The sequence below is a fragment of the Sphingomonas sp. BT-65 genome, from assembly GCF_026107375.2.
In the GTDB taxonomy this organism is placed as follows: domain Bacteria; phylum Pseudomonadota; class Alphaproteobacteria; order Sphingomonadales; family Sphingomonadaceae; genus Sphingomonas.
Window position 1 is genome coordinate 111668 of record NZ_JAPCIA010000002.1, and the last position, 55858, is coordinate 167525.

General features: G+C 68.5%; 55 protein-coding genes (2 of these 55 cut by a window edge). 18 read left to right on the plus strand and 37 right to left on the minus strand.

The annotated features are described in order from the left end of the window. The 9 genes from OK349_RS15050 to lptG all read left to right on the plus strand — a co-directional run. Nucleotides 1–774 carry the 3' portion of a suppressor of fused domain protein gene (locus OK349_RS15050; RefSeq protein WP_265118727.1) on the plus strand. The gene continues 36 nt to the left of window position 1, outside the view, so 774 of the gene's 810 nt are visible here — the last part of the coding sequence; the start codon falls outside the window, past its left edge; the stop codon is at nt 772–774. Between the two features lie 52 nt (nt 775–826). Beyond that, a complete protein-coding gene (gene proB, locus OK349_RS15055; RefSeq protein ID WP_265118728.1) occupies nt 827–1930 on the plus strand; it encodes a glutamate 5-kinase in 1104 nt (367 codons plus the stop codon). Next, nucleotides 1927–2832, plus strand: a complete 906-nt coding sequence (locus tag OK349_RS15060; protein WP_265118729.1) for an NAD-dependent epimerase/dehydratase family protein — start codon at nt 1927–1929, stop codon at nt 2830–2832. Before proB ends, OK349_RS15060 begins: the two co-directional genes overlap by 4 nt. Before the next feature lie 311 nt (nt 2833–3143). After that, entirely contained in the window at nt 3144–3644 is a 501-nt protein-coding gene (locus OK349_RS15065; protein WP_265118730.1) for a GNAT family N-acetyltransferase, read from the plus strand. Between the two features lie 205 nt (nt 3645–3849). Then, nucleotides 3850–4095, plus strand: coding sequence for an acyl carrier protein (locus OK349_RS15070; RefSeq protein WP_265118731.1), 246 nt, complete (start codon nt 3850–3852; stop codon nt 4093–4095). A 76-nt stretch (nt 4096–4171) separates the two neighbouring features. Further along, the gene (locus OK349_RS15075) at nt 4172–5362 is read left to right on the plus strand and encodes a serine palmitoyltransferase (RefSeq protein ID WP_265118732.1); all 1191 of its coding nucleotides are present in this window, start codon (nt 4172–4174) and stop codon (nt 5360–5362) included. Between the two features lie 40 nt (nt 5363–5402). Beyond that, on the plus strand, nt 5403–7376 hold the full coding sequence (locus OK349_RS15080; RefSeq protein WP_265118733.1) for an ATP-binding protein: 1974 nt from the start codon (nt 5403–5405) through the stop codon (nt 7374–7376). A gap of 82 nt (nt 7377–7458) precedes the next feature. Beyond that, nucleotides 7459–8658 (plus strand): LPS export ABC transporter permease LptF, encoded by a 1200-nt coding sequence (gene lptF / locus OK349_RS15085; RefSeq protein ID WP_265118734.1) that lies wholly within the window; start codon nt 7459–7461, stop codon nt 8656–8658. Continuing rightward, nucleotides 8655–9758: an LPS export ABC transporter permease LptG gene (lptG, locus tag OK349_RS15090; protein WP_265118735.1), complete on the plus strand. Its 1104-nt coding sequence runs from the start codon at nt 8655–8657 to the stop codon at nt 9756–9758. Before lptF ends, lptG begins: the two co-directional genes overlap by 4 nt. A 244-nt stretch (nt 9759–10002) precedes the next feature. On the opposite strand, the gene OK349_RS15095 is transcribed toward lptG, so the two are convergent. Beyond that, entirely contained in the window at nt 10003–11100 is a 1098-nt protein-coding gene (locus OK349_RS15095) for a fatty acid desaturase family protein (RefSeq protein WP_265118736.1), read from the minus strand. A gap of 136 nt (nt 11101–11236) precedes the next feature. Here OK349_RS15095 and OK349_RS15100 point away from each other — a divergent pair, with 136 nt between their 5' ends. Further along, entirely contained in the window at nt 11237–12394 is a 1158-nt protein-coding gene (locus OK349_RS15100; RefSeq protein ID WP_265118737.1) for an N-acetyltransferase, read from the plus strand. A 231-nt stretch (nt 12395–12625) separates the two neighbouring features. On the opposite strand, the gene OK349_RS15105 is transcribed toward OK349_RS15100, so the two are convergent. The 7 genes from OK349_RS15105 to OK349_RS15135 form a co-directional block, all read right to left on the minus strand. Further along, nucleotides 12626–12871 carry a hypothetical protein gene (locus OK349_RS15105; RefSeq protein ID WP_265118738.1) on the minus strand — a complete coding sequence of 82 codons (246 nt, stop codon included), beginning with the start codon at nt 12869–12871 and terminating at the stop codon, nt 12626–12628. Between the two features lie 182 nt (nt 12872–13053). Next, a complete protein-coding gene (gene xth / locus OK349_RS15110; RefSeq protein ID WP_265118739.1) occupies nt 13054–13827 on the minus strand; it encodes an exodeoxyribonuclease III in 774 nt (257 codons plus the stop codon). 5 nt (nt 13828–13832) lie between these two features. Further along, nucleotides 13833–14174, minus strand: a complete 342-nt coding sequence (locus OK349_RS15115; RefSeq protein WP_265118740.1) for a HesB/IscA family protein — start codon at nt 14172–14174, stop codon at nt 13833–13835. 304 nt (nt 14175–14478) lie between these two features. After that, a complete protein-coding gene (locus OK349_RS15120; protein WP_265118741.1) occupies nt 14479–15681 on the minus strand; it encodes a M23 family metallopeptidase in 1203 nt (400 codons plus the stop codon). A 112-nt stretch (nt 15682–15793) separates the two neighbouring features. Next, nucleotides 15794–16588, minus strand: a complete 795-nt coding sequence (locus tag OK349_RS15125) for a ferritin-like domain-containing protein (protein ID WP_265118742.1) — start codon at nt 16586–16588, stop codon at nt 15794–15796. Then, the gene (locus OK349_RS15130; RefSeq protein ID WP_265118743.1) at nt 16588–17061 is read right to left on the minus strand and encodes a peroxiredoxin; all 474 of its coding nucleotides are present in this window, start codon (nt 17059–17061) and stop codon (nt 16588–16590) included. Before OK349_RS15130 ends, OK349_RS15125 begins: the two co-directional genes overlap by 1 nt. Continuing rightward, the gene (locus OK349_RS15135; RefSeq protein WP_265118744.1) at nt 17058–19748 is read right to left on the minus strand and encodes a bifunctional [glutamine synthetase] adenylyltransferase/[glutamine synthetase]-adenylyl-L-tyrosine phosphorylase; all 2691 of its coding nucleotides are present in this window, start codon (nt 19746–19748) and stop codon (nt 17058–17060) included. The genes OK349_RS15130 and OK349_RS15135 overlap by 4 nt, the downstream gene beginning before the upstream one ends. A 109-nt stretch (nt 19749–19857) precedes the next feature. On the opposite strand from OK349_RS15135, the gene OK349_RS15140 reads away from it, so the two are divergent. Continuing rightward, nucleotides 19858–20025 (plus strand): hypothetical protein, encoded by a 168-nt coding sequence (locus OK349_RS15140; protein ID WP_265118745.1) that lies wholly within the window; start codon nt 19858–19860, stop codon nt 20023–20025. Nucleotides 20026–20065: 40 nt separating this feature from the next. Here the strand turns inward: OK349_RS15140 and OK349_RS15145 are convergent, their stop codons facing one another. Both OK349_RS15145 and OK349_RS15150 read right to left on the minus strand, forming a co-directional pair. Next, nucleotides 20066–20698, minus strand: coding sequence for a sigma-70 family RNA polymerase sigma factor (locus OK349_RS15145; RefSeq protein ID WP_265118746.1), 633 nt, complete (start codon nt 20696–20698; stop codon nt 20066–20068). A gap of 283 nt (nt 20699–20981) precedes the next feature. Continuing rightward, complete coding sequence (locus OK349_RS15150; protein WP_265118747.1) at nt 20982–21782, minus strand: response regulator; 801 nt, start codon at nt 21780–21782, stop codon at nt 20982–20984. Between the two features lie 235 nt (nt 21783–22017). On the opposite strand from OK349_RS15150, the gene OK349_RS15155 reads away from it, so the two are divergent. The 3 genes from OK349_RS15155 (at nt 22018) to OK349_RS15165 (ending at nt 24288) form a co-directional block, all read left to right on the plus strand. Beyond that, the gene (locus OK349_RS15155; RefSeq protein ID WP_265118748.1) at nt 22018–22185 is read left to right on the plus strand and encodes a NepR family anti-sigma factor; all 168 of its coding nucleotides are present in this window, start codon (nt 22018–22020) and stop codon (nt 22183–22185) included. Between the two features lie 69 nt (nt 22186–22254). Beyond that, nucleotides 22255–23766, plus strand: coding sequence for a sensor histidine kinase (locus OK349_RS15160; RefSeq protein WP_265118749.1), 1512 nt, complete (start codon nt 22255–22257; stop codon nt 23764–23766). Between the two features lie 387 nt (nt 23767–24153). Next, the gene (locus tag OK349_RS15165; protein ID WP_265118750.1) at nt 24154–24288 is read left to right on the plus strand and encodes an entericidin A/B family lipoprotein; all 135 of its coding nucleotides are present in this window, start codon (nt 24154–24156) and stop codon (nt 24286–24288) included. A 12-nt stretch (nt 24289–24300) separates the two neighbouring features. Here the strand turns inward: OK349_RS15165 and tatC are convergent, their stop codons facing one another. The 6 genes from tatC to nagZ all read right to left on the minus strand — a co-directional run bounded on the left by tatC (nt 24301) and on the right by nagZ (nt 28326). Beyond that, entirely contained in the window at nt 24301–25083 is a 783-nt protein-coding gene (gene tatC, locus OK349_RS15170; protein ID WP_265118751.1) for a twin-arginine translocase subunit TatC, read from the minus strand. Then, complete coding sequence (gene tatB, locus OK349_RS15175; RefSeq protein WP_265118752.1) at nt 25080–25514, minus strand: Sec-independent protein translocase protein TatB; 435 nt, start codon at nt 25512–25514, stop codon at nt 25080–25082. Before tatB ends, tatC begins: the two co-directional genes overlap by 4 nt. A 46-nt stretch (nt 25515–25560) precedes the next feature. Further along, nucleotides 25561–25800: a twin-arginine translocase TatA/TatE family subunit gene (locus OK349_RS15180; RefSeq protein WP_265118753.1), complete on the minus strand. Its 240-nt coding sequence runs from the start codon at nt 25798–25800 to the stop codon at nt 25561–25563. 28 nt (nt 25801–25828) lie between these two features. Then, nucleotides 25829–26401, minus strand: a complete 573-nt coding sequence (gene scpB / locus OK349_RS15185) for an SMC-Scp complex subunit ScpB (RefSeq protein WP_265119294.1) — start codon at nt 26399–26401, stop codon at nt 25829–25831. 17 nt (nt 26402–26418) lie between these two features. Beyond that, on the minus strand, nt 26419–27153 hold the full coding sequence (locus OK349_RS15190) for a segregation and condensation protein A (protein ID WP_265118754.1): 735 nt from the start codon (nt 27151–27153) through the stop codon (nt 26419–26421). A 171-nt stretch (nt 27154–27324) separates the two neighbouring features. Further along, complete coding sequence (nagZ, locus tag OK349_RS15195; protein WP_265118755.1) at nt 27325–28326, minus strand: beta-N-acetylhexosaminidase; 1002 nt, start codon at nt 28324–28326, stop codon at nt 27325–27327. A gap of 260 nt (nt 28327–28586) precedes the next feature. Here nagZ and OK349_RS15200 point away from each other — a divergent pair, with 260 nt between their 5' ends. Beyond that, a complete protein-coding gene (locus OK349_RS15200; RefSeq protein WP_265118756.1) occupies nt 28587–28865 on the plus strand; it encodes a helix-turn-helix transcriptional regulator in 279 nt (92 codons plus the stop codon). Then, the gene (locus OK349_RS15205) at nt 28862–29368 is read left to right on the plus strand and encodes a hypothetical protein (RefSeq protein WP_265118757.1); all 507 of its coding nucleotides are present in this window, start codon (nt 28862–28864) and stop codon (nt 29366–29368) included. The genes OK349_RS15200 and OK349_RS15205 overlap by 4 nt, the downstream gene beginning before the upstream one ends. 80 nt (nt 29369–29448) lie before the next feature. Here OK349_RS15205 and OK349_RS15210 read toward each other — a convergent pair whose 3' ends face one another. Then, on the minus strand, nt 29449–30210 hold the full coding sequence (locus OK349_RS15210; RefSeq protein ID WP_265118758.1) for an SPOR domain-containing protein: 762 nt from the start codon (nt 30208–30210) through the stop codon (nt 29449–29451). Continuing rightward, a complete protein-coding gene (gene argS, locus OK349_RS15215) occupies nt 30210–31937 on the minus strand; it encodes an arginine--tRNA ligase (protein WP_265118759.1) in 1728 nt (575 codons plus the stop codon). The genes OK349_RS15210 and argS overlap by 1 nt, the downstream gene beginning before the upstream one ends. Nucleotides 31938–32082: 145 nt before the next feature. Here argS and OK349_RS15220 point away from each other — a divergent pair, with 145 nt between their 5' ends. Further along, nucleotides 32083–32445, plus strand: coding sequence for a PAS domain-containing protein (locus tag OK349_RS15220; protein ID WP_265118760.1), 363 nt, complete (start codon nt 32083–32085; stop codon nt 32443–32445). Here OK349_RS15220 and rarD read toward each other — a convergent pair. The 3 genes from rarD to OK349_RS15235 all read right to left on the minus strand — a co-directional run bounded on the left by rarD (nt 32442) and on the right by OK349_RS15235 (nt 36048). Continuing rightward, a complete protein-coding gene (gene rarD, locus OK349_RS15225) occupies nt 32442–33380 on the minus strand; it encodes an EamA family transporter RarD (protein WP_265118761.1) in 939 nt (312 codons plus the stop codon). The genes OK349_RS15220 and rarD overlap by 4 nt on opposite strands. A gap of 87 nt (nt 33381–33467) precedes the next feature. Then, on the minus strand, nt 33468–34622 hold the full coding sequence (locus tag OK349_RS15230) for a DUF1501 domain-containing protein (RefSeq protein ID WP_265118762.1): 1155 nt from the start codon (nt 34620–34622) through the stop codon (nt 33468–33470). 4 nt (nt 34623–34626) lie between these two features. Beyond that, a complete protein-coding gene (locus OK349_RS15235) occupies nt 34627–36048 on the minus strand; it encodes a DUF1800 domain-containing protein (protein WP_265118763.1) in 1422 nt (473 codons plus the stop codon). Between the two features lie 216 nt (nt 36049–36264). Between OK349_RS15235 and OK349_RS15240 the strand changes: the two genes are divergently transcribed. Then, nucleotides 36265–36540, plus strand: a complete 276-nt coding sequence (locus tag OK349_RS15240; protein ID WP_265118764.1) for a hypothetical protein — start codon at nt 36265–36267, stop codon at nt 36538–36540. Between the two features lie 72 nt (nt 36541–36612). Here the strand turns inward: OK349_RS15240 and OK349_RS15245 are convergent, their stop codons facing one another. The 16 genes from OK349_RS15245 to OK349_RS15320 form a co-directional block, all read right to left on the minus strand. Beyond that, complete coding sequence (locus OK349_RS15245) at nt 36613–37779, minus strand: deoxyguanosinetriphosphate triphosphohydrolase (protein WP_265118765.1); 1167 nt, start codon at nt 37777–37779, stop codon at nt 36613–36615. A gap of 49 nt (nt 37780–37828) precedes the next feature. Continuing rightward, a complete protein-coding gene (locus OK349_RS15250) occupies nt 37829–39814 on the minus strand; it encodes a tetratricopeptide repeat protein (RefSeq protein ID WP_265118766.1) in 1986 nt (661 codons plus the stop codon). A gap of 129 nt (nt 39815–39943) precedes the next feature. Beyond that, entirely contained in the window at nt 39944–41416 is a 1473-nt protein-coding gene (gene ftsZ / locus OK349_RS15255; RefSeq protein WP_265118767.1) for a cell division protein FtsZ, read from the minus strand. Between the two features lie 114 nt (nt 41417–41530). Further along, nucleotides 41531–42793 (minus strand): cell division protein FtsA, encoded by a 1263-nt coding sequence (gene ftsA, locus OK349_RS15260; protein WP_265118768.1) that lies wholly within the window; start codon nt 42791–42793, stop codon nt 41531–41533. A gap of 11 nt (nt 42794–42804) precedes the next feature. Further along, complete coding sequence (locus OK349_RS15265; protein WP_265118769.1) at nt 42805–43698, minus strand: cell division protein FtsQ/DivIB; 894 nt, start codon at nt 43696–43698, stop codon at nt 42805–42807. Continuing rightward, a complete protein-coding gene (locus OK349_RS15270; RefSeq protein ID WP_265118770.1) occupies nt 43695–44657 on the minus strand; it encodes a D-alanine--D-alanine ligase in 963 nt (320 codons plus the stop codon). The genes OK349_RS15265 and OK349_RS15270 overlap by 4 nt, the downstream gene beginning before the upstream one ends. Further along, a complete protein-coding gene (gene murB / locus OK349_RS15275; protein WP_265118771.1) occupies nt 44654–45586 on the minus strand; it encodes a UDP-N-acetylmuramate dehydrogenase in 933 nt (310 codons plus the stop codon). The genes OK349_RS15270 and murB overlap by 4 nt, the downstream gene beginning before the upstream one ends. Next, a complete protein-coding gene (locus OK349_RS15280) occupies nt 45583–45777 on the minus strand; it encodes a hypothetical protein (RefSeq protein WP_265118772.1) in 195 nt (64 codons plus the stop codon). Before OK349_RS15280 ends, murB begins: the two co-directional genes overlap by 4 nt. Then, complete coding sequence (gene murC, locus OK349_RS15285) at nt 45774–47204, minus strand: UDP-N-acetylmuramate--L-alanine ligase (protein ID WP_265118773.1); 1431 nt, start codon at nt 47202–47204, stop codon at nt 45774–45776. The genes OK349_RS15280 and murC overlap by 4 nt, the downstream gene beginning before the upstream one ends. Beyond that, nucleotides 47201–48379, minus strand: a complete 1179-nt coding sequence (murG, locus tag OK349_RS15290; protein ID WP_265118774.1) for an undecaprenyldiphospho-muramoylpentapeptide beta-N-acetylglucosaminyltransferase — start codon at nt 48377–48379, stop codon at nt 47201–47203. Before murG ends, murC begins: the two co-directional genes overlap by 4 nt. Next, nucleotides 48379–49611 (minus strand): FtsW/RodA/SpoVE family cell cycle protein, encoded by a 1233-nt coding sequence (locus OK349_RS15295; protein WP_265118775.1) that lies wholly within the window; start codon nt 49609–49611, stop codon nt 48379–48381. The genes murG and OK349_RS15295 overlap by 1 nt, the downstream gene beginning before the upstream one ends. Next, entirely contained in the window at nt 49608–51023 is a 1416-nt protein-coding gene (gene murD / locus OK349_RS15300) for a UDP-N-acetylmuramoyl-L-alanine--D-glutamate ligase (protein WP_265118776.1), read from the minus strand. The genes OK349_RS15295 and murD overlap by 4 nt, the downstream gene beginning before the upstream one ends. Beyond that, nucleotides 51020–52090 carry a phospho-N-acetylmuramoyl-pentapeptide-transferase gene (gene mraY / locus OK349_RS15305; RefSeq protein WP_265118777.1) on the minus strand — a complete coding sequence of 357 codons (1071 nt, stop codon included), beginning with the start codon at nt 52088–52090 and terminating at the stop codon, nt 51020–51022. Before mraY ends, murD begins: the two co-directional genes overlap by 4 nt. After that, on the minus strand, nt 52090–53463 hold the full coding sequence (gene murF / locus OK349_RS15310; RefSeq protein WP_265119295.1) for a UDP-N-acetylmuramoyl-tripeptide--D-alanyl-D-alanine ligase: 1374 nt from the start codon (nt 53461–53463) through the stop codon (nt 52090–52092). Before murF ends, mraY begins: the two co-directional genes overlap by 1 nt. Nucleotides 53464–53513: 50 nt before the next feature. After that, complete coding sequence (locus tag OK349_RS15315) at nt 53514–54929, minus strand: UDP-N-acetylmuramoyl-L-alanyl-D-glutamate--2,6-diaminopimelate ligase (RefSeq protein ID WP_265118778.1); 1416 nt, start codon at nt 54927–54929, stop codon at nt 53514–53516. Beyond that, on the minus strand, nt 54926–55858 hold the 3' portion of the coding sequence (locus tag OK349_RS15320) for a peptidoglycan D,D-transpeptidase FtsI family protein (RefSeq protein WP_265118779.1). It continues 825 nt past the right edge of the window; the window shows 933 of its 1758 coding nt (coding positions 826–1758); its start codon lies beyond the right edge, outside the window — the gene reads right to left on this strand; it ends in the stop codon at nt 54926–54928. The genes OK349_RS15315 and OK349_RS15320 overlap by 4 nt, the downstream gene beginning before the upstream one ends.

A 55858-nucleotide genomic window follows, 5' to 3' on the forward strand; every position in this document is an offset into this window, starting at 1 on the left:
GGCGCACCCGTCGCACCGGACTCGCCTGCCCATACCCCCGAACCCACGCCCAACCCGGCGCTTGAGACATCGCAGGCGCGCCGCGACGCGTTCTGGAGCGAGGTCGGCATGGTCGAGCGCGACGTGCTCGGCCATCTCATCAGTCCCGGCCTGCTCGGCGGCCCGGCCTGGCCGACCACGCGCCAGGCCTATCGCGTCGTCCGCCGCAGCGGCGGCGCGATCCTGATCGCCACCGACGGCATGTCCGACCCGTTCGACGGCGCCGAGGAGGTCCCTCCAGTCAACGGCTTCGAGTGCGAGCTGTTCATCGAGGTCACCGATCTGCCGATTGAGCATGCCGGGACACCGGGCGAGATCGAACCGGTCAAGCACAGCTGGGCGTTCGAGCTGCTCACGCACGTCGCGGGGATGATCGCCAAGGCCGGCGGCGCGAAGCAGCAATTCGATCATTATGGCGTGCTCTCGATGGAGCTTCCCGGCGTGTCGCGCTCGGATGCGATCGCCGCGGTGCTGCCGCCGCGCTTCGTCACCGCCGACGATGCGCTGGGCATCCTGATCGGCGGCCCCGCTCCCGATTTCCCCGATCGCATCGCCGACATGCCGCTCTCGCCCGTGCGGCTGCTGCCGATCGTCATCCTCACAGCCGCCGAGCTTGCCGAGATCCGCGCTGGCGACGAAGACACGCGCGAGGCGCTCGCCGGGCAGCTCGGCCGCACGATGAGCGGGCATCGCTGCGATTTCGTGCGCGCCTCGATCGTTGAGGAAGCGGACTGATCCCTACGGGCGGCGGCTGACATCGCCCCGCGTCCACGCTAAGCGCGGCGGGATGCACCTCTTCCCGCCCGCCTCCTGCCCGCGTCTCGTCGTCAAGATCGGCTCGGCGCTGCTCGTCGATCCGGAAGGCGCGATCCGTCGCGCGTGGCTGGAGGGCATCGCCGCCGACATCGCGGCGCGGGTGGCCGCGGGCCAGCAGATCGCGGTGGTCTCCTCCGGCGCGATCGCGCTCGGCGCACGGCGGCTCAAGCTCGCCAAGGGCGGCCGCGCCAGCCTCGAGGATGCGCAGGCCGCTGCCGCCACCGGCCAGATCGCGCTGTCGCAGGTGTGGGCCGAAGTGCTCGCGACCAACGGCCTCACCGCCGCGCAGATGCTGGTTACGCTCGACGATCTCGAGGACCGCCGCCGCTACCTCAATGCCGCCGCGACGCTCGGCCGCCTGCTCGGGCTCGGCGTCGTGCCGGTCATCAACGAGAACGACTCCGTCGCCACCGCCGAGATCCGCTTCGGCGACAATGACCGGCTCGCCGCGCGGGTCGCGCAGGCGGCGGACGCGGCGGGCGTCGTGCTGCTCTCCGACATCGACGGCCTCTACGATCGCAATCCCGCCCTCCCCGGCGCGATCCATATCCCCACGGTCGAGCGGATCGACGGGCGGATCGAGGGCATGGCCGATCGCGGCTCGGCCTCGGGCATGGGCTCGGGGGGGATGGTCTCGAAGATCGAGGCCGCGCGCATCGCCGCCGCGGCGGGCGTGTCGCTCGCCATCGCCAGCGGCCGTATCGACCGTCCGCTCTCGGCCGATGCGCGCCACACGATCTTCCTCCCCGAGAAGCGCACGCGAGCGCGCAAAGCCTGGCTCGCCGGCCGCCTGACCGCCAAGGGCAGCATCCTCGTCGACGCCGGCGCGGCGAAAGCGCTGACCGAGGGCCGCAGCCTGCTCGCGATCGGCGCCACCGCGATCCGCGGGATGTTCTTTCGCGGCGATCTCGTCACGATCGAGGGTCCCAACGGCCCGATCGCCCGCGGCCTCTCCGAATATGACGCGCCCGACGCCCAGGCGATCCTCGGCACGCGCAGCGAGGACCAGGGCGATATCCTCGGCTACGCCCCGCGTTCGACCCTCGTCCACCGCAACCATATGGCTTTGCTATGACCACCCTCGCCCTCACCGGCGCTACCGGTTTCGTCGGCAAGGCGACGGTCGACCACGCGCTCGCCCGCGGCATGCACGTTCGCGCGCTTACCCGCCGCGAGCAGCCGGCGCGCGAAGGCGTGACCTGGATCGCTGGCGACCTCGACCATGAGGAGGCGCTCGCCCGCCTCGCTAGCGGCGCCGATGCGGTGATCCACATCGCCGGGGTGGTCAACGCGCCCACGCTCGAAGGCTTCGTCCGCGGCAATGTCGACGGCACGCGCCATATGGCCGCCGCGGCCGCCTCGATGGGCGTCAGGCGCTTCGTCCATGTCTCGTCGATGGCCGCGCGCGAGCCACGGCTCTCGCAATATGGCCACTCCAAGGAACGCGCCGAGGAGGCGGTCCGCAACTCCGACCTCGACTGGACGATGATCCGCCCACCCGGCGTCTACGGCCCCGGCGATCTCGAGATGCGCGACATCTTCCGCATGGCGAAGCTCGGCCTCGTGCTGCTCCCGCCCAACGGCCGCATCTCGCTGATCCATGTCGCCGATCTGGCGCGCCTGCTCGTCACGCTCGCGCTGACCGATCCCGGCCGTGAAGTCTACGAATGCGACGACGGCGTCGACGGCGGCTACACGCACCATGAATTCGCCCGGATGGTGGGGCGGGCCGTAGGCAAGCGCCCCTTCCCCCTGTCCTTCCCCCGTCCGCTGATCCACCTCGTGGGCCGGGCCGACCGTTTCTTCCGCGAAGCCAATGCCAAGCTCACCCCCGACCGCGCCGCCTATCTGAGCCACCCCGACTGGACCGCCGACCCCAGCCGCCGCCCGCCGGCCGCGCTCTGGGCGCCGCAGATCGCGACCCCCGACGGGCTGGCGCAGACCGCCGCTTGGTACCGGGCGGAGGGGCTGCTGTAGCGATATGGAGACGCCCGCCGTTGCGTTTGCGCTCTATCTCCTCCCGGCCATCGCGCTGGCCGTTGCGTTTGACTGGTCCTTCTACGCCCCCCTGCTGGATAAATTCGTATACCTCGGAGACGTTCGGGATAGCGCCGCTGGTCGAAAACGCTGTTTCCGCGCATCCTCTTCAGCCTCGCGGCCGCCGTTATGGTCGTGGCCGCGATGACCTTTGGGCCCCCATGGCTGATCTGGGTGGCGGTCGTCGTATTCCTGGCGGGACAGATCTATTCGCTCGCTCGCGTTTTCATTGACTAGGATTTTCTGCAGCGATGCCCGATCCACGTATCCGCCCCTTCGAGGATCGCGACTGGCCCGCGGTGCGCGCGATCATCGATGCCGTCGTCGAAAGCGGCACCAGCTACACTTATGATTCCGGCCTCTCGGACCAAGCTTATCGCGCATTGTGGATCGAGGCACCGCCCGGTCAGACAGTGGTAGCCGAGGATGCCGACGGCACGATCCTCGGCACCGCCAAGGTCGGGCGCAACCAGCGCGGCCCCGGCAGCCATGTCGCGAACGCCAGCTTCATGGTCGCTCGGGAAGGCCGCGGCCGCGGCATCGGCCGGCGGCTCGGCGAGCATGTCGTCGCCTGGGCGCGCGAGGCCGGCTTCCGCGCGATGCAGTTCAATGCGGTGGTCTCGGACAATCATGCCGCGGTCGCGCTGTGGCAATCGCTCGGCTTCGACATCATCGGCACCGTGCCCGAGGGCTTCCGCCACCGCGACGACCGCTTCGCCGACCTGCTGATCATGTACCGCCGGCTCCAGTGATCCCTTGCAATGTTGGATTTGGCTTGCTTCGATCGGCTTGCCTCAGGGCCGCTCCTTGACATCGTCAACCGCTTGACACCCGCGCGTGAAGACCCCCTATTTTTGTCAACTTGCCCTCCAAGGGGTGTCAACCGCCGGCCCCATCACGACCCCGTTTCCGCCGCATTCGCTTGGCACTCGCACCAGACCCAATTAAGGACCGCGCATGAGCGACCGTAACCAAATCTTCGCCACCGTCTCCGGCCTGATCGAGCCCTTCAACAAGAAGGGCATCGAGCTCGCCGACGCCACCACCTTCGCCGGTGACCTGGAGTGGGACAGCCTCACCGTCATGGATTTCGTGGCGGCGATCGAGGACGAGTTCGACATCATCATCACGATGAACATGCAGGCCGAGATCGAGACCGTCGGCCAGCTCGTCGACGCCGTCGAGAAGCTGAAGGCCGCCTGACATGACCCCCGAAAGAACTGGCGCCATTCAGACCGCTGATGCGCCGGACATCCCAGTCGGTGCGAAGCCCGACCTGATGAGCAAGTTCGACGGCCTCATCGCCGAGCGCCAGGCGCTGCTCGACAGCGGCGTCACCGATCCCTTTGCGATCGTCATGGAGCAGGTGAAGTCGCCGACCGAGGCAGTGATCAAGGGCAAGGACACGATCCTGCTCGGCACCTACAATTACATGGGCATGACCTTCGATCCGGACGTGATCCAGGCCGGCAAGGACGCGCTCGACCAGTTCGGCAGCGGCACCAACGGCAGCCGCATGCTCAACGGCACTTTCCGCGACCATATGGAGGTCGAGCAGGCGCTGCGCGACTTCTACGGCACCACCGGCGCGATCGTCTTCTCGACCGGCTACATGGCCAATCTCGGCATGATCTCGACCCTTGCCGGCAAGGGCGACTACATCATCCTCGACGCCGACAGCCACGCCTCGATCTATGATGGCTGCAAGCAGGGCTATGCCGAGATCGTCCGCTTCCGCCACAACAGCGTCGAGGACCTCGACAAGCGCCTCGGCCGCCTGCCCCCCGAGGCGGGCAAGCTGGTGGTGCTCGAGGGCGTCTATTCGATGCTCGGCGACGTCGCCCCGCTCAAGGAGATGGTCGCCGTCGCCAAGAAGCACGGCGCGATGGTCCTCTCCGACGAAGCGCACTCGATGGGTTTCTACGGCCCCAATGGCCGCGGCGTGTACGAGGATCAGGGGTGCGAGGGCGATGTCGATTTCATCGTCGGCACCTTCTCCAAATCGGTCGGCACCGTCGGCGGCTTCTGCGTGTCGAACCACCCGAAGTTCGAGGCGATCCGCCTCGCCTGCCGCCCATATATCTTCACCGCCAGCCTGCCGCCGAGCGTCGTCGCCACCGCCGCAACCTCGATCCGCAAGCTGATGCACGCGCACAACAAGCGGCAGCATCTGTGGGAGAACGCGCGAGCCGTGCACTCCGGTCTCACGGAGATGGGCTTCAAGCTCGGCACCGAGACCGCCGAGAGCGCGATCATCGCCGTGATCCTCGACGATCAGGAACAGGCGGTGATGATGTGGCAGGCGCTGCTCGACAACGGTCTCTACGTCAACATGGCACGCCCGCCCGCGACGCCGGCCGGCACCTTCCTGCTGCGCTGCTCGCTCTGCGCCGAGCATACGCCCGAGCAGGTGCAGCGCATCCTCGGCATGTTCAAGGCGGCGGGGCAAGCGATCGGGGTGATCGCCTGAGGGCTGGCCACCGGCCTCCGGCAGGCCTAGAATCGACGCCATGAGCGAGGGTATCGGACTGGCGCAGCGTATCGCGCGGCTCGACTGGCGCGCGGTGATGATGGTCCTGATCGCCATACTCGGCATCGGGGTCCTCGCCGCGCTGATCACCAACCAGCGCTCGGCCGATGCCGAACGCGGCGCAGCGCTCGCCCGCCAGTCGCAAAGCTACGAGGTGATGATCCTCGCCCAGAGCCTCGCCGGAACCATGGCGAACGCCGAGGCGACGCTCGCCCGCTACGTCGTCAGCGGCGAGGACAGTGTGGGCCGCGACTATGTCTCCGAATGGCAGCGCGCCCAGGGCCAGCTCACCCTGCTCGCCCGCCGCACCCGCGACCACGGTCCCGAGCAGCAGCTGATCGCCGAGCTGCGCACCACCTTCGCCGAGCGCGGCGAGGAATTGTCGCGGATCGCGCTCCATACCCGCTTCAACCGCAACGCCGCCGCCTACGCCTATTTCGACGAAGCGCGCCGCTCGCCGGTGCTCCCGCGTATCCAGCGCCTGCTCGGCCGCATCGTCGCCACTGAGCGGACCCTGCTCAACGAGCGCTCGCGCCGCGCGCGGGTGACCTCGGCCGAAGCCGAGGAGGAAACCCGCAACCTGATCCTGTTCGGCATGCTGATCGTGATCGGCGCGATGATCCTCGGCTGGCTCAACATCCGCGCGATCCGCGAACGCGCCGCCGCCGCGGTCGAGGCCGAGGCGCAACGCGAGCGCGCCGTCGAGCTCGAGGCCGCGGTCGCCGCCGCCACTGCCGGGCTCCAGGAGGAAGCGCGCGAGCGCGCCGCCGCCGAAGCCCAGCTGCGCCAGGCGCAGAAGATGGAGGCGGTGGGCCAGCTCACCGGCGGCATCGCGCATGACTTCAACAACATGCTCGCGATCGTGCTCGGCGGGCTGGAGCTGGCCAAGCGCCATTTGCCCGATGGCGCCAACCAGTCCAGGAAGCATATCGACAATGCGGCCGAGGGCGCCAATCGCGCCGCGACGCTCACCCGCCGCCTGCTCGCCTTCGCCCGTTCCGAACCGCTCACGCCGCAGGCGATCGACCCGGCGGAGCTGATCACCGGCATGTCCAACCTGCTCGAGCGCACGCTCGGCGAGGGAATCGCGGTGCAGACGCGCACCACCGCATCGGGCTGGCACGTCTGGGCCGACCGCCACCAGCTCGAGAACGCGCTGCTCAACCTCGCGGTCAATGCGCGCGACGCGATGGAGGGCCGCGGCACGCTGACCATCGCCACGGGCCATGCGACACTCGACGGCGAGGCGGCGCGCGATTGCAGCCCGGGCAACTATGTCACGATCGCGGTCTCGGATACCGGCGGGGGCATGACGCCCGAGGTGATGGAGCGCGTATTCGAACCCTTCTTCACCACCAAGCCGGTGGGCAAGGGCACCGGCCTCGGCCTCAGCCAGATCTTCGGCTTCGTCCGCCAGTCCGGCGGCGAGATCCGGATCGCCTCGGCGCCGGGGGAGGGCACGACGGTCACGCTCTATCTGCCGTGCCATAATGTCCCGCAATCGGTGGAGACGCGGCCGGTCGAGCGGGTCGGTCCGAGGCCGGAACCGCATCGCGCGCTCGACATCCTGCTGGTCGAGGACGACCCCCGCGTCCTCTCGGCGACGGTCGCCGCGCTCGAGGAGATCGGACATCGCCCGGTGCCGTGCGAGGATCCGCTCACCGCGCCGCGCATCGTCGCCGGCCTGCACACGCTCGATCTGGTGATCAGCGACGTGATCATGCCCGGCCAGACCGGGCCGGAGATGATCGCCGCGCTCGAACCCCAGCTCGACAATGTCGCGGTGCTCTACGTCACCGGCTATGCCGGCGACGCCGCCGATCACGATCGCTTCGGCGGGCGTCCGGTACTGCGCAAGCCCTTCACGCTCGCCGCGCTCGAAGCGGCGATCGCCGAAGCGGTGGCGCAGTCCCGCGGCGGCGAGCCGGTCCATTCCGAAACCGCGACGGGCTAGCTTTGCGCGCGCCGTTCGATATAGCGTTGCGACACAGCCGGTTCACCGGCGCTTTTGAGAACGCCAGGGCGCATCCTCCTGCATGACCGCACTCGATCGCTACATTGCGCGACTGATCGCGGTTCCGTTGATCTCCACCCTGATCATCTCGGCGATGCTGCTTGTGCTCGATCGCATGCTGCGGCTGTTCGATTTCGTCGCGAGCGAGGGCGGGCCGGTCAGCGTGGTGTGGCGCATGCTCGCCAATTTGCTGCCTGAATATCTCGGCCTCGGCATTCCGATCGGACTGATGCTCGGCATCCTGCTCGCCTTCCGCCGCCTCGCCACGACGTCGGAGCTGGATGTGCTGCGCGCGGTGGGGATGAGCTACGGCCGGATGCTGCGCGTGCCCTATATGTATGCGGTCGTGCTGGCGGCGCTCAATCTCGCCATCGTCGGCTATATCCAGCCCTATGCCCGCTACAATTACGAGGGACTGCGCTTCGAGCTGCGCACCGGCGCGCTCGGCGCCTCGATCAAAGTCGGCGAGTTCACCAATCTCGGCGACCGCATGACACTGCGGATCGAGGAGAGCCGCAACGAGGGCACCGATCTCTCGGGCATCTTCGTCAGCGCCCGCGCCCCTGGCGGCGACATCGTGTCGGCGACCGCGGAGAAGGGCCAGTTCCTGCGCACCGACGATCCCGACGTGATCATCTTCCGCTTGACCAAGGGCACGCTGATCCATCAGTCACCCAAGTTCAACGTGCCGCGCGTGCTCACCTTCGACGCGCACGACCTGCCAATCGACTTGCCCAAGTTTGAGCAGTTCCGCCAGCGCGGCGAACGCAATCTCGAGCTCACCTTGCCCGAGCTTGCGCGCATCGGCGGCGATCCCAAAGCGAGCGCGACCGAGCGCGACACCAGCCGCTCCGCCTTCCACTTCCGCGTGGTCGAGGTGGCGACGATGTTCCTGCTGCCGCTGCTGGCGTTGGCACTGGGCATACCGCCCAAACGATCGACCTCGGCGCTCGGCGTGTTCCTGTCGATCGTGATGATCGTCACCTATCACAAGATCAACGAATACGCGCAGTCGATCGGCAGCCTCGGGCGGATCGACCCGCTGATCGCGCTGTGGGCGCCGTTCCTGGTGTTCGCCGGGCTGGTGCTGTGGATGTACTATACGATCGCCTATGTGCCCGGCGGCCAGCCGATCGGCGCGCTCGAGCGCTTCTTCGCCAAGGCGTGGAAGGCGATCGCCAAGCGGCTGCCCGGGCGGCGGCGGAGAGCGGCGAACGCATGATCCACGCGATCACCGACTTCTTCCCGTCGCGCACCGTGTCGCTGTACATGGCGCGCTCGTTCCTCATCAACACCTTCGCCTTCCTGTTCGGGCTGGTGCTGATCCTGCAGACGCTCGACCTCTTGAGCGAATCCGGGCGCATCCTTGCATTTCCCGGCAATGGCGACGCGCAGGTGTGGAAATATGTCAGCCTGCGCGTGCCGCAGATCATCGCCACCTTCCTGCCCTTCTCGGTGCTGCTCGGCACGATCATCACGCTCTCGACGCTCAACCAGAATAGCGAGGTGATCGCGATGAAGGCCTCAGGCCTCTCCGCGCACCAGGTGCTGGCGCCACTGATGCTGGCGGGGCTCGGTGTCGCGCTGATCTCCTTCACCTTCAACGACCGCGTCGTGACGCGCGCCAGCGCGACACTCGCGCAATGGAAGAAGGTCGATTACGGCCCGCTCCCGATCGACCGCGGGGACCGCAGCAACGTCTGGGTGCGCGACGGCACGCACCTGATCCACGCGCAGCAGATCAAGGGCCGCGGCGATGCCGCGCTGCTTGCGGGCGTCACCGTCTATGAGCGCGAGGGCGCGGTGCTGACGTCGCTGGTCCGTGCCAAGACCGGCCGGCGCGAGGGCAATGGCTGGCGGGTCGACGGCGCCGAGCGCTTCGACGTGGCGAGCGGCCAGCTGACGCCGCTCGGCAGCACGATCATCGGCGAGGGCGTGCGGCCGGACCAGTTCACGCTCTCCAACGTCGACGCCGAATCGATGTCATTCGACTCGCTCCGAGAGGCGGTGAGCGACCTCAAGGCCGCGGGCCGGCCGACCAAGGCGCTCGAGGGCTCGCTGTGGCACAAGCTCTCGGGTCCGCTCTCGGCGGTGCTGATGCCGCTGCTCGGTGCGGTCGCGGCGTTCGGCATCGCCCGATCGGGCAAGCTGTTCGTCCGCGCGGTGATCGGGATGGGGCTCGGTTTCCTCTATTTCGTCGCGGACAATTTCGCGCTGGCGATGGGCAATCTCGGCGCCTATCCGCCCTTCCTCGCCGCCTGGGCACCGTTCCTGCTGTTCGCGATGATCGGCGAAGCGGTGCTGCTCAAGACCGAGGAATAATCGGCGGAAAACCCGTAATTTAACCAAATGGGTTCCACGTGAAACCCGGCGATCCCGGGCGGCCGGGAATGGTCAACGTGGAACAAGTCGTGGACGAAGTTTGCTTTTAGGCATCGCGCGCGTCCGTTCCGCGGGCAGACTGGCGAACATTTCGAACAGCCCGCGACGATGCGCGACAAGGCCGGTGCTATCGTCGCGTCGTGCTTTGGAAAAAAATGCCGGAAATCGCGTCCCGACGCGCGAGTCAGCCCGCGCGCTGCTTCATCGTGCTCGCCGCCAGCCGGCTCATCAGCCCGCGCAGCGTCGGATAATTGGCGCCTTCATAGGTCGACCCCTGCCCCAGCGCCGCCGACAGCCGCCGGTGCGCCTCGGGCAGCGAATGATAGGGCAGGCTCGGCAGCAAGTGATGCAGCGCGTGGAAGCGCAGCCCGACCGGCGCCCACAGCCACGGCAGGAAGCCGGTCGGCACGTTGACGCTGTCGAGGAACTGGGCGGTGACCGTGAGCGGCTCGCCCTCATTCTCCCACAGATGGGCGACCAGGGTGCGCACCTGGTTGATCACCGCCACCGCGGCGACCACGCCCATGAAGATCAGGAACGCCTCGAGCGGGATCACGCCGGTCGCGGTCAGCGCCATCAGCGTGATCGCCCACAGGCTCGCGCCGATTTCCTGCCAGCGCCACTGCCTCGCGAACTCGCCCTCGGGCGCGCGGCGCTCATAGGCGGGATTGATCTGAAGGCCCGAATAGCGGCCGACGACGATCCGGCGCAGCTTGGGCGACAGCAGCGAGAGCGGGCCGAGCACGCCGAAGCGCAGCAGCAGCCCGATCGGCATCAGCGCCGACACGAGCAGGAACACCGGCAGCGTCCACGGCTTCATCAGCGCCAGCGGAAGATATTCGGGATCCTCGACCGTGCCGTACTTGGTGCGGCTGTGGTGGATGGTGTGGATGCCCTCGTACATGAACGAGGGCAGCATCATCGGGATGCCGAGCAGCAGGTTCCAGCCGACGCGGAAGCCCGGCAGCAGCGAATGCTTGAGATGCGTGATCTCGTGGATGAACAGGCTCGCGCGGTAGAGCGCCAGCACCGCCAGTGCCGCGCTGGCGATCGCCCAGCCAGTCGAGGGCAGCAGGATCGCGCCGGCCAGCGCGGCATAGCCGACCGCCGCCGAACCCAGAAAATCGCCCCAATAGGTGAGCGGCTTGGGCGTCTGCAGGTCGCGCGTCAGCTCCGCCGCGGCGCGCAGCATCGCACGGTCGTCGGCGACGCCGGCGAGGCGAATCTTCGCGCCCTGCACCGCCGCCGGGGCGTCGGACGCATCGAGGGTAAGCGTATTCATGGGCTTGGCCATTCGCATCAGATAGTGGCCATTGCGTGGCATTTCACGGGTCCGCATGCGGCGGCCACCGCCTCCGGTTGACAGCGGCGCGGCAACGCGGGACTGGATCGGCCGCAATCTTGAGGAAGGTCTCCCTTTGGCCAACGCCCCGCTCGCCATCCGTCCGGTCACCACCAAGACGGACACCCGTGACTTCATCGAGCTCGCCTATCGCCTCAACCGCGGCGACCCCAATTGGGTGCCGCCGCTGCGCAGCGAGGTCGCCGCAACGATCAGCCCGAAGAAGAATGGCTGGTTCAGCCACGCCGTGGCGCGCCTGTTCCTCGCCGAACGCGAAGGGCGAGTCGTCGGCCGCATCTCGGCGCATATCGACAAACTCGCACTGGAGATGCCCGCCGAGCAGGGCTTCGGCCCCGGCACCGGCTTCTGGGGCCTGTTCGAGGCGGAGGACGCCACCACCGCCCGCGCGCTGATCAACGCTGCCGAGGACTGGCTGCGCGGCAAGGGGATGACTCGCGCGATCGGGCCGATCTCGCTGTCGATCTGGGAGGAGCCTGGCCTGCTGATCGAGGGCCATGATCACGCGCCGACGGTGATGATGGGGCACCACAAGCCCGAATATCGGGGCTGGATCGAGGCTGCGGGCTACGTGCCGGCGAAGCGGCTCGTGACCTATGAGCTCGACATCACCCAGGAATTCCCGCCGATCGTCCAGCGCGTCGTCGCAATGGGCGAGAAGAGCGATCGAATCCACATCCGCAAGGTCGACAAGTCGCGCTTCGAACAGGAGGCGGCGACGATCCTCGGCATCCTCAACGATGCCTGGTCGGACAATTGGGGCTTCGTGCCGCTGACCCAGCCCGAGATCGACGATGTCGGCAAGAAATTGAAGCCGATCGTGTTCGAGGACCTGATCCGCATCGCCGAGCTCGACGGCGAGCCGGTCGCGTTCATGATCACCCTGCCCGACCTCAACGAGGCGATCGCCCCGCTCAACGGCAACCTGATGCCGTTCGGCTGGGCGCGGCTGTTGTGGTGGCTGCGCAAGCCCCAAGTGCGCACCATGCGCGTGCCGCTGATGGGGGTGGTCAAGCGGCTGCAGAGCTCGCGCATGGCGAGCCAGCTCGCTTTCATGATGATCGAGTATATCCGCCGCGCCGCGATCAGCGAATATGGCGCGTCGCGGGGCGAGATCGGCTGGATCCTCGATGACAACCAGGGAATGGTGGCGATCGCCGACGCGATCGAGAGCCGGATCAACCGGGTCTACCAGATCTACGCCAAGCAGCTCTAGGACGACATTCAGCGTCGGGGCGCTTCCCATTCCTCCCCCGGAGGGGGAGGGGACCGCCGAAGGCGGTGGAGGGGTAGGTCGCCACAAGCTGACCGGCCCGCGAATGGAGATTACCCCTCCACCAGCTTCGCTGGTCCCCCTCCCCCTCCGGGGGAGGAATGATGAATGTTGATAACCTCTAGGACGAGGTTTGCGGCCCGGGGCATAGGGGATCCCCGGGCCGCGCCCTCGTCACTTGGGATCGAGGGGATCGAATCCGAGTTCCAGCCACTCGGCACGAGTCCGGCATTCTTTGCGAGGCACGCGTGAGCCGGTCATCTCGTTCTGCACGCAGTAGCGCTTGTCCTTCACCGGCTTGGCCTGCTCGGTCGATGTGGACGCCGGCGCGGGCGTGCCCGGCTTGGTCTCGGCATTGGCGGCGGTGGCGAGTCCGACGGCGATCACGGCAGTGGCAAAACCCTTGAACATCGTACGCATGATACAGCTCCTCTTCTGCACCTGTGCGGACCGGGGTCTGTGCGTCCTGCCCGCCCCTGTGTTAGTGCATTATACATGCCAAACACTAGAGATAAGCAAAATCAATGCGTTAGCGTGTTACGGTTGTTACGATCTGGAAACTACGCGCCGAAACTTGGCGTATCCCGCCAACTCCCGGGAAATCAGCCGCGAAGGCTAACCCAGGTCGGCGCATGGTCGCTGGCCTTCTCACGGCCGCGATAATCCTTGTCGACGCCCGCTCCGGTCAGCCGGTCCGCCGCCAGCGGGCTGAGCAGCAGGTGATCGATGCGGAACCCGGCATCGCGCTGCCACGCCCCGGCCTGATAGTCCCAGAAGGTCCACACGCCGCCCGCCGGAAAGCGCGTGCGCAGCGCATCGGTCCAGCCCTGCGCGACCAGCGCGCGATAGCCCTGGCGCGATTCGGGCTGCATCAGCGCGTCGTCGGCCATCGCGCGCACCGAGAAGACGTCGTCGTCATTGGGGATGACGTTGTAGTCGCCCGCCAGCACGACCGGGACTTCCTCCGCCAACAGAGCCTGGGCATGCACAGAAAGCCGCTGGATCCAGCGCAGCTTGTAGTCGAACTTGGGCCCCGGAACCGGATTGCCGTTGGGCAGGTAGATCGAGGCGACGACCACGCCGTTCACCTCGGCCTCGACATAGCGGCTGTGCTCGTCCTCGGGCTCGCCTTCGAGGCCACGCTTGCGCTCGACCGGGTCGGTGCCCCGGGCGAGGATCGCGACACCGTTGAACCCCTTCTGACCGTGCCACACCGCGCCATAGCCCGCGTCGCGGATGTCCTTCTCGGGGAAGCCTTCGTCCGCGGACTTGAGCTCCTGCAGGCAGACCACATCGGGCTTCTGCTCGGCGAGATATTCCAGCAGGCGCGGCAGGCGCGCCTTGATGCCGTTCACATTGTAGGTGACGATCTTCAAGCGCTTCAGACCGCGAAGCTGGTGCCGCAGCCGCAACCGGACGCGGCGTTGGGATTGGTCACGCGGAACGCTGCACCGCCGAGCGATTCGACGAAGTCGACGCTGGCGCCACGCACCAGATCGAGGCTGACGGGATCAACCACCAAGCGCACGCCATCGGTTTCCGCGACCGCGTCGTCGGGCTCGGTGCCACCAGCCAGCTCGAACTTGTACTGGAAACCCGAGCATCCTCCGCCCTCGACCGACAGGCGCAGGACCGCGGGCTTGCCCTGCTTCGCCGCGATCGCTGCGATGCGGGCCGCGGCTGAGGGCGTCAGGCCGATCTCTTGGGAAAGGGTGGTGACCATGGCACGGAGATAGGGAAGCGCGGCGTGACCCGCAACCGAAAGGGTCCAAGAAGGCGGCCTGCTAGGAGCGATCGACATTCAATCATTCTTCCCCCGGAGGGGGAGGGGGACCGCCGAAGGCGATGGAGGGGTAGTTCGCCAAACCATGAACCGGCTCGCTTGTGGAGATTACCCCTCCACCAGCTTCGCTGGTCCCCCCTCCCCTCCGGGGGAGGAATGAGAAACATCCGTCACCCGTCACCCAAAGGAAAAGGCCGCCCGAGCGCGCCGGGCGGCCTTTCTCCCTCTCCTATTATCCCGGAAGTCAGTTGCCGGCGGCGGCGGTCAACTGGACGCGCGTGGCGCGCTGCTGAATCTGGTCGAGGACGTTGGCGTTCTGCATGAACGGCATCGGGTTCACCGCGGCGCCGTCGATCCGCACCTCGTAATGGAGGTGGCTGCCGGTCGAGCGGCCGGTCGAGCCCATCAGGCCGATCAGCTGGCCGCGGCGCACACGGGTGTTCGAGGCGACGAGGATCTTCGAGAGGTGGCCGTAGCGCGTCTCGATGCCCTTGCCGTGGTTGACGGTGATGAGGTTGCCATAGCCGCCGAAACGGCCCGCGCGGCCGACGACGCCGTCGGCGGTGGCATAGATCGGCGTACCGAGCGGGCCCGGGATGTCGACCCCGGCGTGCATCGCGGCGGAGCCGTGGAACGGATCGGAGCGAACGCCGAAGCTGCTGGTCAGCTTGACGTTCTCGACCGGCTGCATCGACGGGATCGCGATCACCGTCTGCTCGAGCACGTCGAGCTTCTGCCAGGTCTGGAAGAGCGAACGGAACTGCGCGTCGGCACTAGTCTCCGCCGTCGCGCCAGCGGCGCTGCTGGCGGCAGCCGCGGCGGCTTCCGACGAGACCGGCTCGAACGGGCCGCCCATGCCGCCGGCGACGTAGCGCTCGGGCTTGATGCCGAGGCTGCGCAGATGGCTGGTGGTGAGGTGGATGCGCAGCTGCGCGGTCTTGCGCGCCTGCTCGGCGAGCTTGGCCTGGCGCGCCTCGACCTTGCGCAGCGGGGCGAGCACTTCCTGGGCGATCCTGCTGTCGCTGGTGAGATCGGTGGCCGGGACCGGCTCGCCGACATCCGCGGGGGATCCCTTGCCGGTCAGCACGCCGGTGATGATCTTCTGGCGCTGCTCGACGCGGGCGGCGTGGATCTGCGCGGCCTGCTTCACCGCTTCGACATCGGCTTCCATCTGCGCCATCTCGTTGCGCATCTTGGCGAGCTTCGCCTCGGGCGTGACAGCTTCGCCGGCGATGCCGCTCGCCATGATCGCGCCGAACGCAGCCTGCGAGACGCCATAGGCGGAGAAGGTGACGGTGATCGCGGCGACGCCGGCAAGGAGCGCCTGGGTGCGGCCGGCGACGCTGAACCGCTTGAGGTCGCGGCCGTCATGGAAAATGAAATCGCGCGTCGTGAAAAAATTGCGGAACCGCGTGGCAAGGTTCGCGTTGAGAGCGGTGCTGACCATGAATCCCCGGCGACCATAGACACGCGCCGACAACGGCACACGCCTTCGTTAAACCAACAAATGCAGGAAGCAGCCCCTCCGCGCCCTGACGTTTGCCCTTAGAACCGGTGGTTCACGCCTCGGCAAGCGCTGCGTAATATTCGCGCGTCAGACCGGCTGTCGCACGCGCCGAGTCGTTGAATGGCGGCTTAATGGCTCCCCCAAAATAGCAGTTGAGCAACGCGCGCCACTCGGTTTCGGGAGTGATTCGACGTTGGGCGCAGCATGATTCGAACCAGCGCGTGCCGGCCGCGACATGGTTGATCTCGTCGTTCAAAATCCGCCGCAAAATCCGCGCGGTAGCTTCGTCGCCGGCCGCTTCGAAGCGCTCGATCGTCACCGGTGTCACGTCGAGCCCGCGCGCCTCCAGCACCATCGGCACCACGGCAAGGCGCGCGGTGACATCATGGGCTGTCCCTTCGGCCGCCTCCCACAGCCCGGCATGCGCCGGCATCGCGCCGTAATGGCTGCCCAATTGCCGCAGCCGCCGGTCGAGCAACGCGAAGTGCATCGCCTCCTCCGCGCCGACCTTCATCCAGTCGTCGGTGAAGGCGCGCGGGAACTGGCCGCCGAACCGTCCCGCCATGTCGAACGCCAGGTCGATCGCGACGAACTCGATATGCGCGAGGGCATGGATCAGCGCGATCCGGCCCCGCTCCGATCCACCCCGCCCGCGCTTGGGCAGGCGGTTGGGCGGGAGCAGCTCGGGCTGCTCGGGCCAGGCGGGACGATCGGGCATCGCGGCATCGAAGCGATGCTCGAGCCGGCCCAGCCGCCAGTCCCGCGCCGCGCGCCGCGCCGCCATCACCTTGGCCGCCGGCTCGGCAGTGAGCAGCACCGAACGCACCGCCTGGGCGACGGTGCGCATCACCCTGCCCCCAGCGCCTTGACCGCGGCGAGCACCTCCTCGACATGGCCGGGGACGCGCACCTTGCGCCATTCGCGCACCAGTCTGCCGTCGGCGCCGAACAGGAAGGTCGAGCGGTCGATCCCCATATATTTGCGGCCGTACAGCGTCTTCTCGACCCAGGTCCCGAACGCCTCCAGCGCGGCACCTTCGGGATCGGTGGCGAGCGGCACGGTGAGCCCGTATTTCTCGGTGAACTTGCGGTGTTTGGCCGCGCTGTCCTTGGAGATACCGAGCAATTGCACCCCCGCGGCGTCGAATTCGGGCTTGGCCGCGCTGAACTCCTGCGCCTCGCGCGTGCAGCCGGCGGTATCGTCCTTGGGGTAGAAATAGAGCACCAGCGGCGCCCCGGCATAGCGCGCGAGCGAAAAGCTCTCGCCCTGCGGATCGAGCAGCTCGGCAGCGGGAATTGGGTCACCTGGCGCGATCGTCATGTCCGGTCCTCCTGCTTGCCCGCGGCCGCGGCCCAGGCGTCGGCCACCTCCTGCCGATGACGGTCGAGCGAGGCAAGCACGCCTTCCCAATCGGGCGCGCCGACGGCATGCGCGACCACCGGCCGCGTGGCCGGGCCGGGCGGCTGCGCATCGGGCGCGACGAGGCGCAGCGTGACGAGCAGCCGGGTCAGGAAATCATGGGCGTCGGCCAGTGCTGGTGACGCCAATCCTTGTTCCGCGAGCGCACCGATCGCACGCCGCAGGTCGGGATCGAAGCCAGTGCGGTGGAGCAGTTGCTGACTATGCACCGCGAACTCCAGATCGACGAGCCCGCCGGGCAGCAGCTTGGCGTCGAGCGGACCCGCGGGCGGCTTGTGCGCCGCCATGTCCGCCCGCATCTTGCGCGCGTCGGCGGCGATGTCGCGCGCGGGGCGGTCGCCCGCGAGCACCGCGTCGATCACCGCCTGGACCTCGGCGCGCGCACCCGGCGAGCCGAACACCGGCCGCGCGCGGGTCAGCGCCATATGCTCCCAGGTCCAGGCGTCCTCGCGCTGGTATTTGGCGAAGCCGTCGAGCGACACCACCAGCGGCCCCTGCGCGCCCGACGGCCGCAACCGTGTATCGACCTCGTAGAGCGCGCCCGCCGCGGTCGCGACCGACATCGCCGCGATCACGCGCTGCGCGAGCCGGTTGTAATAGGTCACCGCCCCCAGCGGCTTCTCCCCGTCCGAATCCGCCATGTAATCGCCGGTGAACAGGAAGATGAGGTCGAGGTCCGAGGCATGGGTGAGCGCCCCGCCGCCGAACCGCCCCAGCGCCAGGATCACCAGCTCGCTGTCCGGCACGCGGCCATGGCGAACCGAGAACTCGTCGATCGCCGCCTGCGCAAGCACGTCGAGCGCGGCCTCGGCGACGCGCGAATAGCCCGCCGAGACCTGGAGCGGGTCGCTCGCCCCGGCGACGATCTGCGAACCGAGCGCGAAGCGTTTCTCGCCCACCACCCGGCGGACATGGTCGAGCAGGCGCTGATAGTCGTCCCCGGCCTCGCGCCTGCCCAGCTCGGCGGCGAGCGTGGGGACGTCGCCGACCGGCGCCAGCGCGCTCGCGTCGATCAGGCCGTCGATCAGCTCCACCCGCCGCGCCAGCGCCTCAGCCAGCGTCGGTGCGTGGCACAGGATGGTGCTGAGCAGCTCGGTCAGCTTCGGGCTGGCCTCGAGCAGGTTGAACAGGTTGAGCGCGCTCGGCAGCCGCGCGAGGATCGTATCGAGCCGCGCCAGCGCCCGGTCCGGGTCGGGCGCCGCGCCGATCCCCGCGATCAGGCGGGGCAGCACGGCCTCCAGCGCGGCACGGGCGGGCGCGCTGCGCAGTGCCGGATAGCGCGCGTCGCGCCAGCTCTCCACCAGCCGCGCGGCGGCTCCGGCATCGGCGAACCCCGCTTGCGCCAGATCCCGCTCGGCACCGGTCTGGCTGAGCGCGACCCGCGTCTCGCCTTCGCCCTCCAGAGAATCATAGACACGTCCGACCCGCTCGACATGCGGGCGCAACAGGTCAAGCAGCTCCGCCCCGTTCGCGAGGCCGTGCAGGGACGCCACGCGGTCGAGCGCCTCGCCCTCGGGCAGCTGATGCGTCTGGCGGTCGTCGATCATCTGCACGCGATGCTCGATCGTGCGCAGCAGGACATAGGCCTCGGCCAGCGCCGCGGCGTCCGCGGGATCGATGCGCTCCGCCGCCGAAAGCGCCGCCAGCGCGTCGAGCGTCGCCGGCGCGCGCAGCCCGGGATCGCGGCCGCCATGAATGAGCTGGTGGATCTGCGCGAAGAACTCGACCTCGCGGATGCCGCCGCGCCCGCGCTTGAGGTCATAGCCCGGCCCGAACGCCTGCCCTTGCGCGTGATGATCGCGGATGCGCCGCGAAATGCCCCGGATCTCGCGGATCGTCCCGTAATCGAGCGCACGCCGCCACACGAACGGGCGGATGGTCTCGAGGAATTGCCGCCCGAGCACATGATCCCCCGCGGCTGCCCGCGCGCGGATGAACGCGGCGCGTTCCCACGGCAGTGCTTGCGATTCATAATAGGAGATGGCGGCCTCAGCCGGCAGCACGATCGGCGTCACCTCGGGCGAGGGACGCAGCCGCAGGTCGATGCGCAGCACATAGCCGTCGCCGTCGCGCGCCTGGAGCAGCTCGACCACGCGCCGGCCGATGCGCACCGCGGCCTCCTCGGGCGCGTCGCGCTCGCGGTGCGGCAGCGTCGCGGGATCGAAGATCAGGATCGGATCGATATCCGACGAATAGTTGAGCTCGCGGCTGCCCTGCTTGCCCAGCGCGATCGCGGCGAAGCCGTCCGGCGCGGCGCCCGGCATCCGCTCGGCGACCGCCTCCGCGATCGCGGCGTCGAGCGCATAGTCCGCGAAGTCCGAGAGCGCACGCGTCGCCACACGGAAGTCGAGCCGCCCGGCCAAGTCGCCGATCGCGACCGTCAGCGCGAGCCGCCGCCGCTCGATCCGCAAGCGCCGCGCCACCGGCATGTCGGCATCGTCGACCCGCGCGGCGAGCAGCGGATCGGCGAGGCCCTGCCCCAGCCGGGCGACGGTATCGGGCTCGCGTTCGACCAGATTCGCGAGGAAGGGCGACCAGCGCCGCGCCCGCTCAAGCGCCGCGTCCAGCGCGCCCGGATCACCGTCCATCGAATGCATCGATCGCGGTCAGAACGTCATCAACCATGATGTCAAGCAACAAATCCGCGAGTCGGTCGTTTGGATGTTCATGGTTCGTCACGTTACCCAATCCAACGACATGCGGCACGCAAATGGCCATGAGAATGGCTATCGTGTCGAGCTGCCGCGCATCCACGACGCGATCGGCGTTGTGCTGCGGGACGCGTATGAGCGCGAGCCCGAGCTTCCGCAGGACATGATTCACCTGCTCAAGCAGATGAGCGACACGAGGTATGTGAGCCGCTAGGCTGGCCGGGCTCGTGGGCCAGCCGCGAGATTCGCCTGCTTCAGCGCTCGCGGCTCAACTGGTCGACTTCGTCCATGATCGTGTCGAGCGCAGTCCGCCCGTCACTCTCGGTGTCGCGGCGCGAGGGGAGTTGGCCGTCGGTCATCAGCCCCTCGAGCGCGACGCGGCCGCGCGCGACGCGGCTCTTGATCGTGCCGACGGCGACGCCGCAGATCTCGGCCGCTTCCTCATAGGCGAAGCCCCCCGCCCCGACCAGGATCAGCGCCTCGCGCTGCGGCTGGGGCAGGTGCATCAGCGCGCGCTGCATGTCGGCGAGGTCAACGTGCCGGTCCTGGCTCGCGGGAGCCGCGAGCAGCCGGTCGGCGACGAGATCGTCCCACTCGCCCTTGAACCGCGCGCGGCGCATCTGGCTCAAATAGAGGTTGCGCAGGATGATGAAGGTCCAGGCGCGCATGTTGGTGCCGGCCTGGAAGCGCTTGCGCGCCGCCCAGGCCTTGAGCAGCGTTTCCTGCACCAGATCGTCCGCGACGTCGCGGCTGCCCGACAGCGAGCGGCCGAACGCGCGCAGGTGAGGGATCACCGTCGCAAGCTGCGTCTTGAACTCGGGATCGGAGAGCGAGACATGCTCGACCGGCGAATTATCCTTGTCGCCTTCCTGATCGGTGTCGGTCATTCGGGTCCGTTCATATGGCTCCGCGCAGCGCGGCAATGCTTGAGATAGGGGCGCCGGCCGCATTCGCCAGCCGCAACCTGCTCAAAGCAACAGATAAATGGCATAGATGATGATGATCGCCACCAGCGACACCGCGAGGATGTAGCGAGTCATGTGCGGCGTCGCACCAGCGCGGACGCGCTCCGTGTCGATGTGCATGGGTTCGTTCGGGTCGGCCATGCAGCATCAACACGCCAGAACCGTTTTGGCTCCGTAAGAAATGGAACTTTTGGGTGAGTACACCCTAGCCCGCCGGCACCGTCGATTGATCGAAGAACAGCGCCTGGCTGATCGCCGCCTTCACCGTCGAGCGCTGGAACGGCTTGGTGATCAGGAAGGTCGGCTCGGGCCGCTCGCCGGTCAGCAACCGCTCCGGGAAGGCGGTGATGAAGATCACCGGCACACTGAACTGGGCGAGGATGTCCTTGACCGCATCGATGCCCGAGCTGTCGTCGGCGAGCTGGATGTCGGCGAGCACCAGCCCCGGCCGGTCCTCCATCGCCAGCGCAACCGCCTCGTCGCGGGTCACGGCGACGCCGGTCACCTCATGCCCCTGGTCGCGCACGATCGTCTCGAGGTCCATCGCGATCAGCGGCTCGTCCTCGATGATCAGCACACGCGCGCGGGTCTGGCTGTCGATCTCGGCCAGCGCCTCGGCGACGAGGCCGTCCACCGAATCCGGCGTCTCCTCGAGCAGATAGGCGGTATCCTCGCTGGTGAAGCCTTCCATCGCGGTCAGCAGCAGCGCCTGCCGCGACCGCGGGGCGAGCCGCGCGAGCCGGGCGCGGGCGATCGCCTCATTGTCGTTGGCGGTGTCGGCCTCCTCGGGATATTCCTCCAGATGGGTCGAGCCCCAGATCGCCTGGAAGGTGCGGTAGAGGCCGAGCCGCGGATCGACGTCGCGCGGGAACTCCTCCGGCGCGGCGACGATGGCTTCCAGCGTGGCGCGGACATAGCGGTCGCCTTCCGCCTGGCTTCCGGTGAGCGCCCGCCCGTAGCGGCGCAGGAAGGGAAGATGCGGGGCGAGTTGCTGTCCAAGCGACATGGTCTTGTCTGTCTCCTTCGGCGTTGCCGCCCTTGTGCTGAGCGCGCATCCGCATTGCAAGTAAAGCTGCTGGTCCGAAGGAATGCCCCTCCCCGGATTTCGCATCGCCTGTGGAACCAACGAGCCGCAAATTGGTTTCACGCGTCGAACACGGTTGTATCCAGTGTTCCCGGCATCTTGCGGCCGGCGGCTTTTTTGTGCATCCGCCCATCCCGAGGGCTTTGAGGGGGACCAAGTGCGTTCGGCCGAGGAGAAGAAAAAAGAGCCGCTTGGGCGGACTGGCGGCGGGATGGCCACACGCAAGGATCGCAACATCGGCGAAGCTCTGCGCCGCGTCTATCAGGACGCCGCGGATGAAAGGGTCCCCGACGATCTGCTCGATCTCCTGAGCAAGCTCGATTAACCATGCCCGATGGACGGGGATGAACTGACACGCCGGGCTGGCGTCCGGCCCCTTGCCGCCATTGCGCGGATGCCGACCGGGGCCAAAGTCTTCCTGATCCTGAGCGCCGGGCTGCTGCCGCTGGCGCTGATTGCCTTCTTCGCCTCCCTCCAGACCACGCGCGTCGCCGACCAGGAGGTGCGCGGGCAGCTTCGTGTCGCGATCGCCGAATCCGCGCGCGCACTGCGCAGCGAACTTGCCTGGGAACTGCGCGAGCTGCGCAGCGCGCTTCCCGCCACGCGCGGCGCCGCGGCCAATTGCGGCCGGCTCGCCGGCGTGTTCGAGCCGCAGGCGATGAACGGGGTCCGCTACGCCCTGCTCGACAATAACCGCCGCCTGCTGTGCGGCGCGCCCCTTCCGTCGGCGAGCGGCGGAGCCCTGGCGAACGGCGAATCCGTCGTCCGCCTGCTGCCCGACTCCGGCGCGCAGATCGAGGTGGTAAGCCCGGATGGCTATATCGCGCGGGGTTTCTTCCCGACCGCCTTCCTGGCCACCTCCGCCGAACCGAGCGGGATGACGCGCGACTATGGCATCACGCTCGACGGGAACGAACAGTCGCTGGCGCTGCGGCGTCTGGCGTCGAGCGGGCCGCTCGACCGGCGCGAGACGCAACAGGTCGATCTCGGCGTGCAAGGGCTGACGCTGCGCATGGCCGTCGCCAGCGCGCCGATCACCTCCTCGATGGTCATTGCGGCACTGTCTCCGTTCCTGATGTGGCTGCTGGCCGCGGGGATCGCGTGGTTCGTGGTCGACCGCCTGCTGATCCGCCCGCTGCGCCGGCTGCGCACCACCGTCGGCGCCTACCAGCCGGGCGAACTGATCGAACCGGTTACCGGCAGCGACATCCCGGCGCAGGAGATCCGCGAGCTCGGCGACACCTTCCATGGCCTCAGCCGAACCGTCCAGGATCACGAGCGTGATCTCGCCGAGGGCCTGTCGCGGCAGACCAAGCTGACCCGCGAGGTCCACCACCGGGTCAAGAACAACCTCCAGGTGATCGCCAGCCTGATCAATTTTCACGCGCGCGGCGCAAGGGCGCCCGAGGCATTGTCCGCCTATGCCTCGATCCAGCGCCGGGTCGATGCGCTCGCGGTGGTGCATCGCCACCATTATGCCGGGTTCGAGGAGACGCGCGGGATCGAGATCCGGCCGGTGATCGGCGAGCTCGCCGCGAACCTCCGCGCCACCGCGCCCGACGACGCGGCCGTCGGGATCGTGCTCGACATCGATCCCTGGCTGGTTTCGCAGGACAATGCCGTCGCAATCGCCTTCCTGATCACCGAGATCGTCGAGCTGGCGATGAATTCGAGCGCGGCGGCGCAGCTCCATATCTCGCTGAAGGAAGGGGCGGAGGAGCCGGGCCAGGCGATGCTCCGCATTCGTTCGGCGGCGCTGACGGAGGGCCCGGAATTCTCGGACCTGCTCGAAAATCGCTATGGACGGGTGATCGGCGGCCTCGTCCGCCAGCTCCGCTCGCGGCTCGATCACGATGCGGTGGCGGGCAGTTTCGAGCTGCCCATCGTGGTCACCGGGCGGCTCTAAAGGCGGATTCAGCTTCGCTGAATCGCGGCACCAGCCCGCTCCCCCACCCGGCCACCCACGAGTGTATCCTGATGGGTGGCCGGGTGGGGGAGCGGGCTGGTGCGGCCACGTTTCAGCTTTGCTGAAACAGACTCAAAAAAAATCAAAAAATTTTGCATCGGCGCGGAACCAGGGGTCATGAGCGACGTTCTGCACCTCGGATAGTGACCTTTTGCCCCCCCGCTCTCGCTATCCACGAAACAGGCCCGGACGCGTCAACCCTCCCCCCCCCCGGTGACGCGTCCGGGCCTAATTCTTTCTCATTCCATCAGATAACGGCACCGCAACGGTTGCGGAACGAATCTCGCCGGTCGAGCATTGACCGTTCGCAACGAGTGGAGAAATACGATGCGTAAGGTTCTTGCGATGGCGCTGATCGTCAGCGGCCTCGCTCTGTCGGCCTGCAATACGGTCGAAGGCGTCGGCAAGGACGTCAAATCGGCCGGCGACACCGTCGCCAAGACCGCCGACGGCGCCAAGTAACTCAGTTCTAGACTATTCCCCGGCGGCGGCTTCGGCCGCCGCTTCCTTTTCACGCCGCCGTCGCGTGAACCAGATCGCGACCAGCGACAGGAAATAGAGGCCGCACAGGGGCCCCGCGAGCAGCAGCTGCGAGCCGATATCGGGCGGGGTCAGCACCGCGGCGACCGCGAACGCCGCCACCACCGCATAGCGCCACGCGCCCTTCAGCTGCTCGAAGGTGACGATCCCCGCACGCTCGAGCAGCATCAACAGCACCGGCAGCAGGAACGAGATGCCGAACGCGAACAGGAACTGCATCACGAAATCGAGATAATTGCCGACCGCGGGCAACGCCTCCTGCTTCACCCCGCCGCCCAGGTCGCCCTCGAGGCCGAGCAGGAAATGGAGCGCCACGGGGATAGCGAAGAAATAGGCCAGCGCCGCACCCATCACGAACAGGATCGGCGTCGCCAGGATGAACGGCAGCAGCGCCTTCTTCTCCTTGCGGTAAAGGCCGGGCGCGACGAACTGCCAGAGCTGGTTGGCGATCACCGGGAACGACAGCATCAGCGCGCCGAAGAAGCCGACCTTGATCTGGACCATGAAGGCTTCGAAGATCTGGGTGAACACCAGCCGGTCCTGTCCCGCCTCGGCCAGCGGCTGCACCAGGAAGCCGAAGATCGGCCGCGCGAAATAGAAGCAGACCGCGAAGGTCGCCACCAGCGCGATGACGCAATAGAGCAGCCGCCGCCGCAGCTCGATCAGGTGATCGAGCAGCGGTGCCTCGGTGCCGGCGAGCTCGTCCTGATCGCTCACGATGCGGCCTTCTTGCGCGGCCCGCGCGGCTTGCGGGCGGGCTTGGCGGCGGGCTCGTCGAGCGCCGCATCGGCGGCTTCGGGCTTCAGCGCGGGCGGCTCGACCGTCGCCGGCGGCATATCCTCGGGCTCGACCGCCGCGGGGGCCGCGCCTTCGGGATTGGGGTCATAGACCGGCGCGGGCAGCGCCTTTTCGGGCGGATAATCGCGCATGATGCGCGCATTCTCTTCGGCCCATTTCTTTTCCATCTCGGCCAGTTCTGCTTCGCGGACCATGTTGTCGAAGCCGCTGCGGAACTGGCGCGCGACTCCGCGCGCCTTGCCGACCCAATGGCCGACGAAACGCATCGCTTTCGGCAAGTCCTTGGGCCCGATCACCAGCAGGGCGACGATCGCCACCACCAGGAATTCGGGCGCGTTGAAATCGAGCATCTGGTCGCGCTACTCCGGCATCGCCCGGACCCGCCGGGCGAGGGCCTCAGCGATCTTCGTGCGCCGGGCGCGTTTCGGTCTGCGCTTGCGGCTGCGGGTCGGCGACGCGCTTCGCCTCGATCTTCTCGGCGGGCTTTGCCGTCTCGTCTTCCTCGGCCATGCCCTTCTTGAACTGCTTGATGCCCTTGGCCACGTCACCCATCATGTTCGAGAAGCGGCTGCCCCCGAACAGAAGGATCACGAGAACACCGACGATCAGCCAGTGCATCAGACTCATACCACCCATCGGAACTCTCCGTTGATTCCCGGGCTATCTAGTCCTCTTCGTCAGTGGTTTCCATGTTTTCCGCATCGGAATGCGCAGCCTCGAACGCCAGGTCGACCGGATCGAGCAGTCCCGCCGCCCGCAGATCGTCGATTCCGGGCAGATCGCGGCGGCTGGCGAGGCCGAAATGGGTGAGGAATTCCGCGGTCGTGGCGAACATCAGCGGCCGTCCGGGCACCTCGCGGCGGCCCGCCGGACGGATCCACCCCGCCTCCATCAGCACGTCGAGCGTGCCCTTCGAAATCTGCACGCCGCGGATCGCCTCGATCTCGGCGCGAGTCACCGGCTCGTGATAGGCGATGATCGCGAGCGTCTCGATGCCGGCGCGGGAGAGCTTGCGGCTGTCCTCGCGGTCGCGGCGCAGGAAATTGGCGAGGTCGGCGGCGGTCTGGAAATGCCAGCGCCCGCCGCGCTCGACCAGCTCGATCCCGCGACCGGCATAATGTTCCGCCAGCGCCCCCAGCGCCGCCGCGACGTCCGGTTCCTCGCCGACATAGGCGCGGATATCCGCCACCGTCATCGGTTCCTCGGACGCGAACAGCACCGCCTCGATCGCCCGCATCGTCTCATCGGGCGGAGTCACGCCTGCGCCGCCTTGAGGTAAAGCGGCGCGAAGGCCGATTTCTGCCTGAGCTCGACCCGCCCCTGCCGCGCCAGCTCGAGCGCCGCGACGAAGGACGAGGCGAGCGCCGACCTGCGGTACAAGCCCTCGGCGTCGGCGGGCAGGAAGCTCTCGATCGTCGACCAGTCGATCCGCTCGCCGACCAGTTCGGAGACGCGCACGATCGCATCTTCCAGCGTCATCACCGGCCGCACCGCCACCACGTGCATCACCGGCCGGGTGCGTGCGCTGATCTGGCCATAGGCAGCGATCAGGTCGTAGATCTCGGCCTGCCAGCGCGATTTGCGCACGACCTTGAGGCCCTCGGGCGCGCCGCGCGGGAACACGTCGCGCCCCATCCGGTCGCGCGCCACCAGCCGCGCCCCGGCCTCGCGCATCGCGTTCAACCGCTCGAGCCGCAGCTGCAGGCGCAGCGCCAGCTCCTCGGGGCTCGGCTCGATCTCGGGATCGCGCGGCAGCAGCAGCGCGGACTTGAGGTACGCCAGCCACGCCGCCATCACCAGATAGTCGGCGGCGACCTCGAGCTTGAGCTCGCGCGCCTCGTTCACATAAGTGAGATACTGGTCGACCAGCTGCAGGATCGAGAGCTGGCGCAGGTCGACCTTCTGGTTGCGGGCGAGCGCGAGCAGGAGGTCGAGCGGGCCCTCCCAGCCGTCGATGTCGATGGTGAGTGTTTCGGGGGAATCGGTCATCCATTCCTCCCCTTCGGGGGAGGTGGCATCGCGAAGCGATGACGGAGGGGCCGCCGCGCAGACGGCGGAAACGGTGCCGCCGAGTACCGCCCTCTGCGGGGCGGCCCCTCCACCACTCGCTGCGCGAGTGGTCCCCCTCCCCTGAGCGAGCTCAGGGGAGGAATTTGGGGCTCAAGCCAGCGCAAGAAGCTCATCCCGCTTGGCCAGCAGCGCATCCATCGGCGCTTCCTCGGGCCGCACGCTCGCCATCGCGCGTTCGAGCCGCGCCAGCGTCGCCGCAGGCGCGTCGCCCAGCCGCCCGGCGATCTCGACCATCTCGTCCATCCGCGCCCAGCAATCGAGCGCGACGTCGCAGCCCGCGGCGATCGCCGCCGCCGCCTTCTCGCCGGCAGTGCCCGACAGCGCCTTCATGTCGATATCGTCGGTCATCAGGAGCCCGTCGAAACCGATACGCCCGCGGATCACCTCGGCGATCACCGTCGGCGAGAGCGTCGCGGGCCGATCGGCGTCCCACGCCTCGAACACGACATGACAGGTCATCCCCATCGGCGCGCGGTTGAGCGTGCGGAACGGCTCGATATCGCGCTCAAGCTCGGCGTCGGAGGCGCGCACCACCGGCAGTTCGTAATGGCTGTCGACCACGCCGCGGCCGTGGCCGGGCATGTGCTTGACCACGCCGACCACCCCGCCCTTCGCCAGCCCATCGAGCATCGCGCGCCCGAGCGCCGCGACCTGCATCGGATCGCTGCCGAAGGTGCGCTCGCCCACCGCCGGGGTCGTCTCGGGCTGGCGCACGTCGAGCAAGGGCGCGCAGTTCACATTGACCCCGACCTCGGCCAGCATCAGCGCGAGCGCCTGGCCGTTCGCCCGCGCCGCCTCGATCGCCGAGGAGGGCGCGAGGTCGTAGAGCTTGTCGAAGGCCGGACCGGCGGGAAAGGCGGGCCATTCGGGCGGCTGCATCCGCGCGACGCGTCCGCCCTCCTGGTCGATCAGGATCGGCACGTCGTCGCGGCCGGACAGCGTGCGCAGGCTGTCGGTGAGCGCCCGCATCTGCGCGCGCGTCTCGCAGTTGCGCTTGAACAGGATGTAGCCGAGCGGATCGGCCTCACGGAAAAAGGCGCGTTCGTGGTCAGTGAGTTCAGGGCCGGACAGGCCGAAGATGACGGGCTTCATGCCACGTCTCCGGCCAAGCGAGTTGACAAAGTTGACAGATACGCAGGCATTTGCGCGACCGAACCAAACCGACTGATCATCCGCCAACTAGATCAGGCGCAATCCAACTTTTCCAGCGGAATCAGCTTAATTCCTCCCCCACCGGGGAGGTGGCATCGCGAAGCGATGACGGAGGGGCCGCCGTGCGTGAGCACGGCGGGCTGCGCCCAAATCCTCATTGACGCCGGCTCTAGTTGTTGTGTAAACACAACACATCTTCCTTGATTCGCGATGATTTTGTGAAAACTCTATATAACCGCATTGCTGTTTTTCGGGCGGAGCGCGGCGTGTCCCGCCGCGAACTCTCCGAAGCGGTCGGCGTAAACAACCAGACGATCGGCTATCTAGAGCGCGGCGACTACAAGCCAAGCCTCGAACTCGCGATGAAGATCGCCGACTATTTCGGCGTGCCGATCGAGCTGCTCTTTTCCTTCCGTCCCTTCGAATCCGTCGCTGAGACATTGCGCCGCGCCGCCGCGGCCGGAGACCAACCGCTATGACCCTGCTCGAGAAAATGGACCGCCTGGTCTATGCGACACGGCTCGATCGCCTCATCTTCATGAAGATGCAGCCGCGTGCCTTCCGCTGGACGCCGCTGCTGGTGATCGCGGCCCTGATCGTGGGCTATGTGCTGATGGCCAAGACAGGAGTCGCGATCGCTGCAGATTTTTTGATCGGGTGGTTGATCTTCTATGGCGCAATCGTCGCCGCAGGTTTGCTTCGCGCCTTGGGGCCGCGATTCACGGCGACTGTGAACCGGCCGCTGGATGAACGCGAACTCATGGTGAAGGCTCGCGCGCACGCCACCTCGGGCGTCGTGCTCGCTATGATAATTACGCTTGGCTGCTTCTACATGGCTAGCACAGGCGTTCCATGGCTTTGGCACCCGCAATTTATGGACTGGTTCAATCTCGGCTTCGGGATTCAAGCGGTCAGCACGCTCCTGCCCACCTGGATCGCCAGTTGGCTCGAGCCGGCGCCAGTCGTGGATCCCGACGACTGACCCATCAGCTCGCTTCGCCAAAGGATCTCTTCCATCGTCGGCTGAGCGATCGTTTCAGCACAGCCTGAGGGGGGAATTGATCAGTTCGGCGCCAGGAAGCAGGCCTCGCCCGCAGCCCTGAGCTTGCCGCAAAGTTCACGCGCCTGGCTGTTGGAGCCGGCATTGACGCGCAGGCGATAGACGGTCTTGCCGTTGACCTCCGCCTTCTCGACCGACTTGCCGAGCGGCGCGAGATAGTTGAACCGCTTGGACAGCCGCGCCCAGGCGCCGTTGGCGCCGCCCTCGGCCGGGAAGGAACCGAGCTGGATGACCGAGCTGCCCGCCGAGGGTCCGGGGGCGCGCTGCGACGGCGCCGCGGCCGTGGCGGCGGCCGGTGCGGAGGGCACCGGTGCCGTGACGCGGCTGGAGCCCGTCGTCGGTTTCGGCGTCGCCTTGGGTGCGGCCTTGCCCGCGACCGGGGCCTCGGGCAGCGCGCCGACATTGATCGAGCCGTTGGTGGTCGCGCCCTCGCTCGCGGCGAACACCGTGTCGCCCTCGCCGTCCACCTTCATGCCGCCGGGATCGTCGGGCTTGACCTTGTAGTCGCCCTCGGCCGCATTGATCAGCGCGCCGCTGCCCCCGCCTCCGCCGCCATTGCGCTGAAGCACCCACCAGCCGCCGACCGCCGCCAGGACGACCGCGAGACCCGCCGCGACGAGCCAGAGGGTGCGCGCCACCGGCGGCTTCTCCTCATAATCCTCGTCCGCCGTTTCCAGCCAGGGCAGGCGGTCGCCGCTCTCGACTTCGTTCACCGCCGCCGCATCGGCTTCGGTCTCGTCCGGCTTTTCCTCTCCTGCGTTCATCAGTTCAGCTCCTGAACCGCCTCCACGCCCATGATGCTGAGGCCGTTACGGATAACCTGCCCGATCGCATCGGCGAGGAAAAGCCGCGCGCAAGTTACCGGCACATTGTCGGTCAGCAGGAAGCGGCGCGCGGGATCGTCGTTGCCCATATTGTAGAGCGCATGGAATTCGGCAGCCAAGTCATAGAGATAGAAGGCGATTCTGTGCGGCTCGCGCGCTCCGGCGGCGCCTTCGACGACGCGCGGGAACTGCGCGGCGAGCTTCACCAGCGCGAGCTCGCGTGTATCAAGCAGGGACAGGTCGGCGTCTGCGCATGCAATAGCTGCATCCGCACGCTTGCGGTGAAGCGACGCGACTCGGGCGTGGGCGTACTGGACGTAGAACACCGGATTGTCCTTCGACGCCTCGACCACCTTGGCGAAATCGAAGTCCATCTGGGCATCGGCCTTGCGCGTCAGCATGGTGAAGCGGACGACGTCCTTGCCGACCTCGTTCACAACATCGGCGAGCGTGACGAAATTGCCCGAGCGCTTGGACATCTTGACCGGCTCGCCCGCGCGCAGCAGGCGGACCATCTGGACCAGCTTGACGTCAAAGCGCGTCTTGCCGCCGGTCAGCGCCGCGACCGCCGCGACGATGCGCTTGACCGTACCCGCATGGTCGGCGCCCCAGATGTCGATCAGCTGGTCGGCTTCCTGCGCCTTCTGGAAATGATAGGCGAGGTCGGCGCCGAAATAGGTCCATTGCCCGTTCGACTTCTTGATCGGGCGATCCTGGTCGTCGCCGAACCGGGTCGAGCGGAACAGCGGCAGCTCGACCGGCTCCCAGTCCTCGGGCGTCTCGCCCTTGGGCGCCTCGAGCAGGCCGTCATAGACGAGATCGTGCTCGCGCAGCCACTTCTCGGCGGCTTCGGGCTTGCCTTCGGCCTGAAGCTCGGCCTCCGAGGAGAACAGGTCATGGTGGATGCCGAGTAAGGCGAGGTCGGCCTTGATCATCACCAGCATCGCGGCGACGGCTTCCTTGCGGAACAGCACGAGCCATTCTTCCTCGGGCTTGCCGACGAAGGCGTCGCCATGCTCGGCGGCGAGCTTCGCGCCGACCGGCTTCAGGTAATCGCCCGGATACAAGCCCTCGGGGATCTCGCCGACGTCTTCGCCCAGCGCCTCGCGGTAGCGCAGGTGCGCCGAGCGGGCGAGCGTGTCGACCTGCCCGCCCGCGTCGTTGACATAATATTCGCGCACGACCTTGTGCCCGACCCATTCGAGCAGGCTGGCGAGCGCATCGCCCACCACCGCGCCGCGGCAATGGCCCATGTGCATCGGGCCCGTGGGGTTGGCCGAGACATACTCGACGTTGACGGTGACGCCTTCGCCGGCCTTGGAGCGGCCGTACGCGTCGCCATCGGCGTTGATCGCCTGGAGCTCATCGCGCCAGGTGGCGTCGGTCAGCGCCAGGTTGATGAAGCCCGGCCCGGCGACCGACACCGCCGAGACCTCGTCGAGCTTCTCGAGCTCGGCGGCGATCTTCTCGGCGAGCGCACGCGGGTTGGTCCCCGCGGGCTTGGCGAGCACCATCGCCGCGTTGGTCGCGAGGTCGCCGTGAGTCACGTCGCGCGGCGGCTCCACCGTCACCGCGCGTCGCTCCAGCCCCGCCGGCAGGTCGCCCGACGCGACCAGCGCATCGAGGGCAGCGTCGAGATGAGCGGCGAAACGGGTGTAGAGCGTCATTTGCGGGTCCGATGATTGCAGGAGCGCGGGCCTCTAGCGCACCCACGCGGTTTCGTCACGCGGCGTGCGGCGGCGTTTCGGCGCCACTCTCGCAAACACGGGATAACAAAGCTAAGTTGAGCCCGCACGCTCAAGGAGAGGCGGCATGACCGGAGCCGACGCTGCGCTCATCTTCGCGGGCCCTGACGGGGTGATCCGCATCTGGAACGCTGCCGCCGAGCGGCTGCTGGGCCATCACGCCGAGGAGGCGATCGGACGCCGGATGGATCTGGTGATCCCGCCCGACTATCGCGATCGGCACTGGGCCGGCTTCAATGCGGCGATGGCAGCCGCCGACGGGGTGATCGATCACCTGTCGTACGACATCCCCGCGCTGCACCGGGATGGCACGGTCCTGCGCATCGAGGTCCGCCTGCTGGTGGTGCACGACAGCCGCAACCGCGTGGTCGGCGCGGTGGCGGTGTTCACGCCCGCGGACGCGGAGGCGCCGCCGCTCGAACGGCTCTAACGGGCCGGAACGACTGCCGCCACGGCAGCCCGGCCGCGCCGCGCCGCGATAATCCCGCCGACCGCATAGACCGCAAGCCCGGTCCAGATCAGCGCGAAGCAGATCGCGTGCGCCATCGTCATCGTCTCGCCGAAGAAGGTGATGGCGAGCACGAACTGCATCGTCGGCGCGAGATACTGGAGCAGGCCGAGCGTCGAATAGGGCAGCCGGCGTGCGGCGGCGGCGAACAGCAGCAGCGGGGTCGCGGTGACGATGCCCGACACGGTGAGCGCGGTGGTCCATAGCGGCGTCTGGCCGAAGCCGAGCCCGGCATGGCTCGACAGCCAGAACAGATAGCCCGCGGCGATCGGCGCGAGGATCGCGGTCTCGATCGCCAGGCCCTCAAGGGACTCGACCGGCGCGATCTTGCGCACCAGGCCGTAGAAACCGAAGGTGAAGGCGAGCGTCAGGCTGATCCAGATGCCCTGCCCTGCGCCCGCCGCGAGCACCGCGACGCCAAGTCCGGCGAGCGCCACCGCAATGATCTGCGCCACGCCCAGCCGCTCGCGCAGCAGCACGACGCCGATCAGCACGTTGACCAGCGGGTTGAGGAAATAGCCGAGGCTGGCCTCCATCACATGATGGTGCTGGACCGCCCAGACATAGACCAGCCAGTTGACCGAGATCAGCGCCGCGCTCATCGCGAGGAAGCCCATCGCGCGCCGGCTGCGCAGCGCCGCGACGAGCGCCGGGCCGCGGCGCAGCACCAGGATCAGGGCGCCGAGCAGCGCGACCGACCACAGCACGCGCATCGCCACCACTTCGCCCGCATCGACTCTGTCGAGCAGCCAGAAGAACAGCGGCAGCAGGCCCCAGATGCCATAGGCGCCCAGCCCCTGGAGCAGGCCGGTGCGGTCGAGGCGCTCGGGGGCTGGCAGGGGATCGGCGCGGGCCATGCCCGGCAAGTAGGCACGATGCTGCGCTGCGCCAAGGCATCGTGCCTATCGCGTCACCAAGCAATGGTTGCGACTGAAACCTTACGGTCAGGCGCGGATGAGACCGTCGATAACCTTGGCGCTCTTCTGATCCGGGAACAGCGCCGGCATCGCGCGCTGCGGATCGATCGCGAAGTGCGAGGCGACCGCGCTGCCGATGACCGTATCGAGGCTGGTGGTGGGCTTGAGGTCGCGCGCCTCATAGAGTGCCGCATCGGCGAGGCCCGGCCAGTCGGCCGCGACGCGCCCGCCCTTGACCGCGCCGCCGAGCAGCCAGGCGACCGATGCGGTGCCGTGATCGGTGCCGCCGGTGCCGTTGACCTTGACCGTGCGGCCGAACTCGGTCGCGACCAGCACCATCGTCTTGCTCCACAGCGGACCGAGCCCGGTCTTGAGCGAAGCGATCATCTGGTCGAGCCCGTTGAGCTGGTTGCCAAGCCGCCCGCGCTGGCCGGCATGCGTATCCCAGCCGCCCGTCTCGATCATCGCGATCCGCGCGCCGTTGCCGGCGGTAAGCAGCTTGGCGGCGAGCGCGCCGGTCGCCGCGGCGTTGCGCCCGCCATTGGCACCGAGATCGCTGGTCAGCGTGCGCGTCGCGGTCGCCTGCTGCCAGAGCGCGTGGAGCTGCGGATCCTCGGCATAGAGGGTGGTCACCCGCGCGAGCAGATCGTCCGACGCGTCGGGTAGGACCGAGGGAGCGTAGGACGTCACCTCGACCTTGCCGCGCATCGCCATCGGGATCGTCGCGGCGACCGCGATCGCCTTGCGCTCCTCGTCGGGCAGCACCGCGAGCAGGCGGTTGAGCCAGCCGTCCTTGAGCTGATAGGCCGAGGTGCCCCCGGTCTCGAGCACGTTCTGCGCATCGAAATGCGAACGGTCGCGATACGGCGAGGCGACGGCGTGGAAGAACAGCGCCTCTTTCGACGCGTAGAGCTGCGCGACATTCTTGAGATTGGGGTGCAGCGCGAACATCGAGTCGAGCTTGATCCCCTGCGCAAATTCCTCCGCGAGCGCGCCACGCTGGGCGGCGAAGGCGGGGTCGCCGACCGGGGCCAGCGTGCCGAGGCCGTCGGCCGCGCCGCGCTGGATGATGAACACGAAGCGCTTGTCGGTCGCCGCCTTCGCAAAGGCGAGCCGCGGCGCGAAGCCCAGCGAGAGTGCGCCCGCGGCGCCGGTGACAACGAAATTACGGCGGTTCAGCATCGGACTATCTCCGCATGAATTCGGGCGAGACGAGCATCAGCGCGACGCCCTGGGCGGGGCTTTCGGCACGGGCGATCGCCTGGGTGGTGGCCGCGCTGAGCGCGCCGGGGAAGAGCTCGGCCGCACGGGTGCGCGGGTCGATCGTCTCGCGAGTACGCGCGGCGAAGCGCTCGGCCGCCTCGACCCGGCGCATCACCGCGTCGGGACCGGCCCAGCTCGGCGCGATATCGTCATAACCGGCGGGCGAGCCGGGCCGCCACACGGGCTGGCCGAGCTGGTTCATCAGCCCGAGCACGGCCTGCGCCGGGATGTCCTGCGTGCCGAGCGCGCGCATTGCCGAGATCGACCATTCCCATGGCGTCTTGAACTTGACCGGCTGCGGCGTCCACACCTCGGGCGCCTCGACCAGCGCGCGATAGACGGTCGGCAGGTCGCCGCCCGACTTGAGATAAGCGGCTTCGAGCCTGCCGGTCAGCGCCGCGGGCGGATCGTCGCCCGCGAAATGGCGCGCGAGCTTGGTCGCGAGATGCTTCGCGGTCGCCGGATGCGCGGCGAGATCGTCGAGCACCGCGGCGGCCTGCGCCCGCCCCTGCTGGTCATAGCTCTTGCCCATGATCGTGCGCGCGCCCGGCTCGTGGATACGCGGCGCGAAGACGAACTCGCCCGCCTCGCCCGCCCCACGCACGAGCCGCGCGCCCTGGCCGCGGCCGAGCCCGGGAACCGTCCAGCCGGTCATCGCGCGCGCGAATTCGGTGACGTCGGCCTGGCTGTAGCCGGTGCGCACGCCAAGCGTGTGCAGCTCGAGGATCTCGCGCGCCAGATTCTCGTTGAGGCCGACGCGCCGCTTCTCCTGGCGCTGCGCGGCAAGCTGGCCCGCCTGGCTGTTCGGCCCCACCGACTGCGCCTGGTCGAGATAGAGCAGCATCGCCGGATGCCGTTCGACCGCGTGCAGCATGTCGCCGAACTTGCCGAGCACGTGCGGGCGGATCGCGTCGAACTCGAACGCGCCGGCCAGGCCGATCATCTGCTGCTTGTCGGCCGAAACCGCGAAATGGTTCGCCCAGAAATGCACCAGCCGCTCGACGAACGGCGTTTCGCTGAACACCGCGGCCTGCGCGCGTATGCCGACGGCCTGGTTGTAATATTCGCGGCCCTTTTGCCGCGCCGCCTTCCGCGCTTCCTCGGTCGCCACCTCAGCCTTAATGCCCTGGCGCCGTCCTTCGCGCCCGATCATCTGCACATTCGCGTAATCCGCGGCGAATTCGGCAGCGAGCGCGCCGGTGCGCGGATAAGCCGCGATCGGCGCGGGCAGCGCCGCGAACCGTTCGAACTGGCGGAGCAGCGCCTGTTTCGACGCGCCGCCTTCCGCCTCGCCCGCACGCGCGCCGAGGCCGAAGCGGTTCAAGGCGATGCTGGCTTCAGACATGATGCGGTCCCTCTGTTCGACAACGAAGCTACGCCCGCTTTGTCGCAAATCTTTGCCCGGCGGCGCGCTTCGTCGACGGAACGGCACGGTTTAACGGCTGCGCGGGACGCAATCGCACATGCATCCTTCGCGGTTGGTCATTGCTGCATCGCAGCATATACTCGGCCGCAGAACATAAGGGGATGTCGATCTGGCTCACCAACAGGGAGAAAGATCGTGATCAAGACCTTCATCAGCGCCGCTGTCCTTCTGAGCCTTCCGGTCGCCGCCTATGCCGGCGAGCGCAGCTTCACCCGTGACGGCGTCACCTATGTCTATACCAGCGAGCAGCGCGGCGAGAGCACCGTGATCTCGGGCAAGGCCCTGCCGAAGGGCTCGGCCTATGAGCTGACCGTGCGCGGCAAGCGCGTGACCGGCCATGTCGACGGCACCCCGGTGTCGTTCCGCATCGCCAAGCCGCTCGTCCAGAAGATCGAGACGGCGCAGCGCTGAGCGCGCAGCCGGTCGGGTACGAGCAACGCTTCCATTCCTCCCCCGGAGGGGGAGGAATAGCCGGGATTGTCCCTAAAACCCTTCGGGCAGATCGATATGGCCGACCGCTTCGCGATACCGCGTGATCGCGTAGCGGTCGGTCATGCCGGCGATGAAGTCAGCGATGTGGCGGCTGCGCCACGGCTCCTCGGCGGGCAGGCAGTCGCCCCAGCCCTCGGGCATCAGCGCCGGGTCCGCCGAATAGGCCGCGAACAGCCCGGCCACGATCCCCTGCGCCGCATCCGCCGCCGCGAGCTGACGCGGATGGTGGTAGAGATTGGCGTACATGAAGCGCTTTAGCGCGCGCTCTTCCTCGCGCATCGCGTCAGAGAAGCCCGCCAGCGCCCGGCCGGCAGCGCGCACGTCCGCCGCGCGTTCGACGCCCGCTTCGGCCAGCCGCCGCTGCGTCTCCTCGATCAGGTCGTTGACCATCACCCCGATCTGCGCCCGGACCAGCTCGCGCATCAGCCTTTTGGCGTCCGCATCCGGGAAGCGCGCGCGCACCGCGTCCCAGCCGCGCGCGACCAGCGGCACCGCGAGCAATTGATCGAGCGTCAGCAGCCCGGCGCGCAGCCCGTCGTCGATATCGTGATTGTCATAGGCGATGTCGTCGGCGATCGCCGCGACCTGCGCCTCGAGCGAGCTGTGCCGGTCGAGCTCGAGCGGAAACGCCGCATCTGCTGCGGCCAGCGCCCAGCCGGGATGGCGCACCGGGCCATTGTGCTTGGCCAGCCCCTCCAGCGTCTCCCAGCTCAAATTGAGCCCGTCCCAGCCGGGATAGGGACGTTCGATCGTCATCAGCGCGCGCAGCGTATGGCCGTTATGGTCGAACCCGCCCTGCCCGGCGAGCGCGGCCTTGAGCGCGTCCTCGCCGGCATGGCCGAAGGGCGGGTGGCCGATATCGTGCGCCAGGCACAAGGCCTCGGTCAGGTCCTCGTTCAGCCCGAGCGTGCGCGCAACGGTACGGCCGATCTGCGCGACTTCGAGGCTGTGGGTGAGCCGGACGCGGAAATGGTCGCCGTCGGGCGCCATGAACACCTGGGTCTTGTGGCGCAGGCGGCGGAAGCTGATCGAATGGATGATGCGGTCGCGGTCGCGCTGGAACGCGTCGCGCGGGCCGCGGGTGGTGCTGTTTTGTTCTTCGTGAAGGCGGCCGCGGCTCTCGGCGGGATCGCTGGCATAGGGCGCGAGCGCCCTCATCTGACTCCGCCGGATGCTGGGATGCGAATCGCCATCGCCGCGCGATAGATCATTTGACGCTAAGTTTCTCGATCTTCTGTCCCGCCTCGCTGGTCCAGGCGAACGCGGAAATCCCCTTCTTGCCGATCGCATTGACGAAGGTCTGCGCCTCGCCCGGCGTCTTGAATGGCCCCACCAGCAGCCGGTTGGTGAAGCGCAGCGGCGTGGTCCAGGCCTGCCTGCCCTTGAGCTCGGCGGGCGCCTTGGCGACGAGGCCCTGCCACGCCTTGGGCAAGTCACGCACGTTCGCGCCGCCCGCGACCTGCACCCATTGACGCGCAGGCTCGGTCTTGGCCGGATCGGGCTTGGCCTTGGCGGCGGTTTTCGTCGCTGCCGCTTTGGCCTTGGGATCCGCCGCCTTGGGATCGACGGCCTTTCCGCGCGCGCCTGCCTTCGCCGCTTCGGGCTTGGCGGTCTCCGGTTTCGGCTTGGCGGGTTCGGGGCGGAGCTTGGACGGTTCGGCGCGCGCGATTTCGACGGGCGGCGATGCAGCGGCGGGAGGCTGCGCGACCGGCGCCGGCTCGGGCGGACGGCGGTTCGGCATCGGTTCGACGCCGAGCTCGGACGCCGGAATCGTTACCCCCGCGATGATGCGCGCGATGACATTGTCCTCGCCGCCGATGCGTGGCGCGGGGGGCGTCGCCTGCGCGGCTTGCGCGGGCGGGGATTCCGAAGTGGAAGTCGTCCCGAAGCCAGGCGCAGGCAGGGGCGTCGCTGCCGCCTGCGTGACCTGTGTCTCGACCGGCGCGATTCCCGCAGGCGCAGCGGCCGGCGGCTCGGTCGCGGAGGGCTGTGATGCCGCGGCCAAGCGCTGCGCCTCGACATCTCGTGCGGCCTGCTCGGCAGCGGCACGCTCGCGCGCCAGCGCTTCCGCGACGCGCCGTGCCTCGGCGTCGCGCGCGGCCTGTTGTTCCGCCTCGCGCTGCCGCGCCGCCAGCGCCTCGCGTTCCTGCTGCGTCTTGAGCTCTGCCAAGCGCTGCGTCTCGCGCTCCTGCGCCGTGCGCGCCTCGGCGACACGGCGCGCCTCGGTCTCCGCCGCCGCCCTGCGCGCCAGTTCCTCGCGTTGCTCGCGCTCGCGTCGGCGTTCCACGGCGCTGCGTCCGGCTTGGTTGGTCAACGTGGGTCCGCGGCGAGTTTCGACGGGAGCAGGCACGACGCGCCGTGGCAGCTCGGCCGATGCCAGCGCGACGCCAGTCTCCCCCGCGACCCGCGGCAGGGGCGGTGCGAGCTGCGCGTCGGCGATCCGCGCCGGCGTCTTGCGCAGTTCCCCGAAATGCACCGCGAATGCCTTGTCAGCGGCGTTGAGCGTCGGCAACCGCCGGAAGAAGGGCGCCAGCGCCGTGCCGACCCCGCCCATCATGCTCGCCGCGATCTTGTCCGCGCCCGCCGCGTCGCCGTTCATCGCCAGGATGAACGCGCGCGCGCGCCACGCCGCGCGGTCGCTGCGGCGGAGCAGCGGATCGAGCACCACCATCGCCTCGCCGGCATTGCCGCCGATGCCGAGCGAGAGCGCCAGACGACGCCGCGTCTCGTCGTCGGGATTGCGGCGCAACGCCACGCGGTGCTCGCGCAGCGCCTGGGGCTGGGCGCCGATCAGGTCATAGGCGAGGCCACGATCCGACGCGTAATCCTCCATCGACAGCCCACGCCGTTCGGCCTCGCCGAACAGCCGCAGCGCCTCCCCCGGACGCTCCATCCGCACCATCACCATCGCCTGCCCCGCCAGGACGCGCGGATTGGTGGGGTCGATCGCCTGCGCCCGCGCGAAGAAGCTGGCGGCCGCCGCCGGGTCGTTGAGCCGCGCACTGAACTCGCCCGCGGAGACCAGCGCACGCAGGTTGCGCGGATCGCGCGCGAGCGTGCGCATCTCCTCCGCGAGCCGGTCGGCATTGGGCGTGGCCGGCTGGACCACTTCCTGCGCGGCGGCAGGCAATGCGACGGAGACGGCGAGCGCGAGCATGGCGGCGCCCAGGCGGGGACGGAAATTCGAGTTCATGCGACTGGAGCCGCTACAACCGCGCGCACCTGAACCTACCCTGTCGCACGGCACCCTCCTCGCCGAAGCGGGTCAACGCAGCGACAGGGTGCGGCCGGGACCCGCACGAGGACCATGCGGGCCGCGAGCTTACTGGTTGTTCTGGCGGTTGAGGAAGCGCGGGATGTCGAGCGGATCCTTGTCGCCCTCGTCCTTGGGCGCGTTGCGCGCCGCCGCCATCCGCTCGAACAGCGTGCCGCCGGTGCGCGGCTTGGGCTCTTCGGCCACGGGCGCCGGCTCCTCGTCGCCGCCGGTCAGCCAGCGGCGGCGGATCGTCGGCTCGGGCGGCAGATCGTCGGCCGGCGCCTCGGGCACGACCGAGTCCGACCCCAGCACCAGCTCGTCATCCGCCGGTGCTTCGGCGACGGGCTCCCCGGCGGGGAGCGGCGCCTCGAGCGTCAGTTCGTCGTCGGCCGACGTGGTCTCGGCGGCCGAGAAACCGGGCTCGATGACCGGCTCGGGCGCGATTTCTTCGGCGACGGGTTCGGCAAATGCCGGCGCCGGCTCGACCGGGGGGGCGAGCGGACGGCGCGTCGAACCGAAGGAGAAACTGCGCGTCTCGGCCGGAGCGCCCGCCGGGACGGCGGCGTTCGCCGCATCCGCCTCAATCCCGGTCGCGACGACCGAGACGCGGATCTTGCCCTCGAGATCGGGGTTGAACGCCGAGCCCCAGATGATGTTGGCGTCGTCGTCGACCAGCTCGCGGATATGGTTCGCCGCCTCGTCGACCTCGAGCAGGCGCATATCGTCGCCGCCGGTGATCGAGACGATCACGCCCTTGGCGCCGTTGAGCGACACGCCGTCGAGCAGCGGATTGGCGATCGCCTGCTGCGCCGCCTCGATCGCGCGGCTGTCGCCCGATGCCTCGCCAGTGCCCATCATCGCCTTGCCCATCTCGCTCATCACCGAACGGACGTCGGCGAAGTCGAGGTTGATCAGGCCGGGCATGACCATCAGGTCGGTGATGCCGCGCACGCCTTGCTGCAGCACCTCGTCCGCCATCTGGAACGCTTCCTTGAAGGTCGTGTTCGCGTTGGCGACTAGGAAGAGGTTCTGGTTGGGAATGACGATCAGCGTGTCGACGAACTTCTGCAGCTCCTCGATGCCGGCTTCGGCCGACTGGGCGCGCTTCTTGCCCTCGAACGCGAAGGGCTTGGTGACGACGCCGACGGTGAGGATGCCCATGTCGCGCGCGGCCTTGGCGATGACCGGTGCGGCGCCGGTGCCGGTGCCGCCGCCCATGCCCGCTGCGATGAAGCACATATGCGCGCCGTTGAGCGCTTCCTGCACCTGCTCGATCGTCTCCTCAGCCGCGGCGCGGCCGATCTCGGGCCGCGAACCGGCGCCGAGGCCCTGGGTGATCTTCGCGCCGAGCTGGATGCGATGGCTCGCGCTCGACTGCTTGAGCGCCTGCGCATCGGTGTTCGCGACGAGGAACTCGACCCCCTGCACCTCGGCCTTGATCATGTTGGCGATGGCGTTGCCGCCGGCGCCGCCGACGCCGATCACGGTGATGCGCGGCGTCAGCTCGTCCAGGTCGGGCGGGAGGAAGTCGATGCTCATTTATCCAATCTCCTCAGACCCCGCGCCCCACGAGCGGCGTCTGCTTAATCCCCGTTTCTGCACGATGCCGGTGAGCGGTGCCAGCGTAATTCACCAGTCATCAACAACATTTATTCAGTAATTGGCCCGGAATGCGGCAATCATCCGTTGGAACATCGCCTTTGGAGTCGCACGCGTAACGAGTTGATGCGGCGCTTCGAGCGCGCGCAGGTCGACCGGATCGGCCGCCGCGAACGTGGCGAGCCCCGCCAGCGTCGCGAATGCCGGGCCGCTATGCGCTTCGGGTAGTGCCGAAAGCCCGCGCGGCCGCCCGACCCGGACCGAACGTCCCAGCGCCTGCTGTGCATAATCGGCGATGCCCTTCAATTCCGCGCCGCCCCCGGTCAGCACAATCTGGCGCCCCACCGGATCCTCGAAGTTGAGCCTGGCCAGTTCCTTGCCGATCTCGACCATCAGCCGGTCGAGCCGCTGGCGGATCACCGCGATCAGCTGCGCGCGGGTGATGCGTCCACCCTCGGCGGTCTCCTCGTCGGTGGCGATCGGGGCGACGTCGATCATGTCGTGATTGTCGCGCGGCGTCATGTTGGCGCTGCCGTAGAAGCACTTCATCCGCTCGGCCTGGCCGCGGCGCGTGCCGAACGCGCTGGCGATGTCGTCGGTAATGTCGGCCGAGCCCGACGGGATCGACGACAGGCCGGTGAGCACGCCATCCTTGTAGACCGAGACGTTGGTCACGCCCGCGCCGATCTCGACCAAAGCGACGCCGAGCTCGCGCTCCTCCTCGCTGAGGCACGAGAGACCCGTCGCGACCGGCGCGGCGATGATCGACCTGACCTCGAGATGCGCCGAACGGACGCACAAATCGAGGTTGCGCACCGGCGCGCCCTCGGTCGAGACGACATGGATGTCGACGCCCAGCCGCTCGGCATGCAGGCCCTTGGGCTGCTTGACCCCAGCGAGCCCGTCGAGCGTGTAGCGCGTCGGCTGCGCGTGGAGCACCATCCGCCCGCCCGGATTGATCGACTCCCGCCCGGCCTTGAGCAGCTCGTCGATGTCGGCCTGCTCGACGCGATGGCCGCCCAGGTCGACCTCGAGCCGCAGGATGTCGGAGATCAGCCCGCCCGCCGAGAAGCTCACCCACACATCCTCGATGTTGGTGCCCGCGATCCGCTCGGCCTGCTCGACCGCCTCGCGCACCGCGATCTCGGTCGCGTGCATGTCGGCGACATAACCGCGCTGCACGCCGCGGCTTTCGCGCTGGCCGGTGCCGAGCACCACCAGCTCGCCGCCGTCCCCCTTCTGCGCGATCAGCGCCGACACCTTGGACGAGCCGATGTCGAGCGCGGTGATCAGTCCCTCGGGCACCGTCTTTGCCATCTTACCTACCCCTACTCACTCACGCTCGCGGTTTCGATCGGTTTGCTCACCACCTGCCTCGGCATGCGCACCACCAGCCGCGTCGGATCACGCATGTCGAACTTGAGATACCCCCGGCCGAGCAGCCGGTCGGCGCCGTCCATCTCGGCGAACTTGGTCAGCGCCTTGCCCGCCGCTTCCTCGCCCTCGGGCAGCGCGAGCCGCTCGCCGGTGTTGAAGGTCAGGTCCCAGCGCCGGTTGCCGATCCAGGTCGCCGCCTTGACCAAAGGCTTGAGCGCCGGCGCGGCGTCGAGCAATTTCTGATAGGCCGGCTGCTGGGCATAGGCGCCGTCGCCGATCACCAGCGGCAGGTCGGGCATCGCCTCGGCCGACACGGGTTCCAGCAGCACGCCCTCGCTGTCGATCAGCATCAGCTGTCCCTGATGCTGCCACACCGCCGCCGCCTTGCGCTCGACGATGCGGACGACCAGCGTATCGGGCATCCGCCGCGAGACGCGCGCGTCGGCGACCCAGCCGATCGTCATCAGCTTGCCGCGCACCTCATCGAGATCGACCAGCGGCATCGCCTGCGATTTCTGGTCGAGCGTATAGGCGTAGACGGTCGCGGCGTCCGCGCGCTTGATGCCCTGCACATCGACCTGCTCGACGCGGAAACCCGCGCGGCCGATGCCCTCGGCCACCGCGGTGCCGACGATCCCGGGCACGCCGAACAGGGTCGCGACGCCCAGCACCGAGGCGGCGGCAATGCCGGTGATCCCCCACACGGTGATCTTGTGCAGCGTCGCGTCGCTGATCGGCAGCGCCGCGACCGCGAGGTCGAGGACGTTGGCCTGCTTCTTCTTGTTCTGGGCGCGCCGCTTGGGCTTGACCGTCGGACGCCGGGCCGGGCTCGGCTTGCGGCTCATGCCGTCGCCTCCTCGCGCGCCGGCGCGCCGGCCATCGCCTCGTCGACGATCGCCTGCACCAGTTGCGCATAGCTCATACCGAGATGCTTGGCCTGTTCGGGCACCAGGCTGAGCGGGGTCATGCCCGGCTGGGTGTTGACCTCGAGCAGGAACAGCCCCTCGACCCCGAGATGGTCGTCCCAGCGGAAGTCCGAGCGCGACGCGCCCTTGCAGCCGAGCAGGCGATGCGCGTCGAGCGCGAGGCGCTTGCAGGCCTCGGTGATTTCGTCGGGGATCTCGGCGGGGCAGACATGCTCGGTCAGGCCATCGGTGTACTTGGCGTCGAAGTCGTAGAAGCCACTCTTGGGCTTCAATTCGGTCACCATCAGCGCCTGGTCACCGAGCACCGCCGTGGTCAGCTCGCGGCCGCGGATGAAGGGCTCGGCGAGCAGCTCGTCGAATTCCTGCCACGGGCCTTTCGCCTGCGGCGAGATCGGGTTGCCGTAATTGCCCTCCGCCGTGACGATCGCGACGCCGACCGACGAGCCCTCGTTGACGGGTTTCAGCACATAAGGCCGCGGCATCGGATCGTGGCGGTACAGCTCCTCGGTGCGCACGATGCGCCCGCCCGGCATCGGGATGCCCTGCGGCACCAGCGTCTGCTTGGTGAGCTGCTTGTCGATCGCGATGACCGAGGTGACCATGCCCGAATGCGTGTAGCGCAGGCCCATCAGGTCGAGCATGCCCTGCACCGTGCCGTCCTCGCCCGGGGTGCCGTGCAGCGCGTTGAACACGAGATCGGGGTTGGCGGCGGCAAGCTTCGCCGCGACGTCGCGGCCCATGTCGATCCGCGTGACCTTGTGGCCGAGCGACTCCAGCGCCTCGGCGATGCCGGTGCCCGACATCAGCGACACGGGGCGTTCGGCCGACCAGCCACCCATCAGGACCGCGATATGGAGGGGGTTCACCGATACGCTCACTTACGCACTCCCACGAAGTCTTGGTCGACGTCGCCGGCGAACACGCCGACACGCTGGATTTCCCACTCCAGCTCGACGCCCGACGCTGCCTTGACCTTGGCCCGCACTTCCTCGCCCAGTCCCTCGATATCCGCGCTGGTCGCGTCGCCTGTGTTGAGCAGGAAGTTGGTGTGTTTCTCGCTCACCTGCGCGCCGCCCTTGCGCAGGCCGCGGCAGCCCGCCGCGTCGACCAGCCGCCATGCCTTGTCGCCGGGCGGGTTCTTGAAGGTCGAGCCGCCGGTCTTGCTGCGCAGCGGCTGCGATTCCTCGCGCGCGGCGGCGATGCGATCCATCTCGGCCTGGATTGTCGCGGGATCGCCCGGCTCGCCGCGGAACGTGGCGTTGACCACCACCGCGCCCTCGGGCAGGTCGGAATGGCGATAGGTATAGCCGAGCGCGTCGACCGCCAGCGTCTGCCGCTTGCCCGAGCGCAGCACCACCTCACACTCGACCAGCACCTCGGCGGTCTCGCGACCATAGGCGCCGCCGTTCATCCGCACGAAGCCGCCGACCGTGCCGGGGATCGAGCGCAGGAACTCGACGCCGGTGATCCCCGCGTCGCGCGCGGTCGAGGAGACGAGGATGCCGCTCGCCCCGCCGCCGCACTTCAATGTCGTCGCATCGACCCGCTCGACCTTGGCGAAGGGCTTGCCCAGCCGCACCACCACGCCCGGCACGCCGCCGTCGCGCACGATCAGGTTGGAGCCGAGGCCGAGCGCCATCACCGGCACCTCGGGATCGAGGCCCGCCAGGAAATCGGTGAGGTCGTCCACATCCGCCGGCTCGAACAGCCACTGCGCGTTGCCGCCGCTCTTGAACCACACGAGCGGCGCCAGCGGCGCGCCGGCGGTGAGTTTTCCACGAACCTTGGGGAGCAGCGCTACGCTCACTTCATCCCCCACAGTTTCGCCCATTGCTTCCAGTATTTGAGGTTTGCCTCGGCTGCCTTCTGCCCGGCCTGCTGGAGGTCGTTCACCTGCTCGCCCGCATCGAGCAGCTTCTGCGCCGCGTCGAGATGCGCCTTCTGCGCGCGGATGATCTCGCGCTGCATGTCGGTGGCGAGAGTGAACCAGTCGCTCATGCCGCAACGCTCCGTTTCGCATTGACCGCATCGGCAAGGCCGGCGGCCCATTTGGTGATGTCGCCCGCGCCGAGGCACACGATCAGGTCGCCCGGCTGCGCGATCCCCGCTATCGCCTCGCTCAACGCGCCAGCGTCGGCGATGCTCCCGGCCGAACGATGCCCGCGCTCCGAAATCCGCGCGATCAGGGCCTCGCCGCTCACCCCCTCGACCGGCGCCTCGCCCGCGGCATAGACCGGGGTCACCAGCACCATGTCGGCGTCGTTGAACGCCTGGGCGAAGTCGTCCATCAGATTGCCGAGCCGCGAATAGCGGTGCGGCTGCACCACCGCGATCACCCGCCCCTCGGCGCTCTCGCGCGCCGCCGCCAGCACCGCACGAATCTCGACCGGGTGGTGGCCATAGTCGTCGATCACGATCGCGGGTTTCTTACCCGCAAACGCGATCTCACCGACCTTGGTGAAGCGGCGCTTGACCCCGCCGAACTTGGCGAAGCCGTTCTGGATGGTGGCGTCGTCGATGCCCATCTCCAGCGCCACGCCGATCGCGGCGAGCGCGTTCTGGACATTGTGGCGGCCGGGCATTGGCAGGTCGATCCCCTCGATCGAGCGCGTGGTGCCGTCGCGCGAGCGGATGATCGTCTCGAACTTGTTGCCGCCCGGATAGGGCTGGACATTGACCCCGCGCACATCGGCGCTGGCGGCGAAGCCATAGGTCACGATGCGCCGGTCGCGCACACGCGGGATGATCGCCTGCACCTCGGGATGGTCGAGACAGAGCAAGGCGGCGCCGTAGAAAGGGACGTTCTCGACGAACTCGACATAGGCGTCTTTCGCGCGCTCAAAGCTGCCATAATGGTCGAGATGCTCGGGATCGATGTTGGTGACGACCGCGATCGTGCCGTCCAATCGCAGGAAGCTGCCGTCGCTCTCGTCGGCCTCGACCACCATCCACTCGCTGTCGCCGAGCCGCGCGTTGGAGCCGTACTGGTTGATGATGCCGCCGTTGATCACGGTGGGGTCGACTCCGCCCGCGTCGAGCAGCGCGGCGATCATGCTGGTCGTCGTGGTCTTGCCGTGAGTCCCGGCCACCGCGACGGTAGACTTGAGGCGCATCAGCTCGGCCAGCATCTCGGCGCGGCGCACCACGGGGATGCGGCGGGCATAAGCAGCCTGGACCTCGGGATTGTCGCGCTTGATCGCGGTCGAGGTGACGACCACCGCGGCGTCGCCGAGATTGTCGGCGGCCTGGCCGATCGCGATCGGGATGCCGCGCTTGCGCAGCCCCTCGACGACATAGCCCTCGGCGCTGTCGCTGCCCTGCACCTTGTAGCCCAGATTGTGCATCACCTCGGCGATGCCGGACATGCCGATCCCGCCGATGCCGACGAAATGGATGGTGCCGATATCCTTGGCGACGCCCTTCATGCCCGCACCTTCGCATAGGCCGCGCCGTCGCTCTGCGTAACCTGGACCGGCTCGGCGCGCCCCATCCCGGCCGAGGCCCAGTCGGCGTCGATCGACTCGACCAGGTCGGCGAGGTCGCGCGCGGCATCGGGCCGGCCGACGCTGCGCGCGCAGGCCGCGGCGTTGGCGAGCGCGGCGGGATCGAGCCCCAGCTTCTGCATCTGCTTGGCCAGCTCCTGCGCGGTGAAGGAACGCTGCGGGATGGCCCGCGCGCCGCCCGCCTCGCTGATCTCGCGCGCATTAGCGGTCTGGTGGTCGTCGGTGGCGGAGGGCAGCGGGACGAGGATCGCGGGGCGCCCCGCCGCGGTCAGCTCGGCGATGGTCGAGGCGCCCGCGCGCGCGATCACCAGATGCGACCAGGCGAGCCGCTCGGGCAGGTCGGGCAGATAGGTCGCGATCTCGGCGGGGATGGCGTGCTCGGCATATTTGCGGCGCACCTCGTCGATATCCTCGACGCGCGCCTGGTGCGTGACCTGCAGCCGGCGGCGGAAATGGACGGGGAGCAAAGCGAGCCCGTCGGGTACCACCTGCGACAGGATCGAGGCGCCCTGGCTTCCGCCGGTCACCAGCACGCGGAAGATGCCGTCCTCGTCGAGCGCGGGATAGGGCTTCATGCGCAGGTCGAGCACCGCCTGGCGCACCGGATTGCCGACCAGATGGGTGCGGTCCTCATATTTCGGCTTGAGGCGGTCGACATCCGCATAGCTCGTCGCGATCGCCGCGACCTTGCCCGCGACCAGCCGGTTGACGCGGCCAAGCACGGCGTTCTGCTCGTGAATCACCGCGGGCACCTTGGCCGAGAACGCCGCCATCAGCGCCGGAAGCGAGGCATAGCCGCCGAACGCGATCACCGCGGACGGACGGAACTCACGATAAAGCGCCCGCGCCTGCGCCCGCCCCTTGCGCATCGCGTTGGCGGCGCGCAGCCAGCCAATCGGCCCTCCGGCGAAGCGTGAAGCAGGCACGACGCGGGTCTCGATCCCGTCGAACAGGTCGGGGAAGCGCACCCCCCGCTCGTCGCTGACCAGCGCGACCTTGTGCCCGCGCCGCATCAGCTCGGCGGCCAGCGCCGCCGCCGGGACCATGTGCCCGCCAGTGCCGCCAGCCGCCAATACATAGCGCCGTCCCGAACTCATCAACCGCTCCCTCGAACCGTGTAAGGCGAGCGTTTGAGATACGGGTTCCGCCGCGTGAAGGCGAGCAATAGTCCCATCCCGATCGACAGCGCGACCATCGACGATCCGCCATAGGAAATGAACGGCAAGGTCATGCCCTTGGAGGGGGCGAGTCCGGTATTCACCGCCATGTTGATCAGCGCCTGAATCCCGAATTGGGCCGCCAGCCCCGCCGCCGCGAGCATGCGGAAGTTATCTTCCTCGTCGAGCAGCTTGATCAGCACGCGCAGGATGATCGCGAGATAAAGGATTGCGATGCCGATGCACGCGATCAGCCCGAACTCCTCGCCGACCACGGAGAAGATATAGTCGGTATGCGCCTCGGGCAGCTTGAACTTGACCGATCCGCCGCCCGGCCCGGTGCCGGTCGCGCCGCCCGCGGTGAGCACGGCATGCGCCATGTCGGTCTGGTAATGCTCGGCCGCCGCCTTTTCGGGATCGGGGAACAGGAAGCTGTCGATGCGGGTGCGCGCGGTATCGTAGAACAGATAGGCCGCGATCACCCCCGCCACCGCCGCGCCCCCCAGCATGCCGATCGCCCGGGTCGAAATGCCCGCGAGCATCAGCAGCACGATCCATACCGCGCCGAACACCATCGTCTGGCCGAAATCGGGCTGTTTCATCAGCAGCGCGGCGACCAACGCGGTCAGCACGCCGGTGAGCGGGATCACGGGCAGGTCGGGGTCCTTGGCGCGCATCGACAGGAACCAGGCGGTGGTGACGATGAAGAAGGGCTTCAGGAACTCCGACGGCTGGACCGAGGCGAAGCCGAAGCCGATCCAGCGCCGCGCGCCGTTCACTTCCGCGCCGAAGAAGGCGGCGGCCGCGACCAGCACCAGGCACAGCGCGGTGCCGATAATCGCCATCCGCCGCGCAAGGTTGACCGGCAGCATCGACACGACCAGCAGCACCGGCACCGACACGCCGACCCACAAGGCCTGCCGCCAGAAATAGTGCATCGACGCGAACTGCGTGCTGCCGTCCGAATAGCGCACCGCCGAGGCGGGCGAGGCCGCGGCGACCGCGACCAGCCCGATGCCGATCAGCAGCACCGCGAGCAGCAGCAGGATGCGGTCGATCTCCCAGAACCACAGGCCGAAGCTCGAATTGCTCCCGCGGCTGAGCTTGTCCTCGACCTTGCCGCGCCACCCTCGCTTGCGCACGGCGGGCAGGTTCCGCCTCACATCCGTCATTGCAGTGCCCCTACCGCCGCGCGGAACTGTGCGCCGCGGTCCTCATAATCCCTGAACTGGTCGAACGAGGCGCAGGCCGGCGACAGCAGCACCGTCTCCCCCGCCCGCGCCTGCGCCGCCGCCGACTTGACCGCGGCGTCGAGCGTGAAGCTGCGCTCGACCGGGAATTCGTCCTTGAGCAGGTCGGCGAACATCCCGGTCGCGTCGCCGATCGTGTAGGCGCGTGCGACATGGCCGAAGCCCGGGCGGCACGCGTCGAGATCGCCGGTCTTGGCCTGCCCGCCGAGGATCCAGTGGATGCGGTCGAACGCCGCCAGCGCCGGCGCGGTCGAGGTCGGGTTGGTCGCCTTGCTGTCGTTGACGTAGAGCACGCCATTGCGGGTCGCCACGCGCTCCATGCGGTGCGGCAGGCCCGGGAAACTTGCAAGGCCGCGGTCGATGCTCGGCTGATCCACGCCCAGCGCCTCGCACGCGGCGATCGCGGCGAGCGCGTTCTGCGCGTTGTGCGGCCCCTGCAGCGCGGGCCAGCGCGACTGGTCCATGCACACGCCCGGCGCGATCCTGGTCAGGTCTTCGGCGCGGCCCGAACGCGCGACTTGTTTCGCGACGTCCTGCGAGGCCTCGTCGCCGATGCCGATGATCGCGGCATGGCCCTTCGACTGCATCGCAAACAGCCGCGCCTTGGACGCGGCATAGCCTTCGAACCCGTCATAGCGGTCGAGATGGTCGGGGGTGATGTTGAGCAGGATCGCGACGTCGCAGTCGAGGCTCTGGGTCAGGTCGATCTGGTAGCTCGACAGCTCGAGCACATAGACCCCGCCCTCCGGCAGCGGCGCCTGATCGAGGATCGGCAGCCCGATATTGCCGCCGAGCCGCGCGGGGATGCCCGCGGTCTCGAGGATATGGTGGATCAGTGCGGTGGTGGTCGACTTGCCGTTGGTGCCGGTGATGCCGACCACCTTGTGCGGCGGCAGTTCGGCGCGCGCCTGCGCGAACAGCTCGATATCGCCGATCAGCGGCACGCCCGCGTCGCGCGCCTTGGCCGCGATCGGATGGCGGTTGATCGGTACGCCGGGGGAGACGACGACGCCTGCAAAGCCGGTGAGGTCGATCTCGACGGGATCGGCAAGGACCAATTCCTCCCCTACCGGGGGAGGGGGACCAGCCGAAGGCTGGTGGAGGGGCGGCGGGCGCAGCCCGCCGTCTTCGACGGCCGCCCCTCCACCATCGCTTCGCGATGGTCCCCCTCCCCCAGCAAGCTGGGGGAGGACTGAACCACGCGCCGCCTCGTTCGAATCCCATGCCGTCACCTGGGCGCCGCTCGCCACCAGCGCGCGCACCGTCGCCAGCCCCGAGCGCGCCAGCCCCAGCACCGCATAGCGTTTGCCGCGCCAGGAGCCGCTGACGATCACCTGAGCTTCAGCGTCGACAGGCCCGCGAGCGCGAGCACGAAAGCGATGATCCAGAAGCGGATCACGACGGTCGGCTCGCTCCAGCCGAGCTGTTCAAAATGGTGGTGGATCGGCGCCATCTTGAACACGCGCTTGCCGGTGCGCTTGTAGACGAACACCTGGATGATGACGCTCAGCGCCTCGACCACGAACAGGCCGCCGATGATCCCCAGCACCAGCTCGTGATGCGCGACCACCGCGATCGTGCCGAGCGCGCCGCCCAGTGCGAGGCTGCCGGTGTCGCCCATGAACACCGCCGCGGGCGGCGCGTTGAACCACAGGAAGGCGAGCCCGGCCCCCATGATCGCGCCGCAGAAGATGGCGAGGTCGCCCGCGCCCGGCACGTGCGGGATGCCGAGATAATTGGCGTAGATCGCGTTGCCGGCGAGATAGACGATCAGCAGGAACGCCATGCTGGCGATGATCACCGGCATCGTCGCCAGGCCGTCGAGCCCGTCGGTCAGGTTCACCGCATTGCCGAACGCCACGATCGTGAAGGCGGCGAAGGCGACGTAGAAATAGCCGAGATCGACGCTGAACTGGCTGAAGAAGGGCACGTAGAGCACGGTGCCGTTCTGCTGGGTGATCACCCAGGCGGCGGCGCCCGCGATGACGAACTCGCCGAGCAGCCGCATCCGGCCCGAGACGCCCGCGGTGCTCGCCTTCCTCACCTTGTCATAGTCGTCGAGGAACCCGATCATCCCGAAGCCGAGCGTCACGAACAGGCACGCCCAGACATAGGGGTTGCTGAGGTCCATCCACAGCAGCACCGCCAGCGACAGGCTGGTCAGGATCATGAGGCCGCCCATGGTCGGCGTGCCGCGCTTGGCGAGATGGGTCTGCGGGCCGTCGCTGCGGATCGGCTGTCCCTTGCCCTGGCGCACGCGCAGCCAGCCGATGAAGCGCGGGCCGATGATCAGGCCGATCAGCAACGCCGTCGCCACCGCCGCGCCCATGCGGAACGAGAGGTAACGGATCAGATTGAGGAGGCCCGGGAAGCCCAGCCATTCGGCGATCTCGTAAAGCATTATGACCTTCCCGCCAGCGCCGCGACGACCCGCGCCAGCCCGACTCCGTTCGAACCCTTGATGAGGACCGCATCGCCGGGGCGGAGCATCTGATCGATGCGCTCGCGCGCGGCGGCGGCGTCGGGCACATGGACCAATTCGATGCGCCCCTCAAGCGCGCGGGCGAGCGGCGCCATCCCTTCGCCGACAAGGAGCAACGCTTCGACGCCCGCAGCGAGGATCGGCCCGGACAGATCGGCGTGGAAGGCCTCGGACTGGTCGCCCAGCTCGCGCATCTCGCCCAGCACCGCCACGCGCCGCGCCGCGCGCGTTTCGGCAAGCACCGCGAGGGTCGCGCGCATCGACGCCGGGTTGGCGTTGTAGCTCTCGTCGATCACCAGCGCTTCGCCGTCTGCGACGGGGGTCTGGAAGCGCGCGCCGCGGCCCGCGAGCCCGCCCATCTCGGCGAGCGCGAGCCCGGCCTGCTCAAGGTCGCCGCCCGCCGCGTCCACCGCCGCCAGCACCGCCATCGCATTGGCGATCCAATGCTCGCCCGGCTGCGACAGCGTGAAGCCGAGCATCCGGTCCGGCCCGATCTGCGCGGTGACATAGGTGCCCCCGGCCTGCCCCGGCACCACCTCGACCGCGCGCACGTCCGCGCCTTCGCCGAGCCCGAACGTCACGATCCGCCCCGCATGCGGCTGCGCCGCGGCGATCAACCGGTCGCGATGCGGGCTGTCGAACGGCACGATCGCGGTGCCGCCGGGCTCGAGGCCCTGGAAGATCTCGCCCTTGGCGTCGGCGATCGCCTCCTCGCTCGCGAAGAACTCGGTGTGCGCCGGCGCGATCGTGGTCACCAGCGCGATGTGCGGGCGGACCATGTGGGTGAGCGCGAGCAGCTCGCCGGCATGGTTCATGCCCATCTCGAACACGCCGAACCTCGCCGCGCGCGGCATGCGGGCAAGGCTCAACGGCACACCGGTATGGTTGTTGTAGCTCTTGACCGAACGGTGCGCGAAGCCCGGCGCCATGCGGTCGAGGCATTCGAACAACGCCTCCTTGGTCCCGGTCTTGCCGACCGATCCGGTGACGCCGATCACGGTGCCGCCCATGCGCTTGCGGCTGGCGCGCGCCAGATTCTTGAGCGCGACCATCGTGTCGCCGACGAAGACGTGCGGGTGCGGCGTCTGGGAGGAAACGACCGCACCCGCGGCCCCGCTCGCGAAGGCCTGATCCAGGAATTTGTGTCCGTCGGTGCTCTCGCCGGTCAGCGCGAAGAACAGCGCGCCCGGACCCACCTCGCGGCTGTCGAACGCGACGGCGTCGACGACGAACTCGGCCGATGCGGTGCCGCCGGTTGCAGCGGCTACCTCGGCCGAGGTCCATAGCGGCAATAGCCCCTCCCTCTCGAGGGAGGCGTTGGGGCGCGGGCTGACCAGCACGCTCACGCCGCCGCCTCCCGCGCCACGGAGACGTCGTCGAAGGGCAGCACCATGTCGCCGACGATCTGGCCCTGCTCATGCCCCTTGCCGGCGATCAGCACGATGTCCTGCGGCCCGGCCTTGCCCACCGCGAGGAAGATCGCGCCGCGCCGGTCGCCGACTTCGGTCGCACCCGGGCAGCCCTTGAGGATCTCGGCGCGGATCGCCCCCGGATCCTCGCCGCGCGGATTGTCGTCGGTCACGATCACCAGGTCGGCGCCCGCGGCGGCGGCCTCGCCCATCGGCTCGCGCTTGCCGGGATCGCGGTCACCGCCCGCGCCGAACACCAGGATCAGCCGCCCCGCCGCGTGCGGCTTGAGCGCGGCGATCGCCGCCTCGATCGCATCGGGTGTGTGGGCATAGTCGACATAGATCGGTGCGCCCGCCCGGCTGATCGCCGCGCGCTCGAGCCGCCCGCGCACCGGCTGCAGCCGCGACAGGTTGGCGAGCGTCGCCGCGGCATCGCCGCCCGTCGCGATCACCAGCGCCGCGGCGATCAGCGCGTTCGCGGCCTGATAGCCGCCGATCAGCGGCAGGCTGACGCGATGCTCGACGCCGTCGACCGCGACCACCAGCTTCTGGTCGAGCAAGGTCGGCTCGCGCGACACCAGCCGGATCGTGCTGCCATGCTCGCCCACCGTCATGATGCGGTTGCCGCGCGCGCGGGCGATGTCGAGCACGCGCTCCGAATGCGCGTCGTCGGCCCATACCACCGCGGTGCCGTCGGGATCGAGCACGTCGGCGAACAGCCGCAGCTTGGCGGTGAGATATTCCGCCATGTCCTTGTGATAGTCGAGATGGTCGCGCGACAGGTTGGTGAACGCCGCCGCCGCCACCGGCAGCCCCTCGGTGCGGTATTGCGACAGGCCGTGGCTCGACGCCTCGAACGCGAGGTGCGTCACGCCCTCGCGCGCCAGCCCCGCGACATTGGACAGGAACGTCACGACGTCGGGCGTGGTCAGCCCGGTCGAGGCCACCTCGCCCGCGGTGGTCACCCCCAGCGTGCCGATCGACGCAGCATTATGCCCGGCCATGCGCCACAGCTGGCGCACCATCTCGACCGTCGAGGTCTTGCCGTTGGTGCCGGTCACCGCGACCGCAGTCTCGGGGAAGGGCGCGAAGAACCTCGCCGCGATCCGGGCGAACTCGGTGCGCGGATGGTCGGTCGCGATGTGCACCGCGCCCTCGACCCGCGTCTCGGGCCGCGCGATCACCGCAATCGCGCCGCTCGCCACCGCCTGCGGGATGAAATCCTCGCCGTTGAAGCGCGCCCCGCGAAACGCCCCGAACACGGTGCCTGGCGCAACCTTGCGGTGGTCGATGGCGAACCCGGTGACGATCGTATCTTCGGCGCCGCCGGTCAGCTCACCCAGCCTCACTCGTCGGCTCCCGGCGCGACGACCGGAACCACCGCGGCGGCAGCGGCTGCGGGCTTGTTCCTGGCTTCCGCCTTCCACAGCAGCGGCGTCAGATCGGAGACGTCGACGTCGCGCGCCTCGTCGGGCACCACGCCGAGCATCGCGCCGGTGCGCATGATCACGCGGTTGACCACGGGGGCGGCGGTCCAGCCGGCGGTCGAGAAACCGTGGGTCTGGGCGTTTCCGACAGGCGAATCGAGCATCACCAGCACCACATAGCGCGGTGCGTCCATCGGAAAAGCCGCCGCGAAGGTGGAAACATTCTGATTGCGCTTGTAACCACCCGCGCCGGGCACTTCCGCGGTACCGGTCTTGCCGCCGACGCGATAGCCCGGCGCATCGGCATTGCCGCCGGTGCCGTGGGTGACGACCAGGCGCAGCAGCTGGCGCATCCGCGCGCTCGTCGCCTCGGAGATCACCCGGCGCCCCTCCGGCGCCTTGCCCGGCTCGATCCGGCGCAGCGTGGCCGGGCGCCACACCCCGCCATTGACCAGCGCGGCATAGGCGCTGGCGAGATGCAGCGGCGTGACCGCGATGCCATGGCCATAGGCAGTGGTCATCACCGTGGTCCGCGCCCAGTATTTGGGCCACAGCGGCGCGGCCTTGCCGCTGAGCTCGACATCGGGCCGCGAGTCGAAGCCGAGCTTGCGGAACATGCTCTCCATCCGCTCCTTGCCCAGCTCGTCGGCGATGCGTGCCGTGGCGATGTTCGACGAATGGATCAGCGCCTCGGGGATGTTGAGCCAGCGCTTCTGCGCGTGATCGTCGCGGATGCGGAAGCCGCCGACCTGGAGCGGCGCTGTGGCGTCGTAGCGCTTGGCCATCGACTTCGCGACGCCGGTCTCGATCGCGAACGCCATGGTCAGCGGCTTGAAGGTCGAGCCGAGCTC

Excerpts from the sequence above, each read along its gene's own strand:
- OK349_RS15135 (WP_265118744.1), bottom strand. The coding sequence starts at position 19,748 with ATGGACGGTGATCCGGGCGCGCTGGACGCGGCGCTTGAGCGGGCGCGG.
- OK349_RS15245 (WP_265118765.1), bottom strand. The coding sequence starts at position 37,779 with ATGAGGGCGCTCGCGCCCTATGCCAGCGATCCCGCCGAGAGCCGCGGC.
- OK349_RS15150 (WP_265118747.1), bottom strand. The coding sequence starts at position 21,782 with ATGTCGCTTGGACAGCAACTCGCCCCGCATCTTCCCTTCCTGCGCCGC.
- mraY (WP_265118777.1), bottom strand. The coding sequence starts at position 52,090 with ATGCTTTACGAGATCGCCGAATGGCTGGGCTTCCCGGGCCTCCTCAAT.
- OK349_RS15250 (WP_265118766.1), bottom strand. The coding sequence starts at position 39,814 with ATGAACTCGAATTTCCGTCCCCGCCTGGGCGCCGCCATGCTCGCGCTC.
- OK349_RS15125 (WP_265118742.1), bottom strand. The coding sequence starts at position 16,588 with ATGCGCACCGTCGCCCAGGCGGTGCGTTCGGTGCTGCTCACTGCCGAG.
- OK349_RS15115 (WP_265118740.1), bottom strand. The coding sequence starts at position 14,174 with ATGGTCACCACCCTTTCCCAAGAGATCGGCCTGACGCCCTCAGCCGCG.
- OK349_RS15105 (WP_265118738.1), bottom strand. The coding sequence starts at position 12,871 with ATGCGTACGATGTTCAAGGGTTTTGCCACTGCCGTGATCGCCGTCGGA.
- OK349_RS15120 (WP_265118741.1), bottom strand. The coding sequence starts at position 15,681 with ATGGTCAGCACCGCTCTCAACGCGAACCTTGCCACGCGGTTCCGCAAT.
- OK349_RS15165 (WP_265118750.1), top strand. The coding sequence starts at position 24,154 with ATGCGTAAGGTTCTTGCGATGGCGCTGATCGTCAGCGGCCTCGCTCTG.
- OK349_RS15095 (WP_265118736.1), bottom strand. The coding sequence starts at position 11,100 with ATGAATACGCTTACCCTCGATGCGTCCGACGCCCCGGCGGCGGTGCAG.
- proB (WP_265118728.1), top strand. The coding sequence starts at position 827 with ATGCACCTCTTCCCGCCCGCCTCCTGCCCGCGTCTCGTCGTCAAGATC.
- OK349_RS15230 (WP_265118762.1), bottom strand. The coding sequence starts at position 34,622 with ATGCTGAACCGCCGTAATTTCGTTGTCACCGGCGCCGCGGGCGCACTC.
- OK349_RS15190 (WP_265118754.1), bottom strand. The coding sequence starts at position 27,153 with ATGACCGATTCCCCCGAAACACTCACCATCGACATCGACGGCTGGGAG.
- OK349_RS15235 (WP_265118763.1), bottom strand. The coding sequence starts at position 36,048 with ATGTCTGAAGCCAGCATCGCCTTGAACCGCTTCGGCCTCGGCGCGCGT.
- ftsZ (WP_265118767.1), bottom strand. The coding sequence starts at position 41,416 with ATGAGCATCGACTTCCTCCCGCCCGACCTGGACGAGCTGACGCCGCGC.
- OK349_RS15075 (WP_265118732.1), top strand. The coding sequence starts at position 4,172 with ATGAGCAAGTTCGACGGCCTCATCGCCGAGCGCCAGGCGCTGCTCGAC.
- OK349_RS15295 (WP_265118775.1), bottom strand. The coding sequence starts at position 49,611 with ATGACGGATGTGAGGCGGAACCTGCCCGCCGTGCGCAAGCGAGGGTGG.
- OK349_RS15220 (WP_265118760.1), top strand. The coding sequence starts at position 32,083 with ATGACCGGAGCCGACGCTGCGCTCATCTTCGCGGGCCCTGACGGGGTG.
- OK349_RS15140 (WP_265118745.1), top strand. The coding sequence starts at position 19,858 with ATGCGGCACGCAAATGGCCATGAGAATGGCTATCGTGTCGAGCTGCCG.
- ftsA (WP_265118768.1), bottom strand. The coding sequence starts at position 42,793 with ATGGCAAAGACGGTGCCCGAGGGACTGATCACCGCGCTCGACATCGGC.
- OK349_RS15130 (WP_265118743.1), bottom strand. The coding sequence starts at position 17,061 with ATGACGATCGCGCCAGGTGACCCAATTCCCGCTGCCGAGCTGCTCGAT.
- OK349_RS15280 (WP_265118772.1), bottom strand. The coding sequence starts at position 45,777 with ATGAGCGACTGGTTCACTCTCGCCACCGACATGCAGCGCGAGATCATC.
- argS (WP_265118759.1), bottom strand. The coding sequence starts at position 31,937 with ATGACGCTCTACACCCGTTTCGCCGCTCATCTCGACGCTGCCCTCGAT.
- OK349_RS15070 (WP_265118731.1), top strand. The coding sequence starts at position 3,850 with ATGAGCGACCGTAACCAAATCTTCGCCACCGTCTCCGGCCTGATCGAG.
- rarD (WP_265118761.1), bottom strand. The coding sequence starts at position 33,380 with ATGGCCCGCGCCGATCCCCTGCCAGCCCCCGAGCGCCTCGACCGCACC.
- OK349_RS15065 (WP_265118730.1), top strand. The coding sequence starts at position 3,144 with ATGCCCGATCCACGTATCCGCCCCTTCGAGGATCGCGACTGGCCCGCG.
- murC (WP_265118773.1), bottom strand. The coding sequence starts at position 47,204 with ATGAAGGGCGTCGCCAAGGATATCGGCACCATCCATTTCGTCGGCATC.
- nagZ (WP_265118755.1), bottom strand. The coding sequence starts at position 28,326 with ATGAAGCCCGTCATCTTCGGCCTGTCCGGCCCTGAACTCACTGACCAC.
- tatB (WP_265118752.1), bottom strand. The coding sequence starts at position 25,514 with ATGCTCGATTTCAACGCGCCCGAATTCCTGGTGGTGGCGATCGTCGCC.
- OK349_RS15060 (WP_265118729.1), top strand. The coding sequence starts at position 1,927 with ATGACCACCCTCGCCCTCACCGGCGCTACCGGTTTCGTCGGCAAGGCG.
- OK349_RS15160 (WP_265118749.1), top strand. The coding sequence starts at position 22,255 with ATGCCGACCGGGGCCAAAGTCTTCCTGATCCTGAGCGCCGGGCTGCTG.
- OK349_RS15080 (WP_265118733.1), top strand. The coding sequence starts at position 5,403 with ATGAGCGAGGGTATCGGACTGGCGCAGCGTATCGCGCGGCTCGACTGG.
- murG (WP_265118774.1), bottom strand. The coding sequence starts at position 48,379 with ATGAGTTCGGGACGGCGCTATGTATTGGCGGCTGGCGGCACTGGCGGG.
- OK349_RS15210 (WP_265118758.1), bottom strand. The coding sequence starts at position 30,210 with ATGAACGCAGGAGAGGAAAAGCCGGACGAGACCGAAGCCGATGCGGCG.
- lptG (WP_265118735.1), top strand. The coding sequence starts at position 8,655 with ATGATCCACGCGATCACCGACTTCTTCCCGTCGCGCACCGTGTCGCTG.
- OK349_RS15180 (WP_265118753.1), bottom strand. The coding sequence starts at position 25,800 with ATGGGTGGTATGAGTCTGATGCACTGGCTGATCGTCGGTGTTCTCGTG.
- OK349_RS15265 (WP_265118769.1), bottom strand. The coding sequence starts at position 43,698 with ATGAGCCGCAAGCCGAGCCCGGCCCGGCGTCCGACGGTCAAGCCCAAG.
- lptF (WP_265118734.1), top strand. The coding sequence starts at position 7,459 with ATGACCGCACTCGATCGCTACATTGCGCGACTGATCGCGGTTCCGTTG.
- scpB (WP_265119294.1), bottom strand. The coding sequence starts at position 26,401 with ATGCGGGCGATCGAGGCGGTGCTGTTCGCGTCCGAGGAACCGATGACG.
- OK349_RS15145 (WP_265118746.1), bottom strand. The coding sequence starts at position 20,698 with ATGACCGACACCGATCAGGAAGGCGACAAGGATAATTCGCCGGTCGAG.
- OK349_RS15205 (WP_265118757.1), top strand. The coding sequence starts at position 28,862 with ATGACCCTGCTCGAGAAAATGGACCGCCTGGTCTATGCGACACGGCTC.